Genomic DNA, 44134 nt, shown 5'->3' on the forward strand with positions numbered 1-44134 from the left:
CCCCAAAGGGGCGAGGGGACTGTTGGGTGCGGTTTGTGATGGCAGCGCAGGTCTGCTTTTTACCCTCTCCCCTTTGGGGAGAGGGCCAGGGTGAGGGGGGGCAAAAAAAAGCCCACCAGAGGCGGGCAAAAGAGGACAACGCAGACAGATAAGATCAGATGCTGATGTTGTATTTGCGACCCGTCGGCATCTGGCTGGATTCCCCCGCCGGGCCGTACAGTGAGCTGGCGTGACCCACGTTGTCGATCGCCTTCTGGATATGCTGGTTTTTCTTCATATGGCTTTGCAGCAGGGATTCCACCTGCTGATTCAGCGCTTTGGTGCTGCGCACCTTTTCATGCACCTGCTGCCAGCTGGCGAACAGCTTGCCGAGCCCCGGGTAGGGGGCTTCGGTGCCGGAGGTTTGCTCCTGCTGGCGGCGCATGTCGTCGTAGTACTGCAGGGTCGTCAGCAGCTGGTTTTTGTTATCCGCCAGCACCTGCAGCGACACCGGGTTGATCTGGGTACGGTTGAGCTGATTCACCTCTTCAATCATGATCGCCTCCAGCTCATCCAGAGAGGTTTTCATTTGCGTGAGTATCGGGTAAAGCTTGTCCATAAGGGGCCTGTAAACGGTTAAAACGAAAACATGTCCTGCACCATCGCCTGAGCAATCTTCTCCGGCTCAATGCGCAGGGTACCCGCCGACAGCGCGGCGCGCAGTTCGGCGACGCGGGCGTGGTCCACGTCGCGGCTGTCGTCGGTCTGAATTTTTTTAGTCAGCTCGCTCAGGGTGACGTTAGTGTTGTCACGCTTTTCGCTGCGCGTGGCCGCCACCTCACTCTCCTGCGGCTGCGTGCGGGCGCGCAGATCCTGCGTCGGGGCAATCTTCGCGACTGGCGCGGTGGTCTGGCTGCTGTTGATGCTCATGGTGGTCCTCGCAATAACATTAAGTGCTCAATACTTCTTTCTTCGGTGATTCTCAGAAAAGCTAAAATTTATTATTGAGAAATAATCATCACCTGACCGTCGGCCGCCACTTTCCCGCTGACGGTGCGCCCGCCTGTTGTTTTTACCTTCAGCACGTCATCCACTGCGGCGTTATTTAGCGCCTTGCCCTGGCTGCGGATCCGAAAGCCCGACCCGGCGGTCACCAGATCCACCGTCTGCCCGGCACGCAGCCGCCACTGCTGGCGCAGCTGATTTTCCAGCAGCGGTTTACCGGCGTCGATGGCGCGGGTCAGGCGCTGGCCGATAATCTCGTCGGCGCTAAAGATCAAGCCGCCGGGCTGGTTATCGAGACTGCCGGTGACCGGTTCGATATCGCTGCGCTGAACGATGGCCCCGCCGGGCAGGCTCTGGCTGGCCACCCACCAGGTGCCCTGGGCGCTGATGCGTACCGGCAGGAAATGACGACGTGCGCCGCACTGGGCCAGCACGGTACGCTTGCCGGTGAGACGGCTGTCGCGCCCCACCAGGCTCAGTTCCGGGTTCTCACACACACCTGCCAGCTGGGCAGGCGTGGCGAGCAGGGCCACGGTGCGCACCACCTCGCCATTGCTCTCCGGCTGCTGGATCAGGGCATCCAGCTTGAGCAGCAGGCGCTGCTTCGCCGTCTGGTCAGACGGAACGCTGGCACCAGCAGACGCAGAGCAGAGCAAGACGGCCATCGCCGCGCTGAATAATCGGAGCTTCATCTTATTGCCTTAATACGGTATTTAATTTATAAAACGTGGCGAAATTATATACGCAGTGGCGAGGCTTTTATTGCCTTAAATAATGACACTTCTGACGGCATTTACCTTCTTCATTTTTTTCTCGCGCTTTTCATTATTTCGATTTCCCTAAATAGGCTTATTTTTGTCGGGTCTTCGCAGTGTGATATTTCACCTGCGCTGTCTACACTATCGCAGTTTAAATAACGCGAGACAGGAGTCCTGTTGTCATGAATAAACTTGATGACGCCTTTCGCTTTCAACAGCAGGCGTTAGGTTTGCTGTCGCGCCGTCAGGATATTTTGGCTTCGAATATTGCGAATGCCGACACCCCTGGCTACCAGGCGCGGGATATAGATTTTCCTCAACAGCTAAAAGCGGCCATGGAAAATAACACCCTGGCGAAATCACCCGTATCACTGGCATTAACGTCAAACCGCCATATTGAAGGCAAAGCGATGCCGTTTGACGACGCTCAGCTGCTTTATCGCATTCCGGATCAGCCGAGTGCCGATGGTAATACGGTGGATATGGATCGTGAGCGCGTTAATTTCGCGGATAACGCCGTGAAATATCAGTCGGGACTGACGTTCCTTGGCGCGGATATTAAGAAAATGATCACTGTGCTCAGTCAGGGGTAATTAGCGATGTCGCTCTTTAGCGTATTTGATATTTCAGGCTCTGCGATGGCGGCCCAGTCCCGCCGTCTTAACGTCAGCGCCAGCAATATGGCCAACGCCGACAGCGTGGCAGGACCGGACGGCCAGCCGTACCGCGCCCGTCAGGTGGTGTTTGAGGTCGATAACGCCGTCGGTCAGGAGATTGGCGGCGTGCAGGTCCGCGACGTGGTGGAGAGTAGCGCCCCGGATCGCCTGGTGTACGAGCCGGGCAATCCGCTGGCGGATGAGCAGGGCTATGTGCGCATGCCCAACGTCAACGTGATGAACGAGATGGTCAACACCATCTCCGCCTCTCGCAGCTACCAGGCCAACGTGGAAGTCATGAACTCCGCCAAAAGCCTGATGCTGAAAACATTAACTCTTGGTCAGTAAGGACGCATATGGCGGTCTCTTCGATTAACAACAACAGCGGCACGGGCGGCACCGGCACGGGCAACAGCGCGGCGGATCTGTCGAACCAGTTTATGACCCTGCTGGTGGCGCAGATGAAAAACCAGGATCCCACCAACCCGATGGATAACAACCAGCTCACCTCGCAGCTGGCGCAGTTCAACATGGCGGCGGGCGTCGAGAAGCTCAACACGTCTGTCGCTCACGTCTACGCCATGATGTCCCAGCTGGGCAGCATGAGCGCCTCCTCCTGGGTCGGGCGCAGCGTGCTGATTGAAGGGGAGGCGAAGGTCTCCTTTGGTGAACCGGCTATCGGCATCATGCAGGAAGGGGTGGAGCTACCGAGTAACTCCGACGATTTCCACTTCGCGCTGTCGGACGATGCCGAAACGGTCACCGTCACGCTGCACGACGGCGATAAGGCCTACACCGCCGAGCTGAAGAATGTCAAGAAGGGGATGAATACCTTCAACCTCGATGACCTGGAAAACTTCAAGCCGGAGCCGGGGCCACCGCGCGATCGCGAGTACACCCTCTCCTTTGAGGCCAGCAACGCCGAAGGGGAGAACCCGACGGTCTATGGCCTGATTCAGGAACAGGTACAGGGCGTCACCATGGATCCGAACGGGCCGATTCTGCATCTGCTGAATCACGATCCGATCACTATGGACAAAGTGTTCGTCATTCAAAAATAAACATTACTTCTGGAACGAAATTATGGGTTTTTCACAAGGTCTTAGCGGTCTGAGCGCCGCGGCAAAAGCGCTGGACGTGGTGGGTAACAACATCGCCAACTCCCAGACGATTGGGTTTAAAGCCGGCTCGGTCTCCTTCGCCGATATCTTCGCCGGTTCGACGGGGATGGGGGTGCGCGTGGCCGGCGTTGATCAGAACTTTGGCGACGGCAACCTGGCGAACGGTAGCTCCGCCCTTGATATGGGGATCTCTAATCGCGGCTTTTTCCGCATGGTCGATGCGGCAGGCAGCGTGTTCTACAGCCGTAACGGTCAGTTTGATCAGGATGAAAATGGCTATATCTATAACAAAACCAACGGACTGTTTTTAACCGGCTACCAGGCGACGAACGGGGCGATTAACCCCGGCGCAGAGGTTGGGCCAATCCGCATTCCGAAAGACGATATGCCGCCTGCGGCGTCCACAAAAGGGTCGCTGACGGGGAACCTGAAGTCCGATGCGGAGATCATCACCAAGCCTTTCGATAAGGACGATAAAGATACCTACAACTACGTCAGCGAAGTCACCGCGACGGACAGCCTGGGCAACAAGCACGCCATTAAGGTCTATTTCGTGCATACGGCTGCAGGGAAATGGACAGCCCATGCGGAAGACTCAACCTCACCTGCGGGCATGAAACCAATTAATCTGGAGTTTGATAACAAAGGCAACATTGTTGGCGACCCGAAACTGGACATTGATGGCGCTGCCTATAACGGCTCTGCGCCATTGGCATTGAAACTGGATTTTTCAAAACTGAGCCAGAACAGCGGCGACATGCAGATCATGCTGGGCGAAATTGACGGCCAGGCGCCGGGCAAATTCAACGGCTACGAAGTCAGCGACAGCGGGGAAGTCATCGTTATCTACAGTAACCAGAAACGCCAGACCGTGGCGCAGGTGGTGCTGGCGGACTTTGCCAACGTCGGTGGTCTGGCGCAGCAGGGTAACAACCTGTGGGCGGAGACCGGGCAGTCCGGCCAGCCGTTCCTCGGCACCTCCGGTAGCGGCAGCTTCGGTACCATCAACGGCGGGATGCTGGAGACCTCCAACGTGGAGCTCGGTGAAGAGATGGTCAACATGATCGTCTATCAGCGCAACTACCAGTCCAACTCACAAACCATCAAAACCCAGTCTGAAGTGTTGCAGACGCTGGTTAACCTGCGTTAAGGCTGAACGATGGATCGCGCTATCTATACCGCCATGAGTGCCGCCAACGCGGCGCTCAACCGCCAGGCGGTCACCTCAAACAATCTGGCGAACAGCTCCACCGCAGGCTTTCGCGCCCAGCTGGCGGCCTTCCGCTCCGTACCCATCGAAGGGGAAAGCCTGCGCACCCGCGCGCTGGTGGCGGAGTCGACGCCGTTTCACGACACCACCATGGGGCCGATCACCCATACCGGCCGCAGCCTCGACGTGGCGCTGCCGCAGAACGGCTGGCTGGCGGTGGCGCTGGACGACGGCAGTGAAGGCTACACCCGCAATGGCGCTATCGAGGTGGATCAGGACGGGGCGCTCAGCGTCAACGGCCGTCCGCTGATGGGCGACGGCGGGCCGCTGGAGGTGCCGCCACAATCCCACGTCACCATCGGCAGCGACGGCACCGTGTCGGCGCTCGGCATGGGCGACGACCCGACAGCGCTGGTGCCGGTGGGCCGCCTCAAACTGGTCAACGCCGACATGAACGAGATGGTACACGGCGACGACGGTCTGTTCCGCACCGCAGGCGGCAACCCGCTGGCGCAGGACGAAACCCTGCGCCTGACGCCGGAGGCCATCGAAGGCAGCAACGTCAGCCCGGTGCAGGCCATGACGGCGATGATCGCCAACTCACGCGGCTTCGACATGAACATGAAGGTGATCCGCACCGCCGACGAAAACGCCCAGAAGGCCAACCAGCTATTAAGCGTGAGCTAAGGCCGCGCAAGGAGTCACTATGATTCGTTCCTTATGGATCGCAAAAACCGGGCTGGAAGCACAGCAGCTCAATATGGACGTCATCTCCAACAACCTGGCGAACGTCAACACCAACGGCTTTAAGCGTCAGCGCGCCGTGTTTCAGGACCTGCTCTACCAGAACATGCGCCAGCCCGGCGCCCAGGCAACCGAGCAGAACACCCTGCCGAGCGGCCTGCAGCTGGGCACCGGCGTGCGTCCGGTCTCCACCCAGCGCGTGCACACTCAGGGCGGAATGAACCAGACCGGCGACGAGTACGACGTGGCGATTGAAGGGGAAGGCTTCTTCCAGGTGCAGATGCCGGACGGCAGCACCGCCTACACTCGCGACGGCCACTTCTCGAAAAACGCGGACGGCCAGCTGGTGAATGCCGAAGGCTACCCAATCCAGCCGGGGATCGTGATCCCGCAGGATGCCACCAAACTCAACATCGGCAGCGACGGGATCGTCAGCGTCAAGGTGCCAGGGCAGGCGGAAGAGCAGCAGATTGGCCAGCTGACGCTGACCACCTTCGTCAACAATTCGGGGCTCGAAAGCATCGGCGGCAATCTCTACAAAGAGACCCAGTCCTCCGGCGCGCCGAATGAGCTGAACCCGGGGATGGAGAGTGCGGGCACCCTGAAACAGAGCTACGTGGAAATCTCCAACGTCAACGTGGCGGAAGAGCTGGTGACCATGATTCAGGTGCAGCGCGCCTACGAAATCAACAGTAAAGCGGTCTCGGCATCCGACCAGATGCTGCAGCGGCTTTCCCAGCTGTAATCCTCTCTCTGGCCGCCTGTGCGGCCAGACATTTTATCGACACTGAAATGAATAAACTTTCTCAACATATCCCGGCGGCGGCGCTGCTGGCAGGCACGTTGCTGCTCGGCGGCTGTGCGCACATCATGCAAAAGCCTCTCGTCGAGGGGCCGACGACGGCAACACCATTACCGATGGCACCGGCGGCCACCGGCGGCTCACTGTTTCAGGCCGGACAGGCCATGAACTACGGCTATCAGCCGATGTTCGAAGACCGTCGCCCGCGTAACGTGGGTGACACGCTGACCATCCTGCTGCAGGAGAACGTGAGCGCCAGCAAGAGCTCCTCCGCCAGTGCCAACCGTAATGGATCGGCCGGTATGGGGCTGATTGCGGTACCGACCAAACTCAACAGCTGGCTGGGCGATGGCAAAGCGGATTTTGAAGCCGAAGGTAAAAACGATTTCGCAGGCAAAGGCGGCGCGGCGGCGCGTAATACCTTTACCGGCACCATCACCGTGACCGTGAAAGAACTGCTGCCCAACGGCAACCTTGGCGTGGTGGGTGAGAAGCAGATTGCCATCAACCAGGGCACCGAATTTATCCGCTTCTCCGGGGTGGTGAACCCGCGCACCATCAGCGGCAGCAACACGGTGCCCTCCACCCAGGTGGCAGACGCCCGCATTGAGTACGTCGGCAACGGCTACATCAACGAAGCGCAGAATATGGGCTGGCTGCAGCGCCTGTTCCTGAACCTTTCTCCTTTCTGATATGACCATGAAAAAAGAATCTATTCTGTTATTTCTCAGCCTCCTGCTCTACGGCATGACGCTGGCGGTACCGAAAGTGGTACATGCGGAACGCATTCGCGATCTGGCGACGGTACAGGGCGTGCGGTCCAACTCCCTGATGGGCTACGGCCTGATCGTTGGCCTTGACGGTACCGGCGACCAGACCATGCAGGCGCCGTTCACCGGCCAGAGCCTGAACAACATGCTCTCGCAGCTGGGGATCACCGTCCCGGCGGGCACCAATATGCAGCTGAAAAACATCGCCGCGGTGATGGTCACCGCCGAGCTGCCGCCGTTTGCCCGTCCCGGCGACAAGCTGGACATTGTGGTCTCCTCGGTGGGGAACGCCAAAAGCCTGCGCGGCGGTACGCTGCTGATGACCCCGCTGAAAGGGGCGGATAACCAGATCTACGCTATCGCTCAGGGCAACATTTTGATCTCCGGCGCAGGGGCGCAGGCGGGCGGCAGCCGCGTGCAGGTGAACCAGCTTAACGGCGGGCGCATCAGCGGCGGGGCCACCGTGGAGCGCGAGGTGCCGAACGGCTTCGCTACCCAGAACATCGTGCGCCTGCAGCTTAACGAGAGCGATTTCTCACTGGCGCAGCAGATCAGCGACGCCATTAACCAGCGCTACAGCGGCGGGGCGGCGATCCCGGAAGACGCCCGCACCGTGCGCCTCTTTGCGCCACCGGACGGCCCGTCCCGCGTGCGCTTCCTCGCCAACATTCAGGACATTCCGCTGCGGGTCAACGTTCAGGACGCGAAGGTGATTGTGAACTCGCGTACCGGCTCGGTGGTGATGAACCGCCACGTCTCGCTGGACGCCTGCGCAGTGGCCCACGGCTCCCTGACGGTGGAGGTGATGCAGAACAACATCATCAGCCAGCCCGATACGCCGTTTGGCGGCGGCGAGACGGTGGTGGTGCCGCAGACCGATATCTCGGTGCGCGACAGCGGCGGCTCGCTGCAGCACGTGCGCAGCAGTACCGATCTGAACGCGGTGATCCGCGCCCTCAACAGCCTGGGCGCGACGCCAAACGAGCTGATGTCGGTTCTGCAGGCGATGAAAAACGCCGGCTGTCTGCGGGCGAAGCTGGAGGTGAACTGATGAACGCTTTCGATAAGCTCGATCAACCCGCCTTTGATGTCCGCTCGCTGGACACGCTGAAACGGGAGGCCGGGCGGCAAACGCCCGGCGCGCTGAAGGCGGCGGCGAAGCAGATGGAAGGTATCTTCGTGCAGATGATGATGAAGAGCATGCGCGATGCCACCTTCAAGGACGACCTGCTGAACAGCCAGTCTTCTGAGATGTACACCGCCATGCACGATCAGCAGGTGGCGCAAAATATTGCCGGGAGTGGTCAGCTCGGCTTTGCCGATCTTATCGTCCGCCAGCTGGGCGGGGAGGTTGATGAACCCATCGTGAGCACGCCGGGGCGCGATCTCCTGCGGCCTGGGCTTTCCGCCACGCCTGCCACAGGCCCACTGCGCCTGCCTGCGCCGGTGTCGTTCGCCAAACCGGCGGAAGGGGCGCATCCGTTTATTGCCCGTCTGCTGCGCCCGGCCCAGGCAGCCGCGCAGCAGAGCGGGCTGCACCCGCACCTGATCCTCGCTCAGGCGGCGCTGGAGTCCGGCTGGGGCAAACGTGAAATTCCTGCCGCCGACGGCAGCCCGAGCCATAACCTGTTCGGGATCAAGGCGACGGGCGACTGGCAGGGCAAAACCACCGAAATCACCACCACCGAATACATCAACGGCGTGAAGCAGAAGGTGAAAGCCGCCTTCCGCGTCTACGACTCCTACGAACATGCGCTGGCGGATTACGCGAAGCTGCTGACCCGCAACCCGCGCTATCGTGGCGTGGTGCAATCTGATTCGCCAGAGCAGGGGGCGAAAGCGCTGCAGGCGGGCGGCTACGCCACCGATCCGGCCTACGCCAAAAAGCTGATCACCATTATTCAGAAGGTGAAAGGGGATATTCAGCAGGGGGTGAATGCCTATATGCACGACCTCGATAAAATTTTTTAGAAAATTTTGTCATCACCGATGAAATAAGCAGAGCCATGAACATCTGGCCCGGAAATCCATGCCGGGCCCGCAATCAGGGAATATCCAGAGCGTATGAATAACCTTTACAACTTAGCCAGAAACGGCATCAGCGTGGCGCAGGCCGCCATCCGGGTGACGGGCGATAACCTGGTCAACGGCATGTCCAACAACTACAGCCGCCGCAGTCTGCTGATCGGTGAGCTGGGCGGGATGTCGACCCCACAGGGGTTTTACGGGTATGGCGCCCGCATCGGCGGCGTGGAACGCGCCTATGACGCCTTTGCCAATAACCAGCTGCGGGATTCACTCTCCACCTATGCGTCACTGACGGGACGGATGGAGCAGCTGGCGGATATCGACAACATGCTGGCGGATGAAGCGGATAACGTCTCCGTGTCGCTGGGCAAGCTGTTTACAGACATGGCTGCCCTGAGCGCCAACCCGTCGGAAGGCCCGGCGCGCGCGACGGTATTTGCCTCCCTCGAGATACTGGCAAACCGCTACAATGCCAGTGCAAAGCGTCTTACCGGCCTGGAAAAGAGCACCAATACCCAGATTGAGCGCAGCGCCAGCGAGATCAACAGCTTTACCGAGCAGCTGGCGCAGATTAACAAACAGCTGGAGCGCGCCCAGGGCAATGGGGCACAGCCTGCCGATCTGCTGGACCAGCGCGACGCGCTGCTAGAAGGGCTGAGCGAACAGCTTGGCATCACGGTGACCGAAGACCATACGTCCGGTCGCGTCACGGTCACGCTGTCTGACGGGCGACCGCTGGTCTCCGGCGATACCGCCTACAAACTGCAGACCTCACCGTCGGATGCCGACCCGAATAAAACCATCGTCTCCTACGTGGATGCCAACGGCAAGGCATCGCCGCTGGATGAAAACAGCATCACCAAAGGCCGCCTGGCCGGGTTGTTCAAATTCCGCAATGAAGACCTCCCGATGGCGCGAAAGGATCTGGATCAGATCGCCTTTATGATGGCGCACCGGATGAACGATCAGAATAAGGACGGCATCACGGGGGAGGGTCTGCAAGGCGAGGATCTGTTCTCGCTGCCGGAGATCAAGGCGATTGCCAATGCGAAGAACGGCGGAACTGGAACGCTGACCTCTATCACAGTGGAAGATTTCAGACTGGTGAAATCAGAAAACTACGATATCCGTTATGAAGCGGGGCAGTGGGTGGTTAAAGGGGAGGATGGTCGCACCGTGCCGGCAAACCTTACGGGCGATGAACTCAGCTTTGACGGTATCAAAATGACGGTCCCTGTGCCTCCGGCTGTGCAGGGTGGGGATAAATTCACCCTCAATCCGATGTCCGGCGCAGCCGAAGGCATCAGCCGCAAAATTACCAGCCCGTTAGAGTTTGCTGCCGCCGACAAGCCTGGTGAACCCGACAACAACAACAACCTCCAGAAGATGCTGGAGATCCAGAAAGAAGCGCTGATTGGCAACAACACGCTCAGTGAGGCCTATGCCAGCCTGGCAGGCAAAATCGGGGAAAGCGCGCGTGAAGTGAAATCTTACACCAACAGTGCTTACACCGATCTGGAAACCAAATACGACACCAAACAGGCGCTCACTGGCGTCAATATGGACGAGGAGTACATCAACCTCGATATGTTCCATCAGTATTACCGGGGCAGCGCGCAGCTGTTGCAGACCGCCAACGCCATGTTTGATGCCCTGCTGGCCATCCGTTAAGGAGACGATGATGCGATTAAGTACGCTTTATATGTATAAGCAAAGCGCGGCGGCCATGACGAACCGCATGAGTCAAAGCAATGAAATCTATCTGCGGATGTCGGCGAACAAAACGCTACTCAAAGCCTCTGACAACCCGACTGCCGCGACCGACGCGGTGAAGCACCAGGACGCGCTGGCGCAGCTGGAGATGTACAGCAGCGTGCGCTCCGGGGCACGCAGTGCGATGGAGTTTCAGGATCATATTCTGAATGGCGTCGGTAACCTGATGACCACCACCCTGAAGGAAAAACTTGTTGCCGCAGGGTCGGGCGCCTATTCCGATGAAGACCGCCATGCGCTGGCGGAGGAGATCAAAGGGATCCGAACCAATCTGCTGGATTTAGCCAACAGTCGGGACAGCAGTGGTCGCTATATTTTCTCCGGGTTTAACACCGATACGCCTGCCTTTGATGAAGTCGGGAATTACCGCGGCGGTAATGAAGCACGCAAACAGACGGTTGCTGACGGTACGGAAATGCAAACAAGCCATCTCGGTGACGAGGTGTTTGGCGATATTTTCATGGTGTTGAACGATGCCGTTGCCGCATTAATGATGGAATCCGTTGATGAAGAAACCGCAGAAGCCATAAAAGCCGCGCTGAGCGCTGCCAGCAAAGGGCTTGACGCGGGCATCGAGCGTCTCGGGAAAGCACAGGCCGAACTGGGCACTAACCTGCAGCAGCTTGACGCCCTGGATTTGACCGGCAACGTACTGATCAACGACACCATTGTCAAAGTGCAGGACGCCATCGGCGCCGATGTCAGCATGCTGGTGACGCTGGCATCGGAATCGCAGATGTCGGATCTGGCCTTTAATGCCTCGATGTTTGTTTACAAGAATATGCAGAAGATGAGTCTGTTTAATCTGTAATTCGAACGCCCTCTTTATTCACTTCAGACGCTACCGCGTACGGCCTGCCCGTGCGCGGAGGGTGGAAAATTATGTTAGCTAAACTCAAAATTTACAGCACCGTCACGCTGATTATCGGCCTGTTCGCGGTAATGCTATTCGGCGTGACGGCCTATGCCGTGTTTAATGCCGTCTCCAGCAACCAAAATTTCAAACGTATTGTCGTGGCCGCTGAGAATAACGATCAGATGCGCGACGCGGCCTACAATATCAGCGCGGTCATGGCCAATACCAACGGCCTGATGCTGCAGGCGGCGCTGGGTAACCCGGTCTCGCAGAATGTCGCCAGCCATACGCTCAACGTGGTGAAAACCGCCCGCCGCAATATGGACGATTTTATGGCCTCACCGTTCAATACCGAGGAGGAGCGTCGCCTGGCCGCGGAGGTTAATGCGGCATTTAACGAGGTCTATAAAGTGGCGGAAGTGAAGCTCGGCTATGTGCAAAACCCGGCTGGGTATAGCGGCTCTCTGGAACACGATATGGAGCTTCGCACCCAGCTGCGTAACAAGGTAGAGCAGTACACGGATGCCAGCGCGCGGGTCAGTGAAGAGATTACTCAGGCGTCAGCGCGCGACTACAAAATTATGCTCGGCGTTGGCCTGGTGGTGGTGCTGCTGGCGGTGGTGCTGCTGTTTGTGATCCGCTTCTGGCTGCGTCAGACCCTGGTTCAGCGTATGGCGACGACCGTTGATGTCCTTAAGCGTATCGCCGACGGCGATCTGAGCAAGGAGATTGAGGCCGGCAGCGAGAATGAAATTGGCAATATGCTCCGGGAGCTGGAGCAGATGCGCACCTCGCTGGCCACGACCGTCTCCGGCATTCGTGAAAGCGTGCAGCGTATTCACAATAACGCGCAGGAAATTGCCCACGGTAACAACGATCTCTCCTCCCGTACCGAAGAGCAGGCGGCGGCGCTGCAGGAGACGGCGGCCAGCATGGAGCAGATCAAAACCACCGTACGCCAGAATGCTGACAACGCCCACGCGGCGCGTGAACTGGCGGAAAGCGCCAGCACCAATGCCCATAACGGCGGGGAGGTGATGCAGAGCCTGGAGCAGATCATGGCCCAGATCACCACCAGCTCGCGTCAGATTGCCGATATCAATGGCGTGATCGACAGCATTGCCAACCAGACCAACATCCTCGCCCTGAACGCGGCGGTGGAAGCAGCGCGTGCCGGCGAGCAGGGACGCGGGTTTGCGGTGGTGGCCGAAGAGGTGCGTAACCTGGCGAAACGCAGCGCCGATGCGGCAAAAGAGATCAATCAGCTGATCAACACCAGCGTGAATAATATTGATATCGGTTCGCGTCAGGTAGGGCAGGCCAGCCACGTCATGCAGGAGATTGTGACCTCCGTCGGGCAGGTAACCCAGATCATGGGCGAAATCACCTCCGCCTCGGACGAGCAGAGCGCGGGTATCAACCAGATCTCACAGGCGGTGAACGAGATGGATCTGGTCACCCAGCAGAACGCGGCGATGGTGGAAGAGGCGGCACTGGCGGCAAGTGAACTGGAAGCGCAGTCAGACGCGCTGGAGAAACTGGTGGCGCAATTTCGTCTTAACCAGGAGAGCCGTCAGGTGAACGTCACGCCTGCGCCTGAAAAAATGCCGCGGGCGAAGGAACCCGATCTGGCCCAGTGGGAAACCTTTTAATTCTGTGAATTAACGTCATTAATAACGATATATTTCCGCGACGCGTAAACATTCGCGCGAAGTAACAGAATGCGCATTTTTATAAAGGCTTATCGCACTATTTGAATGCGCAATTTCACCGGATAATTCTCGCAGAGAATAGTGGGTGGAATGTAATCGTGGATGGTATTTATACGGCCGAAGGGCTGGAAGATAAATCGGTAGTCTGGTCTAAATATCACTATCTGGTGCGGCAGGAAGCAATGCGTTTGCATAAGCGGCTTCCTGCCAGTGTCGAGCTGGATGATTTAATTCAGGCAGGATCGATTGGTTTTTTAAGTGCGGTCGACAGTTTCGACCCGAAAAAAGGGGTAACGCTCACGGCGTGGATCACCCAGCGGGTGAAATGGGCGTTATTAGATGAGCTGAGAGAAAGCGACTGGGTCCCGCGACGGGTTCGAACCCATACGCGGGAAATAGTGGCAATTATTCAGCAAATCGAACAGGAAAAAGGTGGCGAAGCGACCGAAGCTGAAATTGCAGAGCGCATGGGCGTATCGCTGCAGGAATTTCAGCAGATGCTGGCAGATAATAATGCCAGCCAGATGTATTCGGTTGATGAGCTGCAGGAGAATTATGCCGACAGCTGGGAAACGAGCGATGACGAAAATGAATCGCTTAATCCACTGAATGATGCTGTCCGCCAGAATCTCATCGAGCGTATTACGGAACATATTCAGTTCATACCCGAAAGAGAGCAGGTACTGTTGCAGCTCTATTATCTTCAGGATTTGAACATGAAAGAGATTGGTCTGGTATTGGGCATCACGGAAACACGGGTGAGCCAGCTGCACAGTCTGGCGGTTAAAAGGTTAAGAAGTCGTATGGAATCGGATTGTCGATAAATACAGGCTCTTAACATTTATATTGTTAACACCGGTTAAACAGCAGGATTAATCATTAAAATCAAGCTTTAATAACGTTTAACAATGCTTTATTAACTTTTTAAATCAACAGGTTAACAGTGACTGGAGGATTTGGAGACATTTCTGTCGCTTGTTCGGAAAATACTTAGTGTTTATGATTTTGCCAGTTTTGTGATGCAGCCTCCTTTGGCATTGAGAAGTACATGACGCATTTACTGAGGAAGAATGACTTACCTCAGTGAATATCAATACCAAAAGACTCTCTGCATCAGTTCGGAAACGTTATCTATCTAAACTGACATGCCAGCTATTGGCTGAATAACATTGGGAGTTTTCGCCTGTGTCTAATTTCGACGAGTACCTGCAGAATATTCATGATATCAACCTGTCCTATTTACTGCTGGCCCAGCAGCTGATTCGTCAGGATAAATTTGCGGCGGGTTTTCGCCTGGGGTTGTCTGAAGGAACCATTGATAACCTGAAAGAACTTTCGCTGCCGCAATTAATGAAGCTGGCGACGACCAATCAGCTTATTTGTCGTCTGCGCGTGGATGATGAAGTGGTTATTGAAAATCTGACCAAGGATTCGCGCATTGAAGCCCTGCAGCAGATCCACACCGGCATTATTTTGTCGACCAACCTTCTGAATGCCTTAAGCGAAGAAGATGCGGTCACGGCGGAGGAGGCATAATCATGTGTGGTGAAAAAAGTCTGCTGCAGGAAATTGATGAAGTGAATATCGCCATGGGATTAATTTCTCTCGGGGCGAGAATGCAGGTGCTGGAGTCGGAAACCTCCCTGAGCCGTCGCCGTCTGCTGCGTTTATATAAAGAATTACGCGGCTGCCCGCCGCCAAAAGGGATGCTGCCTTTTTCAGAAGACTGGTTTATGTCGTGGGAACAGAATATTCACTCGTCCATGTTCTACAACATTTACCTCTATTTGAAAAAGACCGAGCAGGGGCGTTCCATTGAAATGCTGATGAAGACCTATCGTCTTTATCTGGAACAGTGCAGCACCTGTTCCGATGAAAAACCGGTGCTGGGTCTGACCCGCGCCTGGACATTATTACGCTTTATCGACTGCGGCATTATTTCGCGTAAAGCCTGCAGCGTGTGTGGCGGCGGTTTTATCGTCACCACCGAATTTATCAAAAACCCATTTACCTGCAGCTTGTGCAGCCCGCCGTCGCGTGCGCTTAAAAAATCCCAGGTAAGCAATACCGGCCTCCTGGGTTCGTTCGCGGCGCCGGAAATCCTGACGGCCTGATCCCCGTGACGGCAGTGCACAAGATGGCGTTTACCTGATGCCGGGGCTCCCGGCATCGGTCAAAGTACCGAAAAGGAGAAATTGTGTTAGTTATTGTTGGCTATCTTGTTGTCATATCGACCGTTTTTGGTGGTTTTCTCTTATCCGGCGGTAACCTGATGGCGCTGTTTCAGCCGCTGGAGCTGTTGATTATCGGCGGGGCCGGGGTTGGGGCGTTTATCGTTGGCAACAACGTCAAATCCCTTAAAGCAACGGGCAAGGCGCTGGTTAAGCTCTTCGTGGGCAAGCGCTACAACAAAGCGGTGTATATGGACCTGATGGCGCTGATGTTCCTGTTGCTCTCCCAGAGCCGCGTGCACGGGCTGATGTCGCTGGAAAAGGACATCGAAGACCCGCAGAACAGCGATATTTTTAGCGCCTATCCCCGTCTGATGAGCGACCCGATGCTCGCCAACTTTATCCTCGATTACTTCCGCCTGATGATTGGCGGCAGCATGAACTCCCATGAAATCGAAGCCCTGATGGATGAAGAGATCGAGACCTGCGAAGAGGAGCTGGAAGTGCCAGCCCACAGCCTCAATACGGTGGGCGATGCGTTTCCGGCGTTCGGCATTGTGGCCGCGGTGATGGGCGTGGTGAACGCTCTGGGCTCGGCGGATCGCCCGGCGGCGGAGCTGGGCGTCCTGATTGGCCACGCGCTGGTAGGGACCTTCCTCGGGATCCTTATCGCCTATGGTTTCGTGCTGCCGCTGGCCACCCTGCTGCGCCAGAAGAGTTCCGATCAGGTCAAAATCCTGCAGTGCATCAAGGTGACGCTGCTCTCCAGCCTCAACGGCTATGCCCCGCAGATTGCCGTGGAATTTGGCCGTAAAACCATCTTTACCAGCGAACGTCCGTCGTTCGAAGAGCTTGAAGAGCACGTGCGCGAAGTGAAATCCAACGCCACGCTGAAAACCAAAACCTCGGACAGCGCCGCATGAAGAACGTCACGCCTGTCATCATTTCCCGTAAGCGTAAAAAGAAAAAGCATGCGCACCACGGCGGCACCTGGAAGATTGCCTATGCCGACTTTATGACCGCCATGATGGCCTTCTTCCTGGTGATGTGGCTGCTGTCGCAGTCCACGGACATGGAAAGGGAGCTGATTGCCGACTACTTCCGCATGCCGCTGAAGCCGTCGATGGCCAACGGCGATAAAACCAGCCTCAGCGACAGCGTCATCCCTGGCGGCGGGGATGACATCATCAAGCGGCAGGGCGAAGTGTTTAAAGGACAGCTTAGTCAGATCGATAAGCACAAGCGCGTCGAGAGCCTGAAGCAGGCAAAAGAGAAGCTGCAGAAGATGATCGAAACCGATCCGCGGCTGAACAACTTCAAGTCCAACATTTTGCTGAATCTGACCAACGACGGGCTGCTGATCCAGATCACCGACTCCCAGGACCGCCCCATGTTCCGCGTGGGCAGCGAGCTGCCGGAATCCTACATGAACGGCATTCTGCAGGCGCTGGTGCCGCTGCTGCAGGAGCTGCCTAACGCGCTGAGCCTGACGGGCCATACCGACTCCCTGCCGTATGCCGGGGGCGAGGGCGGTTACAGCAACTGGGAGCTGTCCGCCGGTCGTGCTAACGCCGCGCGTCGGGTGCTGGTCAGGGCCGGGCTGAGCGATGAACGTTTTCTGCGCGTGATCGGCACCGCCAGCCGGATGCCGCTGGAGAACACCCTGCCGGAAAGCGCGGTGAACCGCCGCATCAGCATTCTGGTCCTCAGCCGCTCGAAAGAGCAGGAGATCCGTCTGGAAGATACCCAGGCCCAGCGTGCAGAGAGCGTGCTGAGCGATATCAATCTGCAAAACGTGCAGGGCTATACCGATGGACATGAATGATTTTTCGCAGATCTTTTTTACTGAGGCAGAAGAACTGCTGGCCGACATGGAGCAGCATCTGCTGCAGCTTGACGTGGTGGCGCCGGACCAGGAGCAGCTGAATGCGATTTTCCGGGCGGCACACTCCCTGAAAGGGGGCGCAGCCACCTTCGGTTTTACCGCCTTACAGGAGACCACCCACCTGCTGGAGAACCTCCTTGACCAGGCGCGGGCAGGGGAGAGGACGCTCAGTCGCTCGATCATCAACCTTTTTCTGGAATGTAAGGACATTATGCAAGCGCAGCTGGAAGCCTATCAGGCTTCGCAGGAGCCTGATGACGCTCAATTTCGCTATATCTGTGAAGCCCTCAGAGAGATAGCCCTTGAAGGAAAACCGCCCGCACCTGAGCCCGCGCCCGTGCCAGCCAGCACGGCCGGGGAGAAGGAAGCCACGCTGGTCGTGACCCTGCGAAACGTTGATGCGCGCGAGCAGACAATGCTGCGTGACGAACTGAGCAATATGGGGACGATTTCAGACGCACAGACGTCGTCTGACGGCATGACGGTGACGCTACAGACCACCGCCTCGGCGGACGATATCACCGCCGTGCTCTGCTTTGTACTCGACAGCAAGCAGATTGAGGTCCGGCCCGCAGAGCCCGCAGCGGCACCAGCGCCCGCTGCGCCACCCGAGGCCGTTGCCAAAAAAGCGCCACCGGCGCCGCGGGCAGCCAGTCAGGAGTCCGGCAGCATTCGCGTGGCGGTGAGTAAAGTGGACCAGATTATCAACCAGGTGGGCGAGCTTATCATCACCCAGGCGATGCTCTCCCAGCTCTCACGGACCCTTGATCCGGCCAGCTACGATCTACTGTCCGGCTGCGTGGCGCAGATGGAGCGCAACACCCGCGAGCTGCAGGAGTCGGTGATGTCCATTCGTATGATGCCGATGGACTACGTTTTCAGCCGCTTCCCGCGGCTGGTGCATGACCTGGGCGCTCGCCTGAATAAAGAGGTCGAGCTGACCCTGAAAGGCGGCTCCGCCGAGCTGGATAAGAGCCTGATCGAGCGCATTATCGATCCGCTGACCCACCTGGTGCGTAACAGCCTGGACCACGGCATTGAAGAGAAAGAGGTCCGCGTCGCAAAAGGCAAACCGGTCACCGGGAACCTGACGCTTTCGGCCGAACATCACGGCGGCAACATCGTGATTGAAGTGAGTGACGACGGGGCGGGGCTGAACCGGGAGAAGATCCTCGCCAAAGCCCGTTCCCAGGGGATGACCATCAGCGACACCATGAGCGACGACGATGTGTGGATGCTGATCTTCGCCGCCGGTTTCTCCACCGCCGAGAGCGTGACGGACGTCTCCGGACGCGGCGTCGGTATGGACGTGGTGCGACGCAACATTCTGGCGATGGGCGGCCACGTCGACGTGCTCTCCACGCCGGGAGCCGGGACCACTATCCGCATTATCCTGCCGCTGACCCTGGCCATCCTTGACGGCATGCTGGTGAAGGTGGGGGAGGAGATTTACGTCCTGCCGCTGGGCGCGGTGATGGAGTCGCTGCGGCCGACCGACGAGATGCTGTGCCGTTTTGTCGGCGAAGAGCGCCTGCTGCAGGTGCGAGGCGAATATCTGCCGCTGGTGCTGCTGCGCCAGCGTCTCTCGGTCGCGGGCGAGGCTCCGGCCGACGATGGCATTGTGGTCATCGTGCAAAGCGCGGGCTGCCGCTACGCGCTGTGGGTCGACCAGCTTATCGGCCAGCAGCAGGTGGTGGTCAAAAACCTTGAACATAACTACCGCAAAGTGCCTGGCGTCTCTGCAGCGACCATCCTCGGTGATGGCAGCGTGGCACTGATCCTTGATGTGGTTGAGCTCTCAACGCTCAACGCTCCACAACCCCAGAGGGAGGGGGTAAACGCATGACAGTAGCAACCGCGAGTAAACCCGCCGTACCCGACGCCATTGCGCAGGAGTACCTGGTATTCCGCCTGGGCGATGAAGAGTACGGCATTGATATCCTTAAAGTGCAGGAGATCCGCGGATGCGATCGCCTGACGCGTATACCGAACGCGCCGAACTTTATCACCGGCGTGACCAACCTGCGCGGCGTGATTGTGCCGATTGTCGATCTGCGCGTACGCTTCGATCTGCCCGATCCGTCGCAGGACGACAAAACGGTGGTTATCGTGCTCAATCTGAACGATCGTGTGGTGGGTATCGTGGTTGACGGTGTGGCAGACGTGCTGTCGATAGATGTGGATAACATCAAGCCGACCCCGGACGTGGCCTCGGTGCTCTCTGGCCGCTACCTGCTTGGGCTGGGCGTGCTCGACAGCCGAATGATTATTCTGGTGAATATTGAGATGCTGCTGAGTCGCGAAGAGATGGCGCTGGTGGATGCGGTGGCGTCGTCGCATAGCGAGGCCCACAGCCTCATGTAGCGCTTTGCGGACACACATCAGCGGCAGAGGTTGCCGCTGATTCATAAGTCGCTATTATGAATGTCCGAGTTTCCAGAAAGCGCTAAGGATTGCCAGAAAAATGCCCGTCAATTTCGACCTCAACGATCTTTACGCCTTCAGAGCCCTGGTGGAGTACGGTAACTTCCGCATCGCCGCGGAGTCTATCTGCCTCTCCCAGTCCGCCTTAAGCCGCCGCATTGAGAAGCTGGAGACGGCCGTCGGTGCGAAGCTGTTCGACAGAACCACCCGGCGCGTGACGCTGACCCTCTTCGGGCAAACTTTTGCCGATCGCTGCGGGCAACTTCTGGAAAATGTGGAGTCGATGCTGGCGGATATCGACAAGGTGAGCGAGGAGCGCACCGGGCTTGTCACCGTCGCCACCGTGCCGTCGGCGGCCTGCCATTTTATGCCGGAGGTGATCCGTCAGTTTCACAGCCGCTATCCGCGCGTGCGCATCAGGCTTATCGACAGCAGCGCGGGCAACGTCATTGAGGCGGTGGCCAGCGGCCAGGCGGACTTTGGCATCTGCTTTGCCAGAAGCCTGCAGCCGGATATTACCTTTATGCCGCTGGTGGAGGATGTGTATGTCGCCGCGTGCCGTCGCGATCATCCGCTGGCGGGGCGCAAGAGTCTGACCTGGGAGGCATTTTATCAGCAGGATTACATCAGCCTGGATATTACGTCGGGGAACCGCAATTTGCTCGATCAGATGCTCGGCCATATTAAGCCCGAGCGTCCGGGCATTTGCGAGACGCGCCACGTGACAACCATGCTGGGAATGGTCGAAGCGGGGATCGGCATTGCTGCCGTCCCCGCCATGTCAATGCCTCACTCTGAGCATGCTGTACTGACCTCTGTCCCGCTGACCGAGCCCGAAGTCAAACGCACTGTCGGGCTGATCCGGCGCAGCGGGCGGATTCAGTCGTGGATTGCCGCCGAGCTGGAAACCCTCATTACTGCCCGTTACCGCGCGGCGTAGCGACGGGGATCATCCCGGTGGCGGTGATGGTCTCATGCGCCTGCGGCGACGCGAGGTAATCCAGCAGGGCTTTCCCCGCGGCAGGGTGCTCCGCGTGGGCGGTAACCGCTCCGGCAAAACGGGTGATGTACTGCAGGTTATCCGGCAGTTTGCCGACAAAGGTCACGCCGGGCTCGGGCAACAGCTCGCTGACCTGCTGGAACCCTACGGCGTATTTCCCTTTCGCCACCTCAGAGGCAACCGGGATCCGCTCCACCTTGTGCGCTTTTCCCGCCACCTGCGCGTCAATCCCCAGTTTTTTGAACAGCTGACTTTGCACATACCGGCCGCTGGCGCTGTCGGAGTAGGCGATAGTGCTGGTCGCAAGCAGGGTCTGTTTTAGCGCGCTGTCCGTGGCGATATCCGGCACGGGCGACCCGGCTTTCACCACCATGCCGATGGGCGAATCCGCCAGCTCCACCCGTGAATCGGCGTTGACCATCCGGTCTTTCGCCAGATGCGCCAGCGCATCGCCGACCATGATCACCACATCCGCTTTTTCACCGCGTGCCAGCCTGTTGGGGATCGCCTGCGGCGTCTGTCCCATCGACGGCCCCGGGATCAGCACGATGTGGTCACCCGTCCGGGCTTCATACCCGGGGGCGAGTTTTTCCAGCGCGGCCTTAAAACCGCCCGAAATCATAACCGTCACCTCTTGGGCCAGCGCGCCTGCGCTGGTGGCCAGCAATACCAGCCCGGTCAGTCCTGAACGTAAGAATGTGCGCATATTATCCTCGCTGAACTTGCAGGCTCATGGCGCTGCGACGGTAGAGATAAAGCGTTGCCAGTAGCGCGCAAATCGCCGCGAAGCTCATCCAGTAGCCCGGTGAGGCTTTATCGCCGGTGTACTCAATCAGGGCCGTCGAAATGACCGGGGTAAAGCCGCCGAAGATCGCCGTAGCAAGGCTGTACGCCAGTGAGAAACCGGCAACCCGCACCTCGACCGGCATGATCTCCGTCAGCGCCGGGATCATCGCGCCGTTATACAGACCATAAAGGAAGGAGAGCCACAGCAGCACGCTCAACATCATGGAGAAGCTCGGGGCGCTCGCCAGCAGCGTCAGGGCTGGATAGCTGGTCGCCAGCGCCAGCAGGGTCATGGCAATCAGTACCGGTTTGCGGCCGAAGCGGTCCGACAGCGCACCGCCCACCGGCAGCCAGATAAAGTTCGAGATCGCCACCAGCAGCGTCACCAGCAGGCTGTCTGAGGCGCTGAGCATCAGCACCTTTTTGCCAAAAGTGGGCGCGTAGACGGTGATCAGGTAGAACGCGGTGGTGGTCATCGCCACCATCAGCATGCCCGCGACCACGACCGGCCAGTTCGCCAGCAGGGTGGTAAAGACCTGACGCATTGCCAGCGTGTGACGGCGCGCGCGGAACTCCTCGGTCTCTTCCAGCTTGCGGCGCAGGAAGAAGATAAACGGCACAATCAGACAGCCGAACAGGAACGGGATGCGCCAGCCCCATTCGCGAATGGCGCTCTCTTCCAGCACCGCGTTCAGCGCAAAGCCCATTGCGGCGGCCACCATAATTGCCACCTGCTGACTGCCGGATTGCCAGCTGGTAAAGAAGCCCTTGCGGCCCGGCGTGGCAATTTCAGCCAGATAGACCGACACCCCGCCAAGCTCCGCCCCGGCGGAAAAGCCCTGCAGCAGACGTCCCACCAGCACCAGCAGCGGCGCCCACAGGCCGATACTTTCATAAGAGGGGATCAGCACAATCAGGAAGGTGCCGGCCGCCATAATCGACAGGGTGGTGATCAACCCTTTGCGGCGACCAACCTTGTCGATGTAAGCCCCGAGGACAATCGCGCCGATGGGGCGCATTAAGAAGCCCGCGCCGAAGACGGCGAAGGTCATCATCAGCGACGCGAATTCACTGCTCGCCGGGAAAAAGGTATGGGCGATATAGGTGGCGTAGAACCCAAACAGGAAGAAGTCGAATTGCTCGAGGAAATTGCCCGAGGTGACGCGAAGTATCGCGCCCGCTCGTGCACGAACGGTTGCAGGTGGGGTTGAGGAAATCATGGTCGTCTCCAGTTTATTATTGACGTGTTGTCCGTCTGTTTCTGAAAACTGGATCAGTGAGGGGAATTTTATAAGCGCAATAAACACATCATCTGATGCGTTTGCTGCATTAATCAGGATGGGGGCAGCGAGTGTTATTGATTTAACAATGACTTAACATTGTATTGATGATTTATTCACCTGGCACGGCTGACGCCATCGGTTTTCTGTTTTGTGAACAGACGCAAGCCTGAAAAAGCCCGGCGGCGAGGCGCCTGCCGGGCTGATGCGACTCAGCGCTGTGAACAGCCTTTGCACTGTTTATTCTGGATCTGCTGGAAGAAATCGTTGCCTTTGTCATCCACCAGGATAAACGCCGGGAAGTTTTCCACTTCGATTTTCCAGATGGCTTCCATGCCCAGCTCCGGATACGCGACGCATTCCAGACTCTTGATGCTGTTTTGCGCCAGCACCGCCGCCGGGCCACCGATGCTGCCCAGGTAGAAGCCGCCGTGTTTGTGACAGGCATCGGTCACCTGCTGGCTGCGGTTACCTTTCGCCAGCATGATCATGCTCGCTCCGTGGGACTGCAGTAAATCGACATACGAGTCCATACGCCCTGCGGTGGTCGGGCCGAGTGAGCCGGAGGCGTAACCTTCCGGCGTTTTGGCCGGGCCTGCGTAGTAAATCGGATGATCCTTGACGTACTGCGGCAGTTCTTCACCGTTGTCGAGCAGCTCTTTCAGCTTCGCGTGTGCGATATCGCGCGCCACGATGATGGTGCCGTTCAGCGACAGGCGGGTAGAGACCGGGTGCGCGGAAAGCTGCGCCAGGATCTCGTTCATCGGCTTGTTCAGGTTGATGCTGACCACATCGCCTTCGCCCTGCTGGCGCAGTGATTCAGGAATATACTGGCCCGGGTTGTGTTCCAGTTTTTCAATCCAGATCCCGTCGCGGTTGATTTTGGCTTTGATGTTGCGGTCTGCGGAGCAGGAGACGCCCATGCCGATTGGGCAGGAGGCACCGTGGCGCGGCAGGCGGATCACGCGGATATCGTGGGCGAAGTACTTACCGCCAAACTGCGCGCCGAGGCCGAGGTTCTGCGCTTCCTGCAGCAGTTCCTGTTCAAGCTGAACGTCGCGGAACGCCTGTCCGTGTTCGTTCCCTTCGGTGGGCAGCGCGTCGTAGTAGCGGGTGGAAGCCAGCTTGACGGTTTTCAGCGTCGCTTCCGCCGAGGTCCCGCCGATCACAAACGCGATATGGTACGGCGGGCAGGCTGCGGTACCGAGGGTACGCATTTTGTCCACCAGATAGTTTTTCAGCTTCGCCGGGGTGATCAGCGCTTTGGTTTCCTGATAGAGGTAGGTTTTGTTGGCCGAGCCGCCGCCTTTTGCCATGCAGAGGAATTTGTATTCGTCGCCGTCGACACTGTAGAGATCGATCTGTGCCGGCAGGTTGGTGCCGGTGTTGACCTCTTTATACATATCCAGCGCGGCGTTCTGGGAGTAACGCAGGTTATCTTCGATGTAGGTGTTGTACACGCCCTGGCTCAGCGCGGCTTCATCCCCGCCGCCGGTCCAGACGCGCTGGCCTTTTTTACCCATGATGATAGCCGTGCCGGTATCCTGACAGGTTGGCAGCACGCCTTTGGCCGCGATTTCAGAGTTGCGCAGGAACTGCAGGGCAACGTATTTGTCGTTCTGGCTGGCTTCCGGGTCGTTGAGAATCGCGGCAACCTGCTTCTGGTGCGATGGGCGCAGCATAAAGGCCGCATCGTGGAATGCCTGCTGTGCCAGCAGGGTCAGCGCTTCAGGCTCGACCTTCAGGACCTCCTGACCGTCGAACTCGGCAACGGAGACATGCTCTTTGGTCAACAGATAGTATTCGGTGTCGTCATGGGAGAGAGGGAAGGGGTTCTGATAAATAAACGGTTTATTCGACATAGTATTGCTCCACAAAAATAAAACCGCCGGAGGAAACGTCCGGCGGTCAGGAATCAGAACATCATGGACATCCACGGATAACCAATCAGCAGCAGGGCCGCCAGGAAGATGGCACCGAAGATCGTGCCGAGGCGCCAGTAGTCTTTGGTTGGCAGGTAGCCGCTTCCGTAGTAAATCGGGCTTGGACCCGTACCGTACGGGGTGATGATCCCCATCACGCCCAGTGAGGTCACCATCAGCAGAACGAAAACTTCCATATTCATCCCCGGAATGGTGGAGGCGATGGTCAGCATCGCTGGCAGCAGCGCCGTGGTATGCGCGGTGGTGCTGGCAAACAGGTAGTGCAGCAGGTAGAACGCAAGCAGCAGCACGATGGTGGCAACGCCCGGCGAGATACCGCTCATCAGCAGACCGCCTTCTTTACCCAGCCAGCTGATAAAGCCGGTCGAGGAGAGGCCGTCCGCCAGCGCCACCAGGGTGGCGAACCAGACGAAGGTGTTCCATGCGGCTTTATTACCGGTGATATCGTTCCACTCCAGCACACCGGTCCATAACATCAGACCCACGATGAGCAGGGCGGCCATCGCCGGTTCAATCCACGCGGCAGCGAAGATCCACATCAGCAGGGCACAGCAGACGAACACCAGCAGCAGAATTTCATTGCGGGACAGTTTGCCGAGTTTTTCCAGCTCGCGGGTCGCCCACAGCGGCACTTCGTTATTCACTTTGACTTCAGGTGGGTAGAACCAGTAGGCCAGCAGCGGCATGGTCAGAATCAGCAGGATGCCCAGCGGCAGGAAGGCCAGGAACCAGGTTCCCCAGGAGATATCAATCCCCACTGTACTTTTCACCAGCGCCAGCGCCAGCAGGTTCGGCGCAAGGGCGGAGAGGAACATTGAACTGGTGATACAGGCCGCGGTGATGGCTACCCACATCAGGTACGAACCAATTTTACGCGCGCTTGGGTCGTTCGGTTTTGAACCGTACAGCGGCGGCAGGTTAGCGATGATCGGGTAGATGGTCCCGCCGCTGCGCGCGGTGTTGGACGGGGTAAACGGTGCCAGCAGCAGGTCCGCGAAGGTAATGGCGTAACCGAGCGTCAGGCTGCGACGGCCGAGATACTTCACCAGAATCAGCGCCAGACGGCGACCGAAGCGGGTTTTGTCGTAGCCTGCGGCAAACATAAAGGCACCGAAAATCAGCCAGACGGTCGAGTTACCAAACCCGCTCACCGCCCATTTAAAGGAGGCGCCAGCCAGCTTGAATTTCGGGTCGGCCAGCTGATCGGGGCTGAACAGCACCCACTGGCTGCAGAGCGCAATCGCCACGACGCCGGTCAGGCCGATCACCGCGCCCGGCAGGGGTTCGAAGATCAGGCCGACGATCACGCCAACAAAGATAGCGAAGTAGTGCCACGCGTAAGGCGGCAGTCCTTCCGGTACCGGAACAAACAGCAGCAGTACGGCGACAATGACGGGCAGTGCCATCATCAGCAGTCGTTTTGCTTTTCCATTTGATGCCTGATTCGCCACAGGGGGCGTTACAGCAGTTTTTGTATTCATAGTTTCACGTCTTAAGTTGTCAAGAATTCGGTCGCAGTGAAAAGACAAATTCGCTTTCTTAAGTTTCTTTGCTTTTTTTAGTTATTAAAGGTGCGGTTTTGTATTTTCAGTAATAGCGATTTAACGCATTTTTGATTGCGCTAAATTAAAAATTGATGATGTTTTTATATTGCGCTTTTGGATGCCATAACTATTGATCGCGATCAAAAAAAGAGAATTGCAGCGTTATTTTTGTGCTTTTATTAATAACCACTCAGGCGTATGTGGGTATTAGGTAATTTCTTAAGTGCTTTTATCAATCCTGTAACAATTGCGCAGTGGGTAATTTGGTATTTTGTTGAAAAACATAGATTTTTATTGTTACTGGTGAAATGGTCTTACCTTTAAAAATTTAACGGATTTTAAATTAATGTGAATACCTGAATCACAATCGCTAACACCAATGTGTTATTAATGTTATCGAAGGGATTAAATAGTTTATTAACTAACGTAATAGCTTTAGAAACTAAAAAAATCATTATATTAATATCATGACATCGGCAAATAACGACGAAATAAAAAACCAATCCGATAACGAATTCTTAATTTTTAAAAGTTTGGAGTTTCTATTATGAGCACTAACGAACGCATTCTGACTCCCTTCACATTACCGAATGGTACTGAACTGAAAAACCGTTTGTTAATGGCACCAATGACCACCTGTACCGGCTATTACGACGGCACGGTCACCAGCGAGCTGGTGGAGTACTACCGGGCCCGTTCCGGCAGCATTGGGACCATTATTGTGGAGTGCTGCTTCGTCGACGATCTCGGTCTCGCTTTCCCGGGCGCGATTGGCATCGATAACGACGAGAAAATCGCCGGGCTGGCGAAAATCGCCGAGGCGATTAAATCCAAAGGTTCGAAAGCCCTGCTGCAGATCTACCACGGCGGCCGTATGGTTGACCCGAAACTGATCGGTGGCCGCACGCCGGTGGGCCCAAGCGCCGTCGCTGCGCCGCGTGACGGTGCGGCCACACCGGTTGCGCTGACCACTGAAGAAGTGGAAGGCATGATCGGCAAGTTTGGTGAAGCAGTGCGCCGCGCCATCCAGGCCGGTTTCGACGGCGTGGAAATTCACGGGGCAAACACCTATCTGATTCAGCAGTTCTACTCGCCAAACTCTAACCAGCGCGACGACGAGTGGGGCGGCAGCCGCGACAACCGCGCCAGATTCCCGCTGGCGGTACTGGACATTACCCACAAAATGGTGCGCCAGTACGCGGACGATGCGTTCATTATTGGTTACCGTTTCTCCCCTGAAGAGCTGGAAGTCCCAGGGATCCGCTTTGAAGACACCATGTACCTGCTGGAAAAACTGGCGGCGCGCGGTGTGGACTACCTGCACTTCTCCGTGGGCGCCACCCTGCGTCCTTCCATCGTAGATACCCAGGACCCGACGCCGCTTATCGAAAAATACTGCGCCATGCGTTCTGAAACCCTGGCGCAGATCCCGGTCATGGGCGTGGGCGGCGTGGTGAATGCTGCCGATGCCTGTGAAGCGCTGGACCACGGTTACGATCTGATCGCCGTTGGCCGCGCCACCATTGCTTACCCGGACTGGACTGACCGCATCGCGGCCGGGGAAACCCTGGAGCTGTTTATGGACAGCTCCAAACGCGAGGCGCTGAGCATTCCTGAACCGCTGTGGCGTTTCTCGCTGGTGGAAGCGATGATCCGCGACATGAGCATGGGCGAATCGAAATTCAAACCGGGCACGTTCACCGAGAAGGTGCAGGACGAGGCGAACGAGCTGGTGATAAACGTCAGCCTGGAAACCGATCGCATCGCCGATATTGAGCTGGCCTCTGGCCCGGGTGACGACGTTGAGTTTGTCACCAGCTTTGAAGAGATTCGTTCCCGCATTCTGGATGCCAATACCCCGCACGTGGACGCCATCACTGGTGCCACCAGCCAGAGCGAGGCGGTGAAAAAAGCGGTCTCTAAAGCGATGCTGAAATCCAGCAAAGCGCGGGCCGCAGAAGAGGGCGCTGACCCGAACGCAACCCGCAGCGTTGATGTGGTGGTGGTTGGGAGCGGCGGTGCCGGTCTGGCCGCAGCCATCCAGGCCCATGACGAAGGGGCGAGCGTGCTGATCGTCGAGAAAATGCCCACCATCGGCGGGAACACCATTAAAGCCTCTGCCGGGATGAACGCCGCAGAGACGCGCTTCCAGCGGGTGAAAGGCATTCAGGACAGCAAAGAGCTGTTCTACCAGGAGAGCCTGAAAGGGGGCGGTAACAAGAACAACCCTGAACTGCTGCGTCGCTTCGTGGAGAATGCGCCACAGGCGATTGAGTGGCTGGCAACCCGCGGCATTATGCTCAACGACATCACCACCACCGGTGGGATGAGCATTGACCGTACCCACCGTCCAAAAGACGGTTCTGCGGTCGGCGGCTACCTGATCAGCGGCCTGGTGCGTAACGTCAACAAACGCAACATCGAAGTGATGCTCGATACCTCCGTCAGCGACATTATTTTCGAGAACGGCGAAGTGACCGGCGTGCGTCTGACCACCGAAGAGAACGAAACGATCAGCGTGGCTACCAAAAGCGTGATTGTCGCCACCGGCGGCTTCAGCGCCAACAGCCAGATGGTGGTGAAATACCGTCCGGACCTCGAAGGTTTCGTGACCACCAACCACAAAGGGGCGACCGGTGGCGGTATCGCGCTGCTGGAGCGTATCGGTGCCGGCACGGTGGATATGGGCGAGATCCAGATCCACCCGACCGTTGAGCAGAAAACCTCGTATCTGATTTCCGAATCCATCCGCGGGGGCGGGGCGATTCTGGTGAACCAGCAGGGGAACCGTTTCTTCAATGAGATGGAAACCCGCGATAAAGTCTCGGCGCAGATCATCGCGCTGCCGGAGAAATACGCTTACATCGTCTTTGACGAGCATGTTCGTGCCAAAAACAAAGCCGCGGATGAGTACATTGCCAAAGGTTTCGTGACCAGCGCCAGCTCGCCAAAAGCCCTGGCAGAGGCGCTGGGAATGGATTACCACGCGTTCCTGGCCACTCTGGAGCGTTACAACGGCTTCGTGGAAAAACAGCACGATGACGACTTTGGCCGTACCACCGCGCTGCGTGCGCCGATCAACGAAGGGCCGTTCTACGCCATTCAGATTGCGCCGGGCGTGCACCACACCATGGGCGGCGTGACCATCAACACCGATACCTGCGTGCTGGACAGCAACCACAACGTGCTGCCAGGGGCGTTTGCCGCCGGTGAAGTGGTTGGCGGGATCCACGGCGGTAACCGTATCGGCGGTAACGCGGTGGCAGATATCATTATTTTTGGTACCCTTGCCGGACATCAGGCGGCGATGCGTTCGAAAAGAATGTAAGGCTCCTGTTCTGTAAGCCGGATGCGCGCATCCGGCACTCTCCCCGGCGGCGCGGTGCTGGCCGGGGCGATATCTGAGGAGACATGCCATGCCTGATGACACCCGCGTCTACAGTTACTCCGCCGTCCAGATGGGCTCTCCCATCCTCCTGAAACTCTTCTCCCATGACGAAGCCCTCGCATCCCGCGTGTTTCGCCTGATCAAACAGTACGAAGACCTGCTCACCGTCAACCGTGCCCACTCGCAGGTGATGGATATCAACCATGCTGCGGGGCAGCATCCGGTCAGCGTCAGCCGTCCGGTGTTTGAGCTGATTCGCTGCGCGAAAGCGGCAAGCCTCCTTAAAGACAGTGCGTTTAACCTGGCCATCGGCCCGCTGGTGAAGCGCTGGAAAATCGGGTTTCGCGGCGACAGCGTACCGCCAGCCGATGAGATTGCGACCCTGCTTACGATTACCCGTCCTGAGGATGTGGTACTGGATGACGCCAGCAGCAGCGTGTTCCTGACCCGGGCAGGCATGGAGATCGACCTCGGGGCCATCGCCAAAGGCTATATCGCCGACAGGGTGCGGGATTACCTGCGCAAAGAGGGCGCTGAACTCGGGCTGATCAACCTCGGGGGGAATATCCAGACGTTAGGCTCGCCGGAAGGGGGCTGGAGCGTAGGGCTCAAAAAACCGTTTGCCGGTGATGAACTGATCGGCGCCATGACGGTAGAGAACCGCTCCGTGGTGACGTCCGGCACTTATGAACGCTACTTTGAACAAAACGGCAAACGCTATCACCACATTCTCGATCCGCGCAGCGGATACCCGCTGGATAACGAACTGGACAGTGTGACCATCATTTCGACAGATTCCATTGATGGCGATATCTGGACCACGCTGATGTATGGCATGGGCGTGGAGAAGGGCTGTGCGGCCCTGCGCTCGCGCCCCGATATTGAAGCTATTTTTGTCACCAAAACAAAAGAAGTGGTGCTCTCTTCAGCGCACCACTTCCGTTTTACCCTGCTGGATAACGACTACCGCGTTACTGACAGTACTGCTTGAGCAGGCCCGTCTGCTCCGGCTGGAGACGATAACGATACACCGGACGCCCGGTGGCGCCGTAGTGAATGCTGGTGAACAGGATATTGATCTGCGCCAGCCATATCAGGTACTTACGGCAGGAGACGCGGGAGATATTAACGGCGCTTGCCAGGTCATCGGTGGAAAACTCGGTTTCCGGATGGGCGTCAATCCACTGGCAGATGGTACGCAGCGTCTGCGGCGTTAACCCTTTCGGCAGCTTTTTGTTATCCGCCAGTTCCGGCGCCCCGCCGTGGATCAGCCGGTCAACGTCCGCCTGCTCATAATACTGGTGCGAGCCCATCAGGCTGTGCTTTGCCTTCCAGCTGTTCAGCGCCTCTTCAAAGCGCGGGAACTGGAACGGTTTAATCAGATAATCCACCACGCCGTAGTGGATAGAGGTCTGAATGGTCGCGGCATCGGCAGCCGAGGAGATCATGATGACATCAATCGGACGACCGGATGCGCGGATAACCGGCAGCAGATCCAGCCCGTTGTCCTGCTGCATATAGACATCCAGCAGCACCAGATCCACTGGCTGATTCGGGTCGTTAATCACGGCCTCGGCCTGGTTCAGCGTGGAGGCGACGCCGCAGCAGCTAAAGCCTTCAACACGGTTGACGTACAGACGGTTGAGGTCGGCTACCATGGCGTCATCATCGACAATTAATACATTTATCACGCGATATTCCTCTCGCTATCCCAGGGGATGTGAACAAAAAATTGGGTAAATACGCCAGGTTCAGATTCGACGGTAATGTCTCCGCCGAGGTTCTGAATTTGCTGACGGGCAAGGAACAGCCCAACGCCGCGGTTTTCACCTTTTGTTGAGAAGCCTTTAGTAAAAATAGTCTCCAGCTGGTCGGGATCAATACCCGGACCGTCATCGCTGACTTCGCAGCTGAGCCAGCCGTTCTGATAGTGCAGCAGCAGGGTGATCTCACCTTCCGGCTGGCCTTCCATCGCGTCCAGCGCGTTTTCAATTAAGTTGCCGAGCACGGTGACCAGCACCGCGACCTGCTCTTCGCTGGCGGTATCCGGGATCTGGCATTCATCTGCGAGGGTGAGGCTGATCCCGGCCTCTTTCGCCCGGTTGATTTTACCCAGCAGGAACCCGGCGATCACCGGGGATTTCACCTTGCTCTGGATGGTGCCAATATCGGTCTGATAATTATGCGCCGTCTGGAGGATGTACTCTTCAAGCTTGTCGTAGCGCTTAATGTTCAGCAGACCCAGGATCACATGCAGCTTGTTCATAAACTCGTGCGTATGGGCGCGCAGGGCGTCGACGTAATTGACCATGCCGTCGATACGCTGCATCAGCTGGCTGATCTCGGTTTTATCGCGGAAGGTGGTGATGGCGCCTATCACCCGATCCTGGCTTTTCACCGGCACCATGTTGCACAGCAGCAGCCGCCCGTTACAGCTGATCTCCTGATCCTGACGCGCAACGCCCGTTTTTGACACGTCCCGCAGGCTGGCCAGCAGGGGAGCGCTGGCGTTTTCGCTCTGCTTGCCGGAGGGCAGGAGGAGTATCTCTCTGGCGGTGTGGTTGATCATCGTCACGCGCCCGTGAATATCGACCGCCAGCACCCCTTCCCGCAGCGACTGCAGCATCGCCTGGCGCTGTTCAAACAGGGCGGATATTTCGTAAGGTTCGAGTCCGAACAGGATGCGTTTCAGGACCCGCACCAGGCCCCAAATCGCCATAGAACTCATAAAAATACTGAACAAAATGGTCCAGACGGCGTTGAGTCGGCCACGGGAAATCTGATCTTCCACTTTTTTGAGGGAGATACCGACCACGACCACACCGATCTGTTCGTGCTGGCTATCATAGACGGGCGTAAAAACGCGCAGCGCTTCGGCGAGGGCGCCACGGTTAACGGAGACGTTCTCTTTGCCTTCCAGGGCCGGGTTCAAATCATCGCCGATAAAATGCAGCCCCAGCAGCGCCTCGTTCGGGTGTGAATAGCGGATCCCGCGCATATCGGTGACCACGGTGAACAGCAGATCGTTTCGTTTCGTCACCGCCTGGGCGATGGGCTGAATAATATTCTCCTGCGGTGCCTGCATCAGGCCGCGCTGGATCTCGGGGCTATCGGCGAGGGTGCGGGCAATGCCGAGCGCGGTGTCTTTGACATCATCGCGTGTTGCCCGGGTGATCTGCACCGAATAGAGCGCAAAGACCACCAGCAGGACTGAACCGATAATCGCGCACACCATCAGCGTGACCAGTGTATTGAGTTTCATGGGGCGCTTGCGCGTCGGAAGGAAAGGCTGCAAATCGCTCATCAACACTCCGCGATGATAAAGAAAGGGGGTAATTATCGCCGATGACGCGCTTTTCTTAAAGCCATGTAAAAGCGAGGATTGGGTCCTCTTTTCGTGACCCCCCTCGCAGGTCATCTATATAAAACACTTTATAGTGTGTGGGTACTCATAATAAGGAGGCTGTTTATGAGCATTATGCTTACCGGTTCGGTCAAGGAAAGACGGCACGCCAGCACGATGAATATTGATAGATTGTCCACGCTGGACATGCTGAAAGTCATTCACCAGGATGATGCACTCATTTCTGCTGCCATCACCCCGTGTTTACCTGCGCTTGCCCGCGTGGTGGATAACGCCGCCGCGACCCTTAACCACGGGGGACGCCTGGTGATTGTCGGCGCGGGGCCGTCGGGCTGCGTCGCGCAACAGGTCGCCGATGACTATGCGCCGGGCAAAACCCCGGTGATTGCCGTGACGCCGCAAGAGGGGGAAGGGAGTTACGAGCGCGGTGTAGCCGACCTGCAGGCCATCAACTTTGGTGAACACGATATGATGCTGGCGGTGAGCGTCAGCGGAAAAACGCCGTGGGTCTGGGGCGCCATGCGGCATGCCTGGTCGCTGGGTTCGCCGGTGGCGATTATAACCAGCGATGCGCAAAGTGAAGCAGCACTGCTGGCGAGCATGGTCATCGCGCCAGAGTTGGGGCCTGACGTTGTGGCTGGTTATCTCAACACCAAAGCCGGGATTGCGCAAAAAATGATCCTCTCGATGATCGCCACCGGGCTGGCCGTTCGTACCGGGCGCGTCTACAGCAACCTGCGCGTGGATCTTGAGGCAAGCAATACCCACTGGGCGGAACGGCAAATCGCCATTGTGATGGAAGCGGGGGGATGCACCCGGGCGCAGGCAAAAGCGGCGCTGGAAGCCTGTAACCATCACTGTAAAACGGCGGTACTGATGGTGCTGACAGGGCTGGATGCGTGGAAAGCCCATGAGCTGCTGGCGCAGAATAACGGGTTTATCCGCGTGGCGCTGCAGGAAGCGCCGTAAGATCTTCAGAAAGAAAAAAGGCCGCGATTGCGGCCTTTGGTGTTTTTAGGGGGGTTAGAACTGATAGGTCATGCCTACGCCAACGATGTCATCAGTAGAGATGCCATTGGCTTCATAGAAGTATTCATCGTTATCCAGCAGGTTGATTTTGTAATCAACGTATGTGGAGAAGTTTTTATTGAAGCTGTAGGTCATGCCAAGATCGATATAGTTCACCAGATCCATATCACCGTGCTGACCCTGTGGGTGGCTGTGGTTACCCGGATAAGTCATGTCTTTACCTTTGGAGTAAACCCATGCCAGGGAAGGACGTAGACCGAAGTCGAACTGATACTGTGCAACGGCTTCGAAGTTTTGCGTCTCATCAGCAATACCATAATCGCCATATGGCGTCATGTTACGAGTTTGCGCATACATCATCGCCAGATAGATGTTGTTAGCATCGTATTTAGCGCCAATAGTCCACACGTCTGCTTTTTCACCGCCAGCGATAAGCGCGCTGTTATGGCCTAATCCTTCTTGTTCATTGGTGCGATCAGAAGAGGAGTACGCTGCGCCAAGGCTCAGACCGAAGTCAAAGTCATAAGAGGAAGAAATACCGAATCCATCACCGTTCTGGAAGCGCACGTCGTTGTGACCGTTTTTGGTGCCTTCCTGATCTTCATCAGCGTTGGAACCTTCATTATTACCCTGATACTGCAGCGCAAAATTCAGACCTTCCACCAGACCGAAGAAATCTGTATTACGGTAGGTTGCCAGACCGTTAGCACGGCCGTTCATGAAGTTATCGGTCCAGGTGTAAGAATCACCGCCAAATACCGGCAGCATATCGGTCCAGGCTTCGACGTCATACACGACACCGTAATTACGGCCATAATCGAATGAACCGTATTCGCCATATTTCAGGCCTGCATACGCCAGACGGTTAAATGATTTATCGCCTGCAGATTCGGTATTATTCGCGTAGGTTTTATATTCCCACTGGCCGTAACCGATCAGATCGTGGGTGATCTGGGTTTCGCCTTTGAAACCAATTTGTACATAGGTTTCATCGCCGTCGTCGCCCGGGTTGTCAGAGAAGGTATGACGCGCATCGACTTTGCCGTACAGGTCAACTTTGTTGCCATTTTTGTTATACATTTCAGCCGCATTTGCTGCGCCAGCCATTAATAACGCGGGTACAAGAATAGCCAGAACTTTTCTTTTCATTATATATTCTCTTGAAAGATAATTTATATGAATATATGTAATCACTCTCCGCAATTACAGCGTCGATACTATTCCAGCTATTGAGCTTTAGTTTCAAAAATAAATGTAATTAAATCCGTTTAAATATTGCAAAATATTTCTTTTAATCTCTTTATTTTTCTTATGAATTAATTGTTTGATTTAATATAGAGTAATTATTATTAAGTATTTCGAGCTTCTATTTATTAATTCATTTAATTTGGTTGTGTTATAGTTCAGGCTCAGATTTCACGACAGGGCATCACGATGGAACTAACGCAGTGGCAACAGCGTTTTGAGCGCTGGCTCGACGAAAACCACACCTCTGACGATGCTGCGCATGATATTTCGCACTTTCGTCGCGTCTGGAAAACGGCGCAAAAAATCATGTCTCGCCAGACCGCAGATCCGCTGGTAGTCCTGACCGCCTGCTATTTTCACGATATCGTTAGCCTGCCGAAAAACCATCCCGAACGCAGCCAGTCATCGCAACTGGCCGCGCGCAAAACCCGCGACATTTTGCAGCGCGACTTCCCGGACTTCCCCTCGGAGCACTATGCAGGCGTTGCACATGCCATTGAGGCGCACAGCTTCAGCGCCGGGATCGCGCCGCAGAGCGTGGAAGCGAAAATAGTCCAGGATGCTGACCGGCTGGAAGCACTAGGGGCTATCGGCCTCGCGCGCGTCTTTGCCGTCTCGGGCGCACTGGGCGTGGCGCTGTTTGACGCAGACGATCCCTTTGCCGATGCGCGTACGCTTGATGATCGGGCATTTGCTCTCGACCATTTTCAGACCAAACTGCTGCGACTGCCTGATACCATGCAAACGGAAATGGGCCGCGAGCTGGCACGGCACAACGCTGATTTCCTGATCCAGTTTATGGCGAAACTCAGCGCCGAATTGCACGGCGACTGCATCGGGCTGGATAGCCAGGTGATGAACCGCTTCCGTCGCAGTTTGCATGAATGAACTGTGGTAATCTGTCTCCAGTCTTTATTCTCCGGTTAAAAGAATGCAGGAAAAACGATCAGTGACTGAGCCCGCGCCTGAGCAGGCTGAGAAATCAACGGCAACGGTGCAGGCGTTACTGCGTCAGCTGTTGGATATCTATGATGCTAAAACGCTGGCCAATCTGCTGGTGGCGCACGGTGAGAACCACTGGAGCCCGGCCATTCTTAAACGGCTGGTGACCAGCGAGCGGGCAGGGCGTCGCCTGAGTGAAGGCGAGTTTCGTTATCTGCAAAATCTGCTTCCACGTCCTTCCGCTGCGCACCCGAACTATGCCTTCCGCTTTATCGATCTGTTCGCCGGTATTGGCGGCATCCGACACGGCTTTGAAGCTATCGGGGGTCAGTGCGTGTTTACCAGCGAGTGGAACAAACATGCCGTGCGGACCTACAAGGCCAACTGGTATTGCGATCCGCAGGCGCATCATTTCAACGCCGACATCCGCGATGTCACCCTGAGCCATAAAAGCGGTGTCAGCGATGAACAGGCCGCCGAACATATTCGCCAGACCATCCCGGCGCATGATGTGCTGCTGGCTGGCTTTCCGTGCCAGCCTTTCTCGCTGGCCGGCGTCTCAAAAAAGAACGCACTCGGACGCGCCCACGGTTTCGCCTGCGATACCCAGGGAACGCTGTTTTTTGACGTAGCCCGTATCATTGACGCCCGTCGCCCGGCCATTTTCGTGCTGGAAAACGTTAAGAATTTAAAAAGCCACGACGGCGGGAAAACCTTCCGCATTATCATGCAAACGCTGGATGAGCTGGGTTATGACGTGGCCGATGCCCAGAACATGGGCGCAGATGACCCAAAAATCATTGATGGTAAACATTTCCTGCCCCAGCACCGCGAACGCATCGTGCTGGTGGGTTTCCGCCGCGATCTCAATCTGAAGGGCGATTTCACTCTGCGGGATATCCCGTCTCTCTACCCCGAGCGCCGTCCCACCGTGGCCGACCTGCTGGAGCCTGTCGTTGACGCGAAGTTCATCCTCACCCCGGTGCTGTGGAAATACCTCTACCGCTATGCCAAGAAACATCAGGCGAAGGGCAACGGCTTCGGCTTCGGGATGGTAGATCCGAACGATCCGCACAGCGTGACGCGCACGCTCTCCGCGCGTTACTACAAAGACGGCGCGGAAATCCTTATCGACAGAGGCTGGGACAAGGCGCTGGGCGAAAAAGATTTCGACGATCCGCTCAACCAGCGTCACCGTCCGCGACGCTTAACGCCGCGGGAGTGCGCCCGGTTGATGGGCTTTGAGACGCCACAGGGTTATCGCTTCCGCATTCCGGTTTCGGACACCCAGGCGTACCGCCAGTTTGGCAACTCGGTAGTGGTGCCGGCGTTCGCGGCCGTGGCAAAACTGCTGGCCTCGCGCATCAGACAGGCGGTGGCACTTCGTCAGGGTGAGGCCGTCAATGACGGATGTTCACAATAAGGCGACGCGCAGTAAAAACATGCGTGCCATCGGCACGCGTGACACCGCCATAGAAAAGCGCGTGGCCGCGCTGCTGACGCAGGCGGGGTTTGATTTCCGCGTGCAGGATGCTGCCCTTGCGGGGCGCCCCGATTTCGTCATCGACGCCTGGCAGTGCATCATCTTTACCCACGGCTGTTTCTGGCATCATCACGACTGCTACCTGTTTAAAGTCCCGGCGACGCGCACCGACTTCTGGCTGGATAAGATTGGCAAGAACGTTGAACGCGACAGGCGGGATCTGACCACGCTGATGGCGCAGGGCTGGCGGGTGCTGATCGTCTGGGAGTGTGCGCTGAGAGGCAGATTAAAGCTGAACGACGTTGAACTGTCGGAACGGCTGGAAGAGTGGATCTGCGGCGGCGGTCAGACCGCGAAGATCGACACGCAGGGGATTCACCTGCTCACGGTTTCTCCGCCTCGCAAGGGGTGACGACCGGTTTTGCTGGCAGCAAATATTTGCCCAGGGTGACCAGCACGACGGCAAACACAATGATCCCCAACGCCAGCCATTCAACGGCAGAGAGCGTTTCCCCGCCTAAACCCGTGCCGAGCAGTACGGCCACCACCGGGTTAACGTAGGCGTAGCTGGTGGCAACCGCCGGGGAGACGTTGCGGATCAGGAACATGTAGGCGTTAATGGCGATGATTGAGCCAAACAGCGCCAGATACCCTACCGCGAGAAAGCCCGACAGGTCCGGCAGCGTGGTCAGCTTTTCTCCCGTCAACGCCGAGGCGAGCAGCAGAACAATCCCCGCGGCGAGCATCTCAATTGCGCCCGCCATCATGCCGGTGGGGAGCGTGATACGTGAACCGTATACCGAGCCAAACGCCCAGCTCATGGAGCCTATCAGGATAATCACTGCGCCCCACGGATTCCCGCTCAGGTTCCCGCCACTGTTGAGTAGAATAATACCGGCGAGTCCGATACCAATTCCCAGCCATTCCAGCTTGCGGGTGCGGATGCCGAAAAGGCGGCTGAAGCAGAGGGTAAAGAGCGGCACGGTGGCAACGACCACGGCGGCGATCCCGGACGGCACGTTCTGGTGCTCGGCAATCGTTACAAACCCATTTCCTACCGCCAGCAGCAGCAGGCCGATTAGCGCGGCATTCAGCAGCGGACGCAGCGGGGGAAGCTTGTGGCCGCGCAGCAGCAGGAACGCGAGCAGCAGGACGCCTGCCGAAAGGAAGCGAATGCCCGCCATCATCAGGGGTGGCCAGCTTTCCACGCCGATGCGAATGACAAAGTAGGTTGAACCCCAGATGATATACAGCGAAAAGAGTGCCCCGATGAGCGGTAGCAATTGCCGGAAACGCATAATCCCTCACGACGAAATAAAAAGGTCGCTGATAGTAAACGCGAAAACTATCGCGCTGGCGAGCCCTTTAATTGTGTAGTTGATGTGAATTTTTTGTTGACGTGAGGAGCCTGTTTCCGGCTTTGTACTTTTGCTCCATACTATTCACTTAATTACCAAAAAATGAAGGATTAAGATTTTGGCAGGAAGTAGCTTATTAACATTGCTGGATGATATTGCCACCTTACTGGATGACATTTCGGTGATGGGGAAACTGGCGGCGAAGAAAACCGCCGGCGTGCTGGGAGATGATTTGTCGCTGAACGCCCAGCAGGTGAGTGGGGTGAGGGCCAACCGTGAACTGCCGGTGGTGTGGGGGGTAGCAAAAGGCTCCTTCCTCAATAAGGTGATTCTGGTGCCGCTGGCGCTGCTTATCAGCGCGTTCATTCCGTGGGCGATCACGCCGCTATTAATGATTGGCGGGGCATTTCTCTGCTTTGAGGGCGTCGAGAAGGTCCTGCACTCCTTTAGCGCGCGCAAGGAGAGCGATACCCCGGAGATGCGTCAGCAGCGTCTTGAAGCGCTGGCCGCTCAGGATCCGAAGACCTTCGAGCGTGATAAAGTCAAAGGCGCCATTCGCACCGACTTTATTCTGTCCGCTGAAATTGTCGCCATTACGCTGGGCATTGTCTCTGACGCGCCGCTCCTGAATCAGGTGCTGATCCTCTCCGGCATTGCCCTTCTGGTGACGGTAGGTGTCTACGGCCTGGTGGGATTGATCGTGAAGCTGGATGACATCGGCTACTGGCTGGAGACGAAATCGAGCGCGGTGGCGAAAGGCATCGGCAAGAGCTTACTGGTGCTGGCCCCGTGGCTGATGAAGAGTTTGTCCGTGGTGGGCACGCTGGCGATGTTCCTCGTCGGCGGCGGGATTGTGGTTCACGGCATTGCCCCACTGCACCATGCTATCGAACATTTCTCCGCCACACAGGGGGCGGTTGTCGCGGCGATGCTGCCCACGCTGCTGAATCTGGTGCTGGGCTTTATCATTGGCGCCATCGTGGTTGCGGCGGTAAAAGGGGTTGAGAAACTCCGCGGTACGTCGCACTAATTGTTACCCGGTGCGGGGTGCAAAAAGACCATTCCTCGTCTAAATTGAAACAGTTTCACCCTGATACAGGAGGCAGGTATGGTCTTTTTGGTCAGTGATGAAGTTAAGCCGAAGAAGGGCGGTCCACGTATGATTGTGACCGGGTATTCCAGCGGAATGGTGGAATGTCGGTGGCACGATGGCTACGGCATCAAGCGGGAAGCATTCCGTGAAGATGAGCTTCAGCCGGGTGACGGACAGCACAAGCGGGACAAGGCTTAATCACGTAACGCCCGGCTTTGCCGGGCGTTTTTATCTCAGGGTGTAGGGCAGTGATCAGGGAGTGTGTGTGCAGCGCGATACCTTTGTTGTGAGACAATCTTTTTTGCAATGGCTGCATAAACGTAGCAATCCGGGGCTGATTGTTAATCTCTGTTTTATTGTCGTTCTGGTGTTTTCCACCCTCCTGACCTGGCGCGAAGTGGTGGTCCTGGAAGACGCGTACGTCTCCAGCCAGCGTAACCATCTGGATACGGTGGCCAGTTCGCTGGACAGACAGCTACAGAACAGCGTGGACAGGATGCTGTTGTTCCGCCAGGGCATGCGCGATGCCATCCAGACGCCGCTGGCCTTTGACGCTTTACAGAGTGCGGTGTCACGCTTCAATACTCTGCGCCTACTCCCCACCTGGCAGCTTGCCGTGGATAAAAAACGCACCCTGCCGATAAACGGGGTGTCCGATGCGTTCGTCGAAAAAACGACGCTTCTCAACCGCGACGCGGAGCGCATCAGCAATGAAATTTCTGCCGCGCTGGAAGTGGGATATCTGCTCCGGCTGGCCTCATCGAGAGCGCAGACGGAATCGCGGGTGAACTACGTCTCCCGCGCCGGGTTTTATCTCTCTACCGACACGCCGGAGCAGGCGGGTGACATAACCTCCCGCTATTACCATCTGGTCACGCAATCCTGGTTCACCGAGCAGTCAGAACGTAACAACCGCGCACGCGCGGTGCGCTGGTTTATCTCCACGCCCTCCGCATGGACCGGCGATGAACGCGCGATCACCGCCAGCGTCCCCATCTATTTTGATCATTACTGGTATGGCGTGGTGGCGATGGATTTCACACTGGGCACGATGCAACGTCTGCTGGCTGACGCGACGGAAGACAGAACGGAAGGGGAGTATCAGCTGTACGACACCCGGCTCAATTTGATTGCCACCTCTGCTCATGCGGGTAACCCGGTTAACCACTTTGACGAACGCGAAACGGCGCAGATTGCCCAGGCGATTGAACATGATACCGGCGGCGGCATCCGCCTCGGAAGCCGTTTTATTAGCTGGGAGCGGCTCGATCACTTCGATGGCGTCGTTCTGCGGATCCACACCCTGCATGAAGGGGTGCAGGACGACTTCGGCAGCATCAGTATTGTGCTGGCGCTGCTGTGGGCGCTGTTTACCGCCATGCTATTGATCTCGTGGCTGGTGATCCGTCGGATGGTAAGCAACATGTATACGCTTCAGCATTCGCTGCAGTGGCAGGCCTGGCACGATCCGCTCACCCGGCTGAATAATCGCGGCGCGCTGTTCGACCGCGCGAAAATGCTGGCAGAAACCTGTCGCCAGCAGTCGCTGCCCTTCTCGGTGATTCAGATCGATCTCGACCATTTTAAAAGCATCAACGACCGTTTCGGCCATCAGGCCGGTGATAAGGTGCTGTCCCATACGGCGGGGCTGATTGCCACCGGGTTACGCAAAAACGATGTCGCAGGGCGTGTCGGCGGGGAAGAGTTTTGTGTCGCCCTGCCGGGGATTAGCCTTGAGGAGGCGAGAGGGGTTGCGGAGCGTATTCGTTGCCGCATCAACAGCAAGGAGATTCTGGTGAAGAAGAGCACGACCCTGCGCATCAGCGCCTCGCTGGGGGTCAGCAGCGCGGATGAAAAGGGGAATTACGATTTTGAACAATTGCAGTCCGTGGCGGACGCCCGCTTATACCAGGCTAAACAGACCGGGCGTAACCGCGTTGTGTGGCGGGATCAGGAGAGGAAGTGATCCAGCCCCTCGTGCCAGCCCGCGGGACCGGGTTGTTGGGTGTGATAAACCCGCGCGGGATTATCGTCCCGTAGCGTGATGCCCAGACGGTTAATGCCTTTAATCACTACCGCGTAATCCATGCTGTCCAGCAGCGGCGCATCATTCGGGCCATCACCGAGTCCCAGCGTCGTGGGTTCGATCGCTTCCTGCTCACGGTACTGCTCAATCAGCCAGTTAACCGCCACGTCTTTACCGCAGCGGGTGTCAAGAATATGCCAGAACCGCGCCCCCTGCAGACATTGCAGACCGCTACGCGCCAGCGCCTCTTCAAACTGGACCATTTTCTCGTCGCTGTCGCGCCAGATGAGCGTGACCGAGGCTTCCTGCCTGCGGGCCAGCGCAGAGCGATAGCGCGTCAGGCCGGTCCACTCACTGATAATGCGATCGTCCACGTCGTCAAAGGTGGTGAACTTAACGCCCGTCTCCAGGCGGATTTGCTCGATCCGCGGGCGAATATCCCGGTGTAACATTCCTCTAATCTGACGCGGCACCTTTTCCCACCGCACGTCAGGCTGAATAACCGCGCCGTTCTCGGCAATAAACGGCAGGCCTTCCAGACCCAGATCCTGCTGAATGTCCAGCATCTCGGCCGCCGTTTTGCTGCTACAGAGAATGAGCGGAACCTGGTTATCCAGCAGCCTGTCCAGCCAGGGCAGCGCGGGCTGCCACTCGTAGGTATGGATATCGAGCAACGAGCCGTCCAGATCGGAAAAAATCAGCAAGGGATCCCGCAGTGAAGGCATACAGACTCCTGGTAACGGTGGCGTCGCTTTCTAAGAAAATTCCTAAAAAATAGCCGGAATAAAAACCGGAACAATGAGAACGGACCCTGGCAAACCCGCATTCGGCGTATGTTGCTGCTCATAACCAAATTCATAATGCTGAAAATAATATATTCATCATAAGAATATATGCTTGTCAGACAAATTCGTTGGGGATAGTGTGGCATGTACATCAGATTTCCTGGTGTAACGAATTTTCAAGTGCTTCTTGCAAAAGCAAGTTTTGATCCCGGCCATCCCCATGACCGGGATTTTTTTCGCCCTACCGATTGGCTTCAGACACGCTAAAGTCGTGTATATCCAGCTCGAAGGCCTCCGCCAGCTCACGATAGGTGTGATAGTCCCTTCCGTTGACAATGACGCGGTCTGAATTGTCGTCCGTCCGGCGGACTTCTGACTCACTGATCTCATTGATGGCGGCCAGCAGGGCATCGACATCCACCTCGACTTCACGCTTAATGGTGTCGCTGTACTCTTTATCGGTCTTCATTACGGGGTTCCTCATTCAACCTTCAACGCGGTCCAACGGTAAGTATAGCCTGTGTATAAAAACGCCATTCACACCGGGCAGCGATGTGCGTTTTTGCGTTTTGTTCTACACTGGCTCAAAACCAGAGGAGGAATGTATGAAGGTCAACGATCGGGTCACCGTTAAAACGGACGGTGGGCCGCGCCGCCCGGGCGTGGTGCTGGCAATTGAAGAGTTTAGTGAAGGGACAATGTACCTGGTCTCACTGGAAGACTACCCGCTCGGCATCTGGTTTTTTAACGAACTGGGGCATCCGGATGGGATTTTTGTCGAGAAAGCCGACTAACACGGCGTCGGGTCGCGCTTCGCGTGCCCGACCGCCCGTACAAAAGCAAAAATCTCTGGCCAGGCCAGAGATCAAAGGTAGGGTGCACAGGGTCTTTTCTTAAGCGACTAACGCATGTTGACGAAAATCCCGTTCGTCACATTATCGGTCAGGCGTACCACGTGGTAGATCACTTGG

Annotated in this window: 43 protein-coding genes and 1 pseudogene; 30 read left to right on the plus strand and 14 right to left on the minus strand. The window is 56.9% G+C overall.

Features of this window, described 5'->3' with window-relative positions:
• Window positions 1-154 precede the first annotated feature (154 nt).
• The 3 genes from C5687_RS17825 to flgA form a co-directional block, all read right to left on the minus strand.
• Complete coding sequence (locus C5687_RS17825) at window positions 155-598, minus strand: flagella synthesis protein FlgN (protein WP_059385130.1); 444 nt, start codon at window positions 596-598, stop codon at window positions 155-157.
• Between the two features lie 17 nt (window positions 599-615).
• Complete coding sequence (flgM, locus tag C5687_RS17830; RefSeq protein WP_104557470.1) at window positions 616-909, minus strand: flagellar biosynthesis anti-sigma factor FlgM; 294 nt, start codon at window positions 907-909, stop codon at window positions 616-618.
• Window positions 910-980: 71 nt separating this feature from the next.
• Window positions 981-1676 (minus strand): flagellar basal body P-ring formation chaperone FlgA, encoded by a 696-nt coding sequence (flgA, locus tag C5687_RS17835; protein ID WP_104557471.1) that lies wholly within the window; start codon window positions 1674-1676, stop codon window positions 981-983.
• 248 nt (window positions 1677-1924) lie between these two features.
• On the opposite strand from flgA, the gene flgB reads away from it, so the two are divergent.
• The 20 genes from flgB (at window position 1925) to psrA (ending at window position 20834) form a co-directional block, all read left to right on the plus strand.
• Window positions 1925-2335 (plus strand): flagellar basal body rod protein FlgB, encoded by a 411-nt coding sequence (gene flgB / locus C5687_RS17840; protein WP_104557472.1) that lies wholly within the window; start codon window positions 1925-1927, stop codon window positions 2333-2335.
• A 6-nt stretch (window positions 2336-2341) separates the two neighbouring features.
• Window positions 2342-2746: a flagellar basal body rod protein FlgC gene (gene flgC / locus C5687_RS17845; protein WP_059385126.1), complete on the plus strand. Its 405-nt coding sequence runs from the start codon at window positions 2342-2344 to the stop codon at window positions 2744-2746.
• Between the two features lie 8 nt (window positions 2747-2754).
• The gene (locus C5687_RS17850; RefSeq protein WP_104557473.1) at window positions 2755-3459 is read left to right on the plus strand and encodes a flagellar hook assembly protein FlgD; all 705 of its coding nucleotides are present in this window, start codon (window positions 2755-2757) and stop codon (window positions 3457-3459) included.
• A 22-nt stretch (window positions 3460-3481) separates the two neighbouring features.
• A complete protein-coding gene (gene flgE, locus C5687_RS17855) occupies window positions 3482-4669 on the plus strand; it encodes a flagellar hook protein FlgE (protein ID WP_104557474.1) in 1188 nt (395 codons plus the stop codon).
• A gap of 9 nt (window positions 4670-4678) precedes the next feature.
• Window positions 4679-5416: a flagellar basal body rod protein FlgF gene (locus tag C5687_RS17860; protein ID WP_104557475.1), complete on the plus strand. Its 738-nt coding sequence runs from the start codon at window positions 4679-4681 to the stop codon at window positions 5414-5416.
• A gap of 19 nt (window positions 5417-5435) precedes the next feature.
• Window positions 5436-6218 carry a flagellar basal-body rod protein FlgG gene (gene flgG / locus C5687_RS17865; protein ID WP_104557476.1) on the plus strand — a complete coding sequence of 261 codons (783 nt, stop codon included), beginning with the start codon at window positions 5436-5438 and terminating at the stop codon, window positions 6216-6218.
• Between the two features lie 47 nt (window positions 6219-6265).
• Entirely contained in the window at window positions 6266-6967 is a 702-nt protein-coding gene (locus tag C5687_RS17870) for a flagellar basal body L-ring protein FlgH (RefSeq protein WP_104557477.1), read from the plus strand.
• Window position 6968: 1 nt separating this feature from the next.
• On the plus strand, window positions 6969-8096 hold the full coding sequence (locus tag C5687_RS17875) for a flagellar basal body P-ring protein FlgI (RefSeq protein WP_104557478.1): 1128 nt from the start codon (window positions 6969-6971) through the stop codon (window positions 8094-8096).
• The gene (flgJ, locus tag C5687_RS17880) at window positions 8096-9016 is read left to right on the plus strand and encodes a flagellar assembly peptidoglycan hydrolase FlgJ (protein ID WP_104557479.1); all 921 of its coding nucleotides are present in this window, start codon (window positions 8096-8098) and stop codon (window positions 9014-9016) included. Before C5687_RS17875 ends, flgJ begins: the two co-directional genes overlap by 1 nt.
• Window positions 9017-9109: 93 nt before the next feature.
• Window positions 9110-10744, plus strand: coding sequence for a flagellar hook-associated protein FlgK (gene flgK / locus C5687_RS17885; RefSeq protein ID WP_104557480.1), 1635 nt, complete (start codon window positions 9110-9112; stop codon window positions 10742-10744).
• A gap of 10 nt (window positions 10745-10754) precedes the next feature.
• Entirely contained in the window at window positions 10755-11657 is a 903-nt protein-coding gene (gene flgL / locus C5687_RS17890) for a flagellar hook-associated protein FlgL (RefSeq protein WP_104557481.1), read from the plus strand.
• A gap of 71 nt (window positions 11658-11728) precedes the next feature.
• Complete coding sequence (locus tag C5687_RS17895) at window positions 11729-13354, plus strand: methyl-accepting chemotaxis protein (RefSeq protein ID WP_104557482.1); 1626 nt, start codon at window positions 11729-11731, stop codon at window positions 13352-13354.
• Between the two features lie 158 nt (window positions 13355-13512).
• The gene (gene fliA / locus C5687_RS17900; protein ID WP_025759752.1) at window positions 13513-14238 is read left to right on the plus strand and encodes an RNA polymerase sigma factor FliA; all 726 of its coding nucleotides are present in this window, start codon (window positions 13513-13515) and stop codon (window positions 14236-14238) included.
• Window positions 14239-14599: 361 nt separating this feature from the next.
• Entirely contained in the window at window positions 14600-14950 is a 351-nt protein-coding gene (flhD, locus tag C5687_RS17905) for a flagellar transcriptional regulator FlhD (protein ID WP_104557483.1), read from the plus strand.
• A 2-nt stretch (window positions 14951-14952) separates the two neighbouring features.
• Window positions 14953-15528, plus strand: coding sequence for a flagellar transcriptional regulator FlhC (gene flhC / locus C5687_RS17910; RefSeq protein ID WP_059385113.1), 576 nt, complete (start codon window positions 14953-14955; stop codon window positions 15526-15528).
• An 83-nt stretch (window positions 15529-15611) separates the two neighbouring features.
• Window positions 15612-16508: a flagellar motor stator protein MotA gene (gene motA / locus C5687_RS17915; RefSeq protein WP_059385112.1), complete on the plus strand. Its 897-nt coding sequence runs from the start codon at window positions 15612-15614 to the stop codon at window positions 16506-16508.
• Window positions 16505-17410 carry a flagellar motor protein MotB gene (gene motB / locus C5687_RS17920; RefSeq protein ID WP_059385111.1) on the plus strand — a complete coding sequence of 302 codons (906 nt, stop codon included), beginning with the start codon at window positions 16505-16507 and terminating at the stop codon, window positions 17408-17410. Before motA ends, motB begins: the two co-directional genes overlap by 4 nt.
• On the plus strand, window positions 17397-19316 hold the full coding sequence (gene cheA, locus C5687_RS17925) for a chemotaxis protein CheA (RefSeq protein ID WP_104557484.1): 1920 nt from the start codon (window positions 17397-17399) through the stop codon (window positions 19314-19316). The genes motB and cheA overlap by 14 nt, the downstream gene beginning before the upstream one ends.
• A complete protein-coding gene (locus C5687_RS17930; RefSeq protein WP_104557485.1) occupies window positions 19313-19834 on the plus strand; it encodes a chemotaxis protein CheW in 522 nt (173 codons plus the stop codon). Before cheA ends, C5687_RS17930 begins: the two co-directional genes overlap by 4 nt.
• 100 nt (window positions 19835-19934) lie before the next feature.
• Window positions 19935-20834 (plus strand): L-proline-binding transcription factor PsrA, encoded by a 900-nt coding sequence (psrA, locus tag C5687_RS17935; RefSeq protein WP_104557486.1) that lies wholly within the window; start codon window positions 19935-19937, stop codon window positions 20832-20834.
• Here the strand turns inward: psrA and C5687_RS17940 are convergent.
• From C5687_RS17940 to C5687_RS17955, 4 genes are all read right to left on the minus strand, one after another.
• On the minus strand, window positions 20809-21600 hold the full coding sequence (locus C5687_RS17940) for a substrate-binding domain-containing protein (RefSeq protein ID WP_104557487.1): 792 nt from the start codon (window positions 21598-21600) through the stop codon (window positions 20809-20811). The genes psrA and C5687_RS17940 overlap by 26 nt on opposite strands.
• 1 nt (window position 21601) lies before the next feature.
• Entirely contained in the window at window positions 21602-22900 is a 1299-nt protein-coding gene (gene tcuC, locus C5687_RS17945; RefSeq protein WP_095450333.1) for an MFS transporter, read from the minus strand.
• A gap of 272 nt (window positions 22901-23172) precedes the next feature.
• Window positions 23173-24822: a class I fumarate hydratase FumA gene (gene fumA / locus C5687_RS17950; RefSeq protein WP_104557488.1), complete on the minus strand. Its 1650-nt coding sequence runs from the start codon at window positions 24820-24822 to the stop codon at window positions 23173-23175.
• Window positions 24823-24875: 53 nt separating this feature from the next.
• A complete protein-coding gene (locus tag C5687_RS17955; protein WP_014884418.1) occupies window positions 24876-26384 on the minus strand; it encodes an anion permease in 1509 nt (502 codons plus the stop codon).
• 610 nt (window positions 26385-26994) lie between these two features.
• Here C5687_RS17955 and C5687_RS17960 point away from each other — a divergent pair.
• Entirely contained in the window at window positions 26995-29775 is a 2781-nt protein-coding gene (locus C5687_RS17960; protein ID WP_104557489.1) for a flavocytochrome c, read from the plus strand.
• A gap of 88 nt (window positions 29776-29863) precedes the next feature.
• Window positions 29864-30826 carry an FAD:protein FMN transferase gene (locus C5687_RS17965; RefSeq protein WP_104557490.1) on the plus strand — a complete coding sequence of 321 codons (963 nt, stop codon included), beginning with the start codon at window positions 29864-29866 and terminating at the stop codon, window positions 30824-30826.
• Here the strand turns inward: C5687_RS17965 and dcuR are convergent.
• Complete coding sequence (dcuR, locus tag C5687_RS17970; RefSeq protein ID WP_025759484.1) at window positions 30807-31526, minus strand: two-component system response regulator DcuR; 720 nt, start codon at window positions 31524-31526, stop codon at window positions 30807-30809. The genes C5687_RS17965 and dcuR overlap by 20 nt on opposite strands.
• Window positions 31523-33139, minus strand: coding sequence for a sensor histidine kinase (locus tag C5687_RS17975; RefSeq protein WP_104557491.1), 1617 nt, complete (start codon window positions 33137-33139; stop codon window positions 31523-31525). The genes dcuR and C5687_RS17975 overlap by 4 nt, the downstream gene beginning before the upstream one ends.
• A 165-nt stretch (window positions 33140-33304) precedes the next feature.
• Between C5687_RS17975 and C5687_RS17980 the strand changes: the two genes are divergently transcribed.
• Complete coding sequence (locus C5687_RS17980; RefSeq protein WP_059385102.1) at window positions 33305-34168, plus strand: N-acetylmuramic acid 6-phosphate etherase; 864 nt, start codon at window positions 33305-33307, stop codon at window positions 34166-34168.
• A 54-nt stretch (window positions 34169-34222) separates the two neighbouring features.
• On the opposite strand, the gene ompC is transcribed toward C5687_RS17980, so the two are convergent.
• Window positions 34223-35377, minus strand: a complete 1155-nt coding sequence (ompC, locus tag C5687_RS17985) for a porin OmpC (RefSeq protein ID WP_047958996.1) — start codon at window positions 35375-35377, stop codon at window positions 34223-34225.
• Between the two features lie 285 nt (window positions 35378-35662).
• Here ompC and C5687_RS17990 point away from each other — a divergent pair, with 285 nt between their 5' ends.
• The 3 genes from C5687_RS17990 to C5687_RS18000 all read left to right on the plus strand — a co-directional run bounded on the left by C5687_RS17990 (window position 35663) and on the right by C5687_RS18000 (window position 38313).
• The gene (locus C5687_RS17990) at window positions 35663-36364 is read left to right on the plus strand and encodes a phosphohydrolase (RefSeq protein ID WP_095441699.1); all 702 of its coding nucleotides are present in this window, start codon (window positions 35663-35665) and stop codon (window positions 36362-36364) included.
• A 61-nt stretch (window positions 36365-36425) separates the two neighbouring features.
• On the plus strand, window positions 36426-37841 hold the full coding sequence (locus C5687_RS17995) for a DNA cytosine methyltransferase (RefSeq protein WP_104557492.1): 1416 nt from the start codon (window positions 36426-36428) through the stop codon (window positions 37839-37841).
• Window positions 37822-38313: a very short patch repair endonuclease gene (locus tag C5687_RS18000; protein WP_104557493.1), complete on the plus strand. Its 492-nt coding sequence runs from the start codon at window positions 37822-37824 to the stop codon at window positions 38311-38313. The genes C5687_RS17995 and C5687_RS18000 overlap by 20 nt, the downstream gene beginning before the upstream one ends.
• Here C5687_RS18000 and yedA read toward each other — a convergent pair.
• Window positions 38285-39199 (minus strand): drug/metabolite exporter YedA, encoded by a 915-nt coding sequence (gene yedA / locus C5687_RS18005; RefSeq protein WP_025759478.1) that lies wholly within the window; start codon window positions 39197-39199, stop codon window positions 38285-38287. The two genes, C5687_RS18000 and yedA, sit on opposite strands and share 29 nt — an antisense overlap.
• Before the next feature lie 178 nt (window positions 39200-39377).
• Here yedA and C5687_RS18010 point away from each other — a divergent pair, with 178 nt between their 5' ends.
• From C5687_RS18010 to dgcQ, 3 genes are all read left to right on the plus strand, one after another.
• On the plus strand, window positions 39378-40289 hold the full coding sequence (locus tag C5687_RS18010; protein WP_025759476.1) for a DUF808 domain-containing protein: 912 nt from the start codon (window positions 39378-39380) through the stop codon (window positions 40287-40289).
• A 78-nt stretch (window positions 40290-40367) separates the two neighbouring features.
• On the plus strand, window positions 40368-40550 hold the full coding sequence (locus tag C5687_RS18015; RefSeq protein WP_025759475.1) for a YodC family protein: 183 nt from the start codon (window positions 40368-40370) through the stop codon (window positions 40548-40550).
• A 67-nt stretch (window positions 40551-40617) separates the two neighbouring features.
• Window positions 40618-42318 carry a cellulose biosynthesis regulator diguanylate cyclase DgcQ gene (gene dgcQ, locus C5687_RS18020; protein ID WP_104557494.1) on the plus strand — a complete coding sequence of 567 codons (1701 nt, stop codon included), beginning with the start codon at window positions 40618-40620 and terminating at the stop codon, window positions 42316-42318.
• On the opposite strand, the gene C5687_RS18025 is transcribed toward dgcQ, so the two are convergent.
• Window positions 42303-43103: a mannosyl-3-phosphoglycerate phosphatase-related protein gene (locus tag C5687_RS18025; protein WP_095441697.1), complete on the minus strand. Its 801-nt coding sequence runs from the start codon at window positions 43101-43103 to the stop codon at window positions 42303-42305. The two genes, dgcQ and C5687_RS18025, sit on opposite strands and share 16 nt — an antisense overlap.
• Window positions 43104-43404: 301 nt before the next feature.
• Complete coding sequence (yodD, locus tag C5687_RS18030; protein ID WP_013097742.1) at window positions 43405-43632, minus strand: YodD family peroxide/acid resistance protein; 228 nt, start codon at window positions 43630-43632, stop codon at window positions 43405-43407.
• 136 nt (window positions 43633-43768) lie between these two features.
• Here yodD and dsrB point away from each other — a divergent pair, with 136 nt between their 5' ends.
• Window positions 43769-43957 (plus strand): protein DsrB, encoded by a 189-nt coding sequence (gene dsrB / locus C5687_RS24915; protein WP_008500312.1) that lies wholly within the window; start codon window positions 43769-43771, stop codon window positions 43955-43957.
• Window positions 43958-44064: 107 nt separating this feature from the next.
• On the opposite strand, the pseudogene rcsA reads toward dsrB, so the two are convergent.
• Window positions 44065-44134 (minus strand): annotated as a pseudogene (rcsA, locus tag C5687_RS24625) (transcriptional regulator RcsA); the annotation flags it as partial.

This window comes from Enterobacter sichuanensis (genome assembly GCF_002939185.1).
GTDB classification, from domain to species: domain Bacteria; phylum Pseudomonadota; class Gammaproteobacteria; order Enterobacterales; family Enterobacteriaceae; genus Enterobacter; species Enterobacter sichuanensis.

Coding starts and splice junctions, on each gene's coding strand:
- dsrB (WP_008500312.1), top strand. CDS start 43,769: ATGAAGGTCAACGATCGGGTCACCGTTAAAACGGACGGTGGGCCGCGC.
- C5687_RS17980 (WP_059385102.1), top strand. CDS start 33,305: ATGAGCATTATGCTTACCGGTTCGGTCAAGGAAAGACGGCACGCCAGC.
- tcuC (WP_095450333.1), bottom strand. CDS start 22,900: ATGATTTCCTCAACCCCACCTGCAACCGTTCGTGCACGAGCGGGCGCG.
- flgB (WP_104557472.1), top strand. CDS start 1,925: ATGAATAAACTTGATGACGCCTTTCGCTTTCAACAGCAGGCGTTAGGT.
- flgK (WP_104557480.1), top strand. CDS start 9,110: ATGAATAACCTTTACAACTTAGCCAGAAACGGCATCAGCGTGGCGCAG.
- C5687_RS17825 (WP_059385130.1), bottom strand. CDS start 598: ATGGACAAGCTTTACCCGATACTCACGCAAATGAAAACCTCTCTGGAT.
- yedA (WP_025759478.1), bottom strand. CDS start 39,199: ATGCGTTTCCGGCAATTGCTACCGCTCATCGGGGCACTCTTTTCGCTG.
- flgJ (WP_104557479.1), top strand. CDS start 8,096: ATGAACGCTTTCGATAAGCTCGATCAACCCGCCTTTGATGTCCGCTCG.
- C5687_RS17930 (WP_104557485.1), top strand. CDS start 19,313: ATGACAGTAGCAACCGCGAGTAAACCCGCCGTACCCGACGCCATTGCG.
- flgE (WP_104557474.1), top strand. CDS start 3,482: ATGGGTTTTTCACAAGGTCTTAGCGGTCTGAGCGCCGCGGCAAAAGCG.
- C5687_RS17955 (WP_014884418.1), bottom strand. CDS start 26,384: ATGAATACAAAAACTGCTGTAACGCCCCCTGTGGCGAATCAGGCATCA.
- motB (WP_059385111.1), top strand. CDS start 16,505: ATGAAGAACGTCACGCCTGTCATCATTTCCCGTAAGCGTAAAAAGAAA.
- C5687_RS18025 (WP_095441697.1), bottom strand. CDS start 43,103: ATGCCTTCACTGCGGGATCCCTTGCTGATTTTTTCCGATCTGGACGGC.
- psrA (WP_104557486.1), top strand. CDS start 19,935: ATGCCCGTCAATTTCGACCTCAACGATCTTTACGCCTTCAGAGCCCTG.
- C5687_RS17965 (WP_104557490.1), top strand. CDS start 29,864: ATGCCTGATGACACCCGCGTCTACAGTTACTCCGCCGTCCAGATGGGC.
- flgL (WP_104557481.1), top strand. CDS start 10,755: ATGCGATTAAGTACGCTTTATATGTATAAGCAAAGCGCGGCGGCCATG.
- yodD (WP_013097742.1), bottom strand. CDS start 43,632: ATGAAGACCGATAAAGAGTACAGCGACACCATTAAGCGTGAAGTCGAG.
- fumA (WP_104557488.1), bottom strand. CDS start 24,822: ATGTCGAATAAACCGTTTATTTATCAGAACCCCTTCCCTCTCTCCCAT.
- C5687_RS17940 (WP_104557487.1), bottom strand. CDS start 21,600: ATGCGCACATTCTTACGTTCAGGACTGACCGGGCTGGTATTGCTGGCC.
- C5687_RS17895 (WP_104557482.1), top strand. CDS start 11,729: ATGTTAGCTAAACTCAAAATTTACAGCACCGTCACGCTGATTATCGGC.
- flgG (WP_104557476.1), top strand. CDS start 5,436: ATGATTCGTTCCTTATGGATCGCAAAAACCGGGCTGGAAGCACAGCAG.
- C5687_RS17860 (WP_104557475.1), top strand. CDS start 4,679: ATGGATCGCGCTATCTATACCGCCATGAGTGCCGCCAACGCGGCGCTC.
- flhC (WP_059385113.1), top strand. CDS start 14,953: ATGTGTGGTGAAAAAAGTCTGCTGCAGGAAATTGATGAAGTGAATATC.
- C5687_RS17975 (WP_104557491.1), bottom strand. CDS start 33,139: ATGAGCGATTTGCAGCCTTTCCTTCCGACGCGCAAGCGCCCCATGAAA.
- C5687_RS18000 (WP_104557493.1), top strand. CDS start 37,822: ATGACGGATGTTCACAATAAGGCGACGCGCAGTAAAAACATGCGTGCC.
- flgM (WP_104557470.1), bottom strand. CDS start 909: ATGAGCATCAACAGCAGCCAGACCACCGCGCCAGTCGCGAAGATTGCC.
- C5687_RS17990 (WP_095441699.1), top strand. CDS start 35,663: ATGGAACTAACGCAGTGGCAACAGCGTTTTGAGCGCTGGCTCGACGAA.
- C5687_RS17870 (WP_104557477.1), top strand. CDS start 6,266: ATGAATAAACTTTCTCAACATATCCCGGCGGCGGCGCTGCTGGCAGGC.
- C5687_RS18015 (WP_025759475.1), top strand. CDS start 40,368: ATGGTCTTTTTGGTCAGTGATGAAGTTAAGCCGAAGAAGGGCGGTCCA.
- C5687_RS17850 (WP_104557473.1), top strand. CDS start 2,755: ATGGCGGTCTCTTCGATTAACAACAACAGCGGCACGGGCGGCACCGGC.
- flgA (WP_104557471.1), bottom strand. CDS start 1,676: ATGAAGCTCCGATTATTCAGCGCGGCGATGGCCGTCTTGCTCTGCTCT.
- cheA (WP_104557484.1), top strand. CDS start 17,397: ATGGACATGAATGATTTTTCGCAGATCTTTTTTACTGAGGCAGAAGAA.
- C5687_RS17960 (WP_104557489.1), top strand. CDS start 26,995: ATGAGCACTAACGAACGCATTCTGACTCCCTTCACATTACCGAATGGT.
- ompC (WP_047958996.1), bottom strand. CDS start 35,377: ATGAAAAGAAAAGTTCTGGCTATTCTTGTACCCGCGTTATTAATGGCT.
- flgC (WP_059385126.1), top strand. CDS start 2,342: ATGTCGCTCTTTAGCGTATTTGATATTTCAGGCTCTGCGATGGCGGCC.
- C5687_RS17875 (WP_104557478.1), top strand. CDS start 6,969: ATGACCATGAAAAAAGAATCTATTCTGTTATTTCTCAGCCTCCTGCTC.